Source organism: Burkholderia sp. LS-044 (assembly GCF_004803625.1).
GTDB lineage: Bacteria > Pseudomonadota > Gammaproteobacteria > Burkholderiales > Burkholderiaceae > Burkholderia > Burkholderia cepacia.
Genome location: NZ_SSWO01000005.1, coordinates 344,059 through 401,523, shown reverse-complemented (window position 1 = coordinate 401,523; position 57,465 = coordinate 344,059). Strand labels below are relative to the sequence as shown.

The window sequence follows — 57,465 nt, the reverse complement described above, 5'->3', positions numbered from 1 at the left end:
GCGGGCGTCTCGCCGCTCATCACGAAATTGACCTTGAGGTCGCTGCTCAGCAGGCCGCTCGTCACGGCCACCGGCAGCTTCGCGGGCACGTACGAGATCAGCTTCGGCACGTCGAGGCCGTCGAATTTCAGTGCGATCTCCGATTCGCGCGACTGCGCGAACGGCTTGGTCTTGCCGTCGATCGCAATCGGGCTGCCGTCGAAGCGCGCGCGCAGCTTCGGCTCGACGAAGATGTCGGTCTTCGATGCCAGCGTCGCGATGTACGGAATGCCGAGCGTCCAGTTGTCGACGACGTGCTTTTCGTTCAGCAGGCGGTCGTCGAAATCGATCCGGCCGTTGTTGACCTGGATGTTCGACACCGAGAACTGCGTCGGCTTGCTTTCCGGTTTGGGCGACGGCGTCGAGAATTTCTCGATCAGGTCGGTGAAATTGAAGCGCTGCGCATCGTAGCGGACGATATGGAAGCGCGGCGAGTCGAGGCGGATTTCATTGACGATCGGCGCACCGCGGAACAGCGACGACCACGACGGCCGCACGACGAGCTTCGCGATGTCGATGAAGTCGCCCTGCCCGCCCTTGTCGCCGAGATGGATGCCGTCGGCTTCGAGGTTCAGCGTGTACGGGTTCAGCGCGATGCGCCGGATCGTGGCGGGGCGGTCGAGCTGCTGGCTCAGTTGCTGTTCGGCGATATGGCGGATCAGCGGCGGCGCCGCGAAGAACCCGAGCAGTCCGAATAAAACGAGGAAGATCAGCAGGCCGAGGCCGATGCGCCGGGTGCGGCGCGAGCGTGCAACGCCACCGAGGGCATGGAGGGTCGAGGATACGGTTTCTTTGTCTGCGCTTGCCATGCTTGAATGCCTCGGGATTGGATGCCGGCCGTACCGGAGAACCGGTCGGCCGCGCACGCTATCCCGAAAGTATAGGCTCAGGAGGTGACGGTACGGGGGTCGGGCGCCGTCGCGCCCGCCGGTCGGACAACGCCGCCGGTCATCCGTTCATTTCCGGACGACGACGGGCGGCATCCACGACCCGTCGCTCGCCTGCGGCTTCGGTGCGTACAGGCGCAACGCGAGTGCGAAATCGGCGCGCGGCGCCGGCAGCCAGTTGCCCGCATGCGTGCCGCCCGGCGACGCCGACACGACGATGTCGATCGACCCGTCGTGGTTGCGGCGCAGGCGGTCGCGATCGCCGAGCGAGCGGCGCGCCGACCCGACGTCGGGCAGCGCGCCGTTCGTCGCATACGGCGTGAGCGTCCAGAACGCGCGAACCGGCGGGAGTGCGCCCGGCGCGAAATGCAGCACGTAGCGGTTCGCTCCGTTCAGCGGATGGCCGTCGCTGTCGACACGCACGACCGCAAGCGTTTCGTCGTCGCGCGTCGCGGTGCCGAACTGCGTGTAGGCCGCGTACGCACGCAGCGTGTAGTCCTGGCCGTACTTGCCGGCCGTATCGCCGATCCAGCTCCAGCCGTTCGCGTTCAGCAGGTTCGACGGCGGGGTCGCGAGCCGCGCGCGCGCCTCGGCGACGCCGGCCGTCGCGGCCGCGAGGCGGTCGCCCGTCCACAGCACCGGGTAGCCGGCCGACACGCCGATGTCGCCGAGCAACGCCTGCGCGTGTGCGTCGTCGGCCGGCGCCGGGTTGTCCTGCAGCGCCTGCGCGAAGCGCGCGAAGAACGCCTTCGGGTCGAGCGCGGCCACCTGCTCGGCCGGCGTGCCGCCGCCCACCGCCTCGGACGGCGCGCTGCCCGCATGGACCGCCACCGACGCGCCGCGCGCCGCGCCCGTGTAGACCGACAGCGGCACCACGCGGATCGCGCGCTGCAGTTTCTTCACGTTCGTCAGGTCGCGCCCGCCGCTCGTCTGCAGACGGACTTCGAGCCACGCGTTGGCCGACGGGACGTCGATCCGGACGGCGCCCTTCGGCAGCGTGCCCTGCCAATCCTTCGCGGCGAAGGCAATCGTTTGCGATCGCACACCGCCGCGTGTGCCGCGCGCAGCCACGCTCGACGACGACCACAGCACGTTCGTCCACATGTCGAGCGCACGCGCGTCCCAGTAGCGGCCGCGCGTGTCGGGCAACGTGACGATCACGGGTTCGGCGGCGACGTCGAGCCAGCCGGTCGAGTCGAGCGTGTCGACGCCCGGCAGCGGCGGATTGACCGCGCCGACGGGCGGCAGCGCCTGCGCGTGGCGCAGCGTGTTGAGCGGCGCCTGCCCCGGCTGCGCGCCGTCGCCGCCGGTCGCCGCTTCCTTCGCGACGTCCATCAGCACGAGCGGATACGCGTATACATAGGAGTCGGCGACTTCCGCGCGCATCCAGCCGGTTTTCCGCTGAATGGCATCCGGTTGCGACGCGCACCCCGCAAGCAACGCCGCCATGGCCAGCGACGCGCACACGCGCCGCAGAGAAACTGATTCCTGCTGGTTTTCAATCATCGAGTACTGGCCGAATATCGTTCTTTTCAGTCAACGCCTTGTGCGACGCGCGAATGGCGAAAGCAAGGCACCCCAGCGTGCCCGGATAACCGTTTCGTGACGTTGCGTAACGGTGGGCGCTGATGTCAGGCCGGTATCATAGCGCCTACGGGCATCCCCTAATATGCCGAATAGCTGGCCGAACGCTAGCCGTATTGTCGACAGATGCGAAATAGTTCTGGCGATTTGCAACAAAACAGGGGATATCGGAGCGACACACGCTCAACGCGAAACAATCTCGAGTGCGGGGGCCGGCTGGTCGATCGACGAATGGTGTCACTAATGACACCATTCGATGCGGCTAGCGTATGGAAGATCCTCGAACTCATGAGGCGCGAGCCCGCGAACGTGCGATTCAACGATCAGGTGCGACAGGTTCTCGACGCGATCGCTCGACTGAAGGAACAGAAATCATGACTCAAGACCACTTTACGTACCGCGTAACGTGGTCCCCGGAGGACGGGGAGCACGTTGGCCTGTGCGCGGAATTCCCGTCTCTTTCGTGGCTCGACGCAACGCCGGAAGGTGCGCTGGCCGGTATTCGCCGGCTCGTCGCCGATGTCATTCGCGACATGACCGCAAACGGAGAAAAGGTGCCCGAGCCGATCGCCGACCGCACCTACAGCGGTGAATTCAAGGTTCGCATCCCGCCGCAGGCACACCGCGCGCTGGTGATCCAGGCCGCCGAGCAAGGCGTCAGCCTGAATCGTCTCGCGAGCGCCAAGCTCTGCGCCTGATCGCGCAGTCGAGCGCAAAGGCCCGCCCCTCCCGGATGTCGGTCAGGAATCCGGGAGATTGCTTTTTCCGCGTTGTGACACCCTGTGTGCATCGGCACGCGCTGCCACCGCTTGACCTTACCATCATGGGAATGTTGATACTGGTTCCATTCGCGGCACGAGCCGTGCATTCAGGGAATCCGACATGACAGAATCACTTGCCTCCACAGCGCTGCACACGATCGAGCTGAGCGTCGACGGCATGCATTGCGGCGGCTGTACGGGCCGCGTGCAACGGGCGCTGGCCGCGGTGCCGGGCGTCGTCGAGGCGGCGGTCGACCTCGACGCGCACGCGGCGACGGTGACTGCGCAGGAAACCATCGACGCCGCACGACTGATCGAGGCGATCGGCGCAGCCGGCTACCGTGCCGCCGTCCGCGCACCGGTGCTCGAAACCGCCGCCGCCGCGCATGCGCATCCTGTCGAAGCATCGCCCGCGCCGATGGCCGCAGCCGCTTCGACAGCCGGCCATCCGCTTCCCGCCAATAGCACCATCGAACTCGATATCGAAGGCATGACCTGCGCGTCCTGCGTGTCGCGCGTCGAAAAAGCGCTGGCGAAGGTGCCGGGCGTCACGCGCGCGTCGGTCAACCTCGCGACCGAACGGGCGACCGTCGATGTCACGGCCGACGTTTCCGCCGCACAACTGGTGGAAACCGTGAAACAGGCCGGCTACGGCGCGACACCGACCGTAACGGATGCAGGCTTTACCGCGCTCGCCCCCTCCTCGCCTGCCGCGCCCGCCAGCATCGAACTCGACATCGACGGGATGACCTGCGCGTCGTGCGTGTCGCGCGTCGAGAAAGCACTGGCGAAGGTGCCGGGCGTCACGCGCGCGTCGGTCAACCTCGCGACCGAACGGGCGACCGTGAACGCCGCGCCCGACGTTACTGCCGCCCGGCTCGCCGAAGCCGTCAAACAAGCCGGATACGGCGCGACGCCAGTTGCTGGCGCGGCCATCCCGCCGGCTGCTTCCACCGCCCCCGCCGACCTCGAACTCGACATCGACGGCATGACCTGCGCGTCCTGCGTCGGCCGCGTCGAAAAGGCGCTGGCCGCCGTGCCGGGCGTCGCCCGCGTTGCGGTCAACCTCGCGACCGAGCGCGCGTCGGTGCACGGCGCCGGCGCCCTCGACGCCGCCACGCTGATCGCGGCCGTCACCACCGCCGGCTATCGCGCGTCGCTCGCCGACGCGTCGTCAGCCGGCGCCACGACCGGCGCCGACGCGCAGCCGGCCGGCGCCGCGCAGGACCCCGAAACACGCAAGCGCCTCGAAGCGATCCGCGAACGCGATCTCGTGATCTGGTCTGCGGTGCTGAGCGCGCCCCTGATCGCGCCGATGCTCGTCGCGCCGTTCGGCATCCACCTGATGCCGAACGGCTGGGTCCAGCTCGTGCTCGCCTCGATCGTCCAGTTCGGCTTCGGCGCGCGCTTCTATCGCGCGGCCTGGCACGCGGTGAAGGCGCGCACCGGCAACATGGACCTGCTCGTCGCGCTCGGCACGTCGGCCGCATACGGGCTGAGCCTGTGGATGCTGCTGCGCGGCACCGCCCATCCCGGCCACCTGTACTTCGAGGCGTCGGCCGTCATCGTCACGCTGGTGCGCTTCGGCAAATGGCTCGAATCGCGCGCGAAGCGCCAGACCACCGACGCGATCCGCGCGCTGAACGCGCTGCGTCCCGACCGGGCCCGCGTCGTCGAGCACGGTGTCGAACGCGACGTGCCGCTGGCGCAGGTGCGTGTCGGCACCCGCGTCAGCATCCGGCCCGGCGAGCGCGTGCCCGTCGACGGCCGGATCGTGTCGGGTCGCTCGCACATCGACGAATCGCTGATCACCGGCGAGAGCCTGCCGGTGCCGAAGGACGACGGCGACCCCGTCACGGCCGGCTCGATCAACGGCGAAGGCGCGCTCGTCGTCGAAACCACCGCGATCGGCGCGGAGACGACGCTCGCGCGCATCATCCGCCTCGTCGAATCCGCGCAGGCCGAGAAAGCGCCGATCCAGCGGCTCGTCGATCGCGTGAGCGAGGTGTTCGTGCCGGCCATCCTCGGTATCGCGGTGCTGACGCTGATCGGCTGGCTGATCGCCGGCGCCGGGACGGAAACCGCGATCCTCAACGCGGTCGCGGTGCTCGTCATCGCGTGCCCATGCGCGCTCGGCCTCGCGACGCCCGCCGCGATCATGGCCGGCACAGGCGTCGCGGCGCGGCGCGGCGTGCTGATCAAGGATGCGCAGGCGCTCGAACTCGCGCAGCGCACCACCGTGATCGCGTTCGACAAGACCGGCACGCTGACCGAAGGCAAGCCGTCCGTGACGGCGTTCGAAGCCGTCGGCGTACCGCATGACGAAGCGCTCGCGCTCGCGGCGGCGGTGCAGCGTCAGAGCGACCATCCGCTCGCGCGCGCCGTGGTCGCCGCGCACGACGCCGACGTTGCCGCGCGCGGCAGTGCGGTGCCGCCGGCAAGCGCGGCCGATGCGCGCGCGGTGGCGGGACGCGGCGTGGAAGCCCGCGTCGGCGGGCAGTTGCTCGCGCTGGGCAGCACACGCTGGCGCGACGAGCTCGGCATCGCCGTGCCGCCCGCGCTCGACGCCCGCGCGGCGGAGCTCGAACGCGCGGGCAACACGATCTCGTGGCTGATGCGCGCCGATGCGCCGCGCGCGTTGCTCGCGCTGATCGCTTTCGGCGACACCGTGAAGCCGGGCGCCCGCGACGCGATCGCGGCACTGTCGGCGCGCGGCGTCGCGAGCGTGCTCGTGACGGGCGACAACCGTGGCAGCGCGGCAGCCGTCGCGGCGTCGCTCGGCATCGGCGAGGTGCATGCGCAGGTGCTGCCCGACGACAAGGCGCGCGTCGTCGCCGAGCTGAAGCGCACGCACGGCGGAATCGTCGCGATGGTCGGCGACGGGATCAACGATGCGCCCGCGCTTGCCGCGGCCGACGTCGGCATCGCGATGGCGACCGGCACCGACGTCGCGATGCACACGGCCGGCATCACGTTGATGCGCGGCGACCCGGCGCTCGTCGCCGATGCAATCGACATCTCCAGACGCACGTACCGGAAGATCCAGCAGAACCTGTTCTGGGCGTTCGTCTACAACCTGGTCGGCGTGCCGCTCGCGGCGCTCGGCTGGCTGAACCCGGTGATCGCGGGCGCAGCGATGGCGTTTTCCAGCGTCAGCGTCGTGACCAATGCGCTGCTGCTGCGGAGATGGAAAGGGCGCGCGCACTGAGCGGGTGTGGGCGGCGCGTGCAGGACGGTCGAAGGGTCGGAGGGCCGTTCGGCTGTCGGTGTTTGATGGTCGGGGTCGGTTGCTTGGGGCTCGGGGCTCGGGGCTCGGGGCTCGGGGCTCGGGGCTCGGGGCTCGGGGCTCGGGGCTCGGGGCTCGGGGCTCGGCGAGCAGGAAGGATCGGGAGTGTGGACGGTGCAGGCCGCCCGCGGCGTACCCGGTTGGCCGCAAGTGCCACCTGAGCGCCTGCCAGCGGATTCAGCCCGGAATGACCGGCTTGATCAACGTCGTCGTGATCGGCGCGAAGCCGCACGCACGATACAGCGCGCGGGCCGCCGTGTTGTGATTGAACACCGACAGCCCGATCTCGGTGATGCCATAGCGGCGCGCCTCGGCGTCGAGCGCATCGAGCGTGCGTGTGGCCCAGCCCTGGCGACGCCGGGACGGGACGATGTCGAGGTCGTAGATGAACAGCGTGCGGTTCGGCCCTTCGGGCACGATCGCGTACCAGAGGTCGCCCACCGCGTCGCCGCTGGCGGTGTCGACGAGCACGACGAGGGTCTGGCCGGAGGTCCGCAAGCCATCCGGCAGCAGCGTGTCGAAACAGGCGCGCGCCCGGCTGGTCGCGTCTTCGACAGCATTTTGTCCGGATGAGACGAGATCGCGCGCGTAGCCGTCGATGGCTCGCGTACGGTACGCGTGGAATTCTCTGGCCGTCATCGGCCGCATCTGCAGCATGGCCCGGTCACCGTGAGCGGATTCGGACTTCCAGTGTAGCGGGACGGTCGCGCCGGCGCGCGATGCGGCGGCGGAAAGCGGGCAGGCAGGTGCGGCGGGGGCCGCGCTGGCCGCGAATCAGCGAATCAGCGAATCAGCGAATCAGCGAATCAGCGAATCAGCGAATCAGCGAATCAGCGAATCAGCGAATCAGCGAATCAGCGAATCAGCGAATCAGCGAATCAGCGACGATACAGGACGATCGGCACGAGGTGCGCACGGCGCACGCGCTCGGCTTCGGCACGACGCGCAGCGTACGAGTATTCGGCGTCGAGCGGCAGGTGGGGCGACACGAAGAGGTCGTCGATCTTTTGCAGCAGGGCGAGGATGAAGCTCATGTGAGACTCCTGACAGACGTGGCTAGGGTTTTCCCTTAGATGGACGCTATTCTAAGGGTTTTCCCTGAACTCTGCCAGCGCACCGCATCAGTTTGCCGCATGCGCGCGGCGCCTGATCGCCGACGCGGAACCGCGATCCTTGCTCCGTCGGGCTCCCAGGATAGGGTCGAAACGATTAGCGCGTGCGGTGCGCACGTTTCGCGACAGCCGCCTCGCGATTTGCGTTGCGCTGGAGCCGGTCGACTTGCGACAGAAGCGCCTCGTGATGCTCCTCGAGCGTCATCAGCGTTGCCTGCTGCGTCGACAGATCGGCCGCGAGGCGATCGATCCGCTGCTGCTTCGTGGCGACGTCCTGCTTCAGATGCGCGATCTGCCGCGTCTGAAGCACCAGCGCAACGAGCCCGGCCAGCACGACGACGGCCAAGGCCAGCAGCAGGCGGTTGACGCGGCGCATCTCGCGATCGGCGGTGCGCGTCAAACCGTCGACGTCGGCCTGCAGCGCGGCGAGGCGGTCGGTCAGCGGACGCAGGTGCGTATCCGGATCGAAGACCGGCGCGGCCGGTTGCGCGCGCTCCACCGACGGCTTCGTGACAAAGGACGCAGCGGAAGCCATCGGCTGGGTGGCAGGGGATACGGTGGTGTCGGGGTGCGGCGCGGCGTCCACGGCCTTCGCAATATTCGCCGTGTTCGCCGTGTTCGCGGCGATTGCCGGCTTGGTCGGCTCCGCCGACGCCTGAGGCTCGACGATCGACACCGCGTCCGGTGCCGGACTCGCCCCGGCCGCCGCTCGCACCGTGTCGACGCTCGTCACGACTGGCGCAGATTGCTCTGCTGTCGCGTCGCTTGCACCGGCCGTCGCCCGACGTTTGCCGCCCGACGACGCACGACGCTCCTTCACGGCGTCGCCGGAAGATCGCCCTTCGCGGGATTTGACGGCGGCGGCAGCGGCGACAACAGCCGGCTCAACTTCGCCGCCAGCTGCTTGCGCTTCGGCCACCTTCGGCGCCGTATCATCGGCCGCCTGCAGCCTGGTCGCTGCCATCGTGACGGCGTCGGCCGCGGGCACATCGGCGGCCTTCGTTGCAACACCACCCGCCACGGGAATATCGACCGCCTTCATCGCAACAGCCCCGGAGGCCGGCACGATGTCGGCATCTGCAACCTCCTCACCTTGCGGCACCGAAACGCCATGGGCCACCGTCGCGACTTCCGGCGTCACCGCGCCCTCTACCGCTTCCGCATGTGCCGCCGCGCCCGCCCCTTCCCGCGCACCGAACCCGTCCAGCGCGGGCTGCCGCCCGGAGGCCACATCGTCCGCGATATCGACCGCTGCATCGGCCTGCGCCCCCGCTTCGTCGCGAACCGCAACCGGCGCGCGCTCGCCCGGCTCGAACACCGGATCGCCGAACAGGTCGAGCGTTCGCTCGTCCCGCGACGCGTCGGCGGCCGGCGCACTGCCGGACCGCGCCGTCGCCCTCGCGGACGTACTCCCCGCGGCAGCAGCCGAGCGCTGGCGGGAACGGGCCGACGAACGATTGGAACGGGAACGGGAGCGAGGCGAGGAAACGGATTCGGTCATGGAAATCGGATAGCGGGGCCCGCGAACACGGAACCGGATGTCGAACGGAATCGGTGGTCGGCCATTGTCGCATGCCCCGTTGCCGATTCAGCCTATTCGTCGCCCGACAGCCCGTTGCCCTCTTCAAAACGCGTCACGCCCTTCAGCGCGCGCAGCTTGTCGCAGATCGCCTGGTATTCGAGCGCCGACACCCGCGCGAGCGCGATGCGCACCTCGTCGTGCTCGCCCGTGTCGTCGGCACGCTGCACGATGAACTGCTTCACGCGCGCACTGTCCGGGCCGAGCGCCGCATGCAGCGAATCGAAGTTCAGCGTGCCGCTCACGACCGTCAGCGCGACCTGGCGGCGCTGCCGCACCGTGAAATAGCGCCGCTCCAGCGGCTTGATGCCGGCCAGGATGATCAGGATGATGATCGTCGCCGAAATCGACGCGACGTACAGCCCGCCGCCCACCGCAAGGCCGATCGCGGCGACCGACCACAGGCTCGCGGCGGTCGTCAGCCCGCGCACGATCTCGCCGCGCAGCAGGATCGAACCCGCGCCGAGGAAGCCGATGCCCGAGACGACCTGCGCGGCGATCCGCGACGGATCGAGCATGATGTGCTCGCTGCTGCCGAGCACGTCGGCGAAACCGAACGCCGACACGATCATGATCAGCGTCGAACCGACACAGACGAGCATGTGCGTGCGCAGGCCGGCGGCCCACGACAGGCGCTCGCGCTCGAAGCCGATGACGCTGCCGAGCGCCGCCGCGAGAACGAGCCGCATCACGAGTTCCAGGTTGCTCAGCATGCGATTTATCTCCTTTTTTGGTGCCGGCCGCGCGGAATGTTTTATCCTTGGCCCCGGCCGCGCCGATCCTCCGGGCCGCGCCGACACGTTTCGAACCCAGCGCTCAACCCCGTCATGTCCGTTTCCGACTCCGCTTCCGCCCAGGCCGCCCAGCTGCGCCACCATTTCGCGCACGTCGTCTTGCCGATCTGGCGGGGTTCAGGGTTCGACCAGACATTGCAGCTGCCGTTCGAAGCCGTCGATCCGGCCACCCACGCGCCGCTGCCCGTGACCCGTTATCGCGCAATGGCGTGCGCACGGCAACTGTTCGTGTTCGCGCAGGCCGGCGACACCGCGCACGCAGCCACGCTGTTCGACGCGCTGGGCCGGCGCTTTCGCGACACGCGCCACGGCGGCTGGATCTACAGCGTCGACGCGCAGGGCGCGCCGCTCGACACGACCAAGGATCTCTATACGCACGCATTCATCGTGTTCGCGTGTGCCGCCTGGTACGCGGCGTCGGGCGACGCCGCCGCGCGCACGACGGCCGAGGAGACCGCCGCGCTGATCCGCGACCGTTTCGCGCCGCATCCCGGCGACGCGCTGCTCGATGCGGCGCGCCACGCCGATTTCTCGTCATCCGGCAGCGGAGCGCTGCAGAATCCGCTGATGCACCTGACCGAAGCCTGGCTCGCGGCTGCCGATGCATTCGGCGACGCGGCGTTCGACGACGCGCTCGCGCACACCGCGCAGGCCGTCGAGCGCACGTTCGTCGACGCGGCGACCGGCTGCGTGGCCGAGCTGCCGCTCGGCGCGGCAGACAACCGTTTCGAGCCCGGTCATCAGTTCGAGTGGTTCTACCTGGTCGATGCGGCCGGCGCGCGGCTCGCGCAAACGGGGCTCCCCGCTGCGCTGTCGCGCGCGTTCGGCTTTGCGGAGCAATACGGTGTCGATCCGCAGACGGGCGGCGTCTGCGCGGCGCTCGATGCGCAAGGCGCGTGCGTCGACGGCACGCAGCGGATCTGGGCGCAGACGGAGTACCTGCGCGCGCTCGCGACGCACGGCGGCACGCCGGCCTCCGCGCCGCTCGCACGGCAGATCGAACGCTTCGCCGCGCGCTTCCTGCATCCCCGCGGCTGGTTCGAGTGCAAGACGGCTGACGGGCAGGTGTCGCGCGCCGACATGCCGTCGACGACGCCCTACCACCTCGCGACCGCCTACGCGGCGCTGCCGGCCGGTTCGTAACCCGTCCCGGCGAACGACGACGCCGCGCGTTCGTCGCGCGCGGCACGGCCGTCGCCCAGTTCGAATACCGACACGGCCTGCATCAGGTGCGCGGTCTGGTCGTTCAGCGACGCGGCCGCCGCCGCGACTTCCTCGACCAGCGCCGCGTTCTGCTGCGTGAGCTGATCCATCTGCGTGACGGCCTGGTTCACCTGCTCGATCCCGACGCTCTGCTCGACCGACGCCGAGGTGATCTCGGACATCGTCTGCACGACGCGCGTGATCGACGTCGACACCGTCCGCATCGCTTCGCCGGCGCGCTCGACGAGCTCCGCGCCGCCGTTGATCTGCGCGACCGAATCCTCGATCAGCGCCTTGATCTCCTTCGCCGATTGCGCGCTGCGCTGCGCGAGCGAGCGCACTTCGCCCGCGACGACCGCGAAGCCGCGGCCCTGTTCGCCGGCCCGCGCGGCCTCCACGGCCGCGTTCAGCGCCAGGATGTTGGTCTGGAACGCGATGCCGTCGATCACCGAGATGATCTCCGCGATCCGCCCCGAGCTCTGCGCGATGCCGCGCATCCGGTCGATCACGCTGTCGACCACGCCGCCGCCGTGGCTCGTCGCCTCGAGCGCCGCGTCGGCCAGCGCGCTCGCCGCGCGTGCGCTGTCGGTGTTCTGACGGACGGTTGCCGTCAGCTCCTCCATGCTCGCGGCCGTTTCCTCGAGCGACGCGGCCTGGGTGCCGGTGCGCGCCGACAGGTCGGCGTTGCCGCCCGCGATCTCGCCCGCGCCGAGATGGATCGCATCGGACGCCTGGCGCACCGTGCGCACGGTGCCCGCGATGCTCGTCTGCATCGTCGCGAGGCCGCGCAGCATCCGGTCGATCTCGAACACGCCGCCTGCCCGCACGACTTCATCGAGCCGGCCCTGCGCGATCCGCTCGAAATGGCGGCCGGCTTCTTCCAGCGGCGCGACGACCGCGCGCCGCGCGGCCGCGTAGATCGCCGCGCTCGCCACGAGCATCGCCACCAGCAGCACGATGCCGACCGACTTGAACCACAGCATGCCGCCGTCGATCGTATCGAGCGCCGAGCGGCTCGATGTGCCGCCGTAGTCGGTGAAGCGGCGCAGCTCGGCGATATAGGCGTCCTGGATGCCCTGCGTCGGCTGGTCGAGGAATGCCTGGATGTTGTCGGCGTCGAGGAACTGCACGAGTTCGCCCAGCGCGCCGCGCAGCGCGCGATAGCGCTCGGTGAGCGCCGCGACACGCGCGCGGTTGGTCTCGTCGACCGGCTGCACGGCCGTCAGCGCGGCGAACGCCTTGTCGGCTTCCGCGAGCGACGCGCCGGCATGGCGGATGATGTCGTCCGGCTTCGGGCCGCCGCGCACCATCCGCGTGCCGGCGCGCGACAGGTTGATGCGCGCGTCGAGCAGTTGCTGGGTGGCCTGGCTCGCCGCGCCGACCTGCGTGATCGCGACGTTCGACAGGTCGTCGACGCCGCTGCGCGTCGACGTGAGCGCCCAGAAGCCGAGCGCCTCGATCGCGAACAGGAAAAGGCAGAACACGGTCAACACGCCGAGCAGACCCGACGCGAGCTTGATTTTTCCGAACATGGGGGAGATTCCTGGAAAGCGGACGATGAGGCAATGCCCCGGCATTAGCGGCATTTCTTCGTCGGACTTTAGGACCGGGAGACGGCAAAGTTCACGTTGCTCGTGCATTCCCGCGGAATCGCCGGCAAACCGGGGGATCTTCGGTATTCGACGCAATAATCGCGTCGCATCGCGCGTGAATTTGCACGAAATGCGGACGAATTTCCTTGCTTATCCGCAGCCCCCTTCCTAGAGTTCAGCGCAAGCGGGCACTCATTGCGAAGGAAGTTCGATGACCGACATCACGGATCACGCGCGCGGCGCATTGCGCGCGCAACCGTTCAGCATGCTGCTGGGCACGGAGCTGATGCATATCGGCGACAACGAAGTGTCGCTGTGCCTGCCCGTGCGCGAAGAACTGCGGCAGCAACACGGGTTCGTGCACGGCGGCGTCATCAGCTACCTGGCGGACAACGCGCTGACGTTCGCCGGCGCGCTCGTGCTGGGCCCGCGCGTGATTACGGCCGAATACAAGATCAACTATCTGCGGCCGGCCGTGAACGGCACGCTCGTCGCGCGCGCGAAGCTCGTGTACGCGGGCCGGCACCAGGCGACCTGCCAATGTCACGTGTTCGTCATCGACGGCGATCACGAACGGCTCGTCGCGATCGCGCAAGGCACGATCAACCGCGTCGGCGACGGGAAGATGCCGGATGCGCCGGAAGAGACGGCCTGACGGGCGGCACCGGCCGGTTCGACGAGACAAGCCGCGAAACGCCGAAGCCACAGCGCGTGTCGCACGGCCTGGCCGAAGGAATGCGAGGATTTTCGAGCCGTTCGGCAAGTCTCGCCTCGAACCGATCGCGAACGGTGCGATCGAGCTTCTTCCACGCCTTCAACGCCGGTTCGAGCAACGCGAACTCAAAGGTCAACCAGTTTGACCTTGACGACTTTCCCGTTGGCGCGCGAATCGACGAGCGCGTTGTCTTCGATATCCTCGAGACGTTCGACCATCGCCTCCCATGTCTTCGCCGGGATGCAGTAGAACGCAGGTTCGTTGTGGTTCAGGATCGCGACCGGGAAGCCCTCGCCCACCGCCACGGTTCCCGTCGGGTTCCGCTTCAGCTCCGAAACGCTCGCCGTCACGCTGGCCGGAATGGTGTGGGGCATGTCCGCTCCTGATTCGATCGAAATTTCACCGCACCTGATTCGGTACCAACTTTAGCCCTATCCAGAATGCCCTCGCGATAACGCCGGGTTTGCTCCCGAACCGCGAGCTTCGACGCGCTACTCGGCCTCATCCCCCGCCAGCGGCAAAAACCGCGGCGCCACCCGCGCCCGCACGTGGCCGTTCTCGTCCGTTCGATAGATCCCGCGTGCGACGTTATGCGGATGCGCGACCGCGTCCGCCACGCTCAGCAGCGGCGCGAAGCACACGTCGGTGCCTTCGAGCAGCGCGCGCCAGTACGCGGACGGCTGCTGCGCGAACACGTCGGCGAAACGCGCCTTCAGCGCGGGCCAGCGTGCGCGGTCGTACTGCGACGCCGGATCGACGTCGGTCAGCCCGAGCCGCTCGACCAGCAGCGCGTAGAACGGGGGCTCGAGCGCGCCGATCGTCACGCACGCGCCGTCCGCGCAGCGATACACGTCGTAGAACGGCGCATCGTGGAACAGGCTCGGCTGCGCACCGTCGAGCTGCCCGTTCGCGCGCGCCCACAGCGCGAGCGAACCGAGCATCGACACGATGTCGACGATCGCGCCGTCGACCACCCGCCCCGGCCCGCCGCCGCGCACGTCGAACAGCGCGCAGACGATCCCGAACGCGAGCCCGAGCGCGCCGCCCGCATCGCCGACGACGGTCGGCGGCAACCCCGGCCGGCCGTCGCGCGGCGCGGACAGCGACAGCAGCCCTGTCAGCGCGACGTAGTTCAGGTCGTGCCCGGCCGCGGCCGCGAGCGGGCCGTGCTGGCCCCAGCCGGTCATCCGGCCGTACACGAGCTTCGGATTGCGGCGCGCGCAATCTTCAGGCCCGAGGCCGAGCCGCTCCATCACGCCGGGCCGCAGGCCCTCGATCAGCGCATCGGCCTGCGCGATCAGGTCGAGCGCGGCCTCGCGGCCGGCCGGCGACTTCAGGTCGAGTTCGACGATCGTCTTGCCTTCGCGCAGCAGGTCGCCGTCGCGGGCCTTCAATGCGTCCGGCGCGCTCGTGCGGCCGGCCGGGCGCGCGATCAGCGTGATCCGCGCCCCCATCCCCGCGAGCATCCAGCCCGCGAGCGGGCCGGGGCCGAGACCTTCGAATTCGATGATGCGGATGCCGGAAAGCGGCGCGTTCAATGACATGACAGCCTCGCTGAAATGCAGTCGGGACAAGAGCGGCGAAACCGCCCGATTCTATGCGAATGCCGGCGCGCGCCGGCCTCGCCCGGCTAGCCGGACGCCGCATCCGTACGCTGCGCGTCCAGCGCCTCCCGCATCGCCCGCACGATCGCGTCGCGACGCGCTTCGATCCGCTCGACGGGCCCGGCCACGCCCATGGCCAGCGGCAGGCCGTTCCAGCCGTCCGCGATCACCATCGAGATCATCGCGGCGCCCTGCGTGACCGTATGCGCCGAATAGGAATAACCGAGCCGGCGCGTCTGTTCGACCTTGTCGAGCACGACGTCCTCGTCGATCGTCCTGCCCGATTTCCCGATCCGGCGAATGCTGCGCGATACGAGCCGGCGGATCGTGCTGTCCGGCTGAAGGCTCAGCAGCGCCCAGCCGAGCCCCGACATGCAGATCTCGCGACGCGTGCCGATCGGCGCGTAGAACTGGATCGGAATCGTATGCGAGCCCTCGACCGCGTCGATGTACTGCACGTACAGGTCGCTCTGCACCGCGATCACGACCGCCTCGTGCGTGCGCAGCGCCAGCCGTTTCGCGACGGCATGCCAGTGCCGCCGGCTGCCGGCCGCCGAATCGACGAGCGCTTCGCCAAGGTTGACGAGCCGTGCGGTCGGCGCATACGCGTGGGTTGCGTCGTCGTACGAAAGATAGCCGAGCGCCTTCATGCTGGTCAGCAGCGCCGCCGCGCTCGACCCCGGATACCCGCAACGCGTGGCGATCTCGCGCACGCTCAGCGGCCGCTGCAATGCGCTGAAGAGTTCCAGCACCTCGAACACGCGCGCCGCGCTCTTGACCACGTTTCCGCTCATCCCGCCCTCTCCGCTGCAACCGGGACGGGCCTTCCACATATGTGGAACGGAATTTCCCGCCGCCAACCGTCGTGACGATACTAGGCTTCGGCCCGCGGCGTGAAGCCCCGCGGCACAGAACACACGGAGACACCATGGCAGCCTTTCTGATCCGTGAACGGCAGGGCCCGATCCTGACCGTCACGATGAACCGTCCCGAAACCCGCAACGCCATTTCGGACACCGATGCGATCGACGCACTGACCGAATGCTGCGACGACGCGAACCGCGACGAGTCGATCCGCGTGCTGGTCCTGACCGGCGCCGGCACGACGTTCTCGTCGGGCGGCAACGTGAAGGCGATGCGCGCATTCATGGAATCGGAGTCGCACGACCTTGCCGCGATCCGGTCCGGCTACCGCCGCGGCATTCAGCGCCTTGCACGGGCGTTCCAGCAACTCGAGGTGCCGGCCATCGCGGCGGTCAACGGCCCGGCGATCGGCGCCGGCACCGACCTCGCGTGCATGTGCGACATCCGCATCGCCGCCGACGGCGCGCGCTTCGCCGAGAGCTTCATCGCCCTCGGCCTCGTGCCCGGCGACGGCGGCGCGTGGTTCCTGCCGCAGATCGTCGGCGCCGCCGTCGCCGCGGAAATGTCGTTCACGGGCGATGCACTGGATGCGCAGGCCGCGCTGCGCTGCGGGCTCGTGTCGCGCGTCGTGCCCGACGCCGACCTCCTCGCGCACGCCCATGAACTGGCCGGCCGCATCGCCCGCCACTCGGGCACCGCGTTGCGCCTGACCAAGCGCCTGCTGCGCGAAAGCCGCCATGCAAGCCTCGACACGGTGCTCGACCTGTCGGCGTCGTATCAGGCGTTCGCGCACGCGACCCCGGAACATCGCGCGGCGGTCGACGCACTCTTTGCCGCACGCGGCTGAACCCCGACGCATCACGGCCGTGCAGCCGGCGCGTGCCGGTCTGCCGGCGCATCGCATCCCCATCGAAGGAGACATCGTCATGACCAGCAGTAACGAAGGCGCGCTCGCGGGCGTGCGTGTGGTGGACCTGAGCCGCGTCTATGCGGGGCCGTTCTGCGCGCAGACGCTCGCCGACCACGGCGCGGACGTCATCAAGATCGAACCGCCGCAGGGCGACGAAACGCGCGACTGGGGGCCCGCGATGCCGAACGGCCTCTCCAGCTACTACTGGGGGCTCAACCGCAACAAGCTCAATCTCGCGCTCGACCTGTCGCATCCCGACGGACGCGACGTGCTGTTCCGCCTGCTCGAGAAAGCCGACGTGCTGGTCGACAACTTCAAGCAGGGCACGCTCGAACGCTGGGGCATCGGCTACGAAGACTGCCTGCGCGAGCGCTTTCCGCGCCTCGTCCACTGCTCGATCTCCGGATACGGCACCGACGGCCCGCTCGCGCGGTTTCCGGGCTACGACGCCGTCGCGCAGGGCCTCGCCGGCTTCATGTCGATCAACGGCGAACCGGGCGGCATGCCGCTCAAGGTGCCGTTTCCGGTCGTCGACTTCGCGGCCGGCATGAGCGCCGTATCGAGCGTCCTGCTTGCGCTGGTCGAACGGACGCGCTCCGGCCTCGGCCAGCACGTCGACATCGACCTGTTCAGCACGGCGCTGTCGATGCTGCATCCGGTCAGCACGAGCTGGATGGCGACCGGTGAGGTTCCCGTCGCGACCGGCAACGTGTACGGCGCGATCGCGCCGTACGGCGTCTATCCGTGCAAGGACAAGCCGGTCGCGACCGGCGCCGGCAACAACCGCACGTTTGCGCGGCTCGTCGAAGCGCTCGGCGTGCCCGAGCTGGCGCGCGATCCGCGCTTCGCGACCAACGCGCAGCGCGTCGCGCATCGCGATGCGCTCGACACGCTGCTCGGCCAGCTGACCGCCGAGCTGCGCGCCGACGAGGTCGTCGAGCGGCTGATGCACGCGGGCGTCGCGACGGGGCCGGTGAACACCGTCGCCGACGCGTTCGGCCATCCGCAAACCGCTCGCAACGCGATGTTCGTCGACACCGACACGTACATCGGCGCGGGCATCCCCGCCAAGCTTTCCCGTACGCCCGGATCGATACGCCGGCCGCCGCAGCCGTTCGCCGCCGACACCGACGCCGTGCTCGACGCGTTCGGTATCGACGCGGCGCGCCGGGACGCGTTGCGGCAGGCGGGCGTGCTCCACGACACGCGCGCGAATGCTGCCGGGAGCGCGTCATGACCACGCCGGGCGCATTTTCCTCGCTGACGGGCGACGACGCCCCGTCGATCCTGCGCAACGACGACGACGGCATCGCGTGGCTGACGATCCATCGCCCGCACGTCGCCAACGCGCTGTCCGCCGACGCGATCCGGCGCCTGTGCGACGAACTGGTCACGCTCGACGACAACCCGGCGATCCGCGTCATCGTGATCCGCGGCGCGGGCGAGCGCGCATTCAGCGCGGGCGTCGATCTCGGCGATCCCGAGATTCGCGGGATGCGGCCGATGCGCGGGCTCGCCCGCAACGTGCACGAGCTGATCCTGGAACTGCGCAAGCCGACCATCGCGGCCGTCAACGGCTTCGCCGTCGGCGGCGGCTTTGAAATCGCGCTCGCGTGCGACCTGCGGATCGCCGCCGATCACGCGACCTTCGCGCTGCCCGAGGCGCGCGTCGGGATGGGCGCGAATTTCGCGAGCGTGCTGCTGCCGCGCCTGCTGCCGCGCGCGATCGCGATGGAGCTGCTGTTCACGGGCCGCCGCCTCGACGCGGACGAGGCGCAGCGCGTCGGCTTGCTGAACCGCGTCGTCCCCGCCGCCGCGCTCGACGACACCGTGCGCGAACTGGCGCGGACGATCTCCGAAAACGCGCCGCTCACGATCCGCCGCATCAAGGAAACCGCGACACGCAGCCAGGGGCTGCCGGCGGCCGCCGCGCTGCGGCTGGACGTCGGCCCCGACGTCTACGCGAGCGAGGACCGGATCGAGGGCGCCCGCGCGTTTCTCGAGAAACGCAAGCCGGTATTCAAGGGGCGCTGAACCGACGCGGCACGGCGGCACCCCGCGCGCAACCGCTCCCAGAACGCGGGCGCGCCACAACAAGACATGGAACGGAGACACCTTCATGCAACGGAAAGCATTCCTGATCGGCGCGTGCGTGCTGAGCGCCACGTCGGTGCACGCATCGTCGGTCACGCTGTACGGGATCGTCGACAGCTACGTCGAATTCGACCGCGTCGGCAGCCTGTCGAGCCTGCGGCAAAGCGGCGGCGGATCGTCGACGAGCCGCATCGGACTGACGGGCGTCGAGGATCTCGGCGGCGGCACGTCGACGAAGTTCGTGCTGGAAAGCGGCTTCTCGCCGGCCGACGGATCGTTCCAGGGCGGCACGCTGTTCTACCGGCAGGCCTACGTGTCGCTGCAGAACACGCGCTACGGCGACCTTCGGCTCGGCCGCCAATACACGCCCGCGTTCTACGTCGTGTACGACGGCGATCCGTTCGGGCTCAACGAACGGCTGTCGCCGCTCGCGCTGCTCGCGACGTCGACGGACACGATCACGAGCAACACGACGCCGCCGATTCCGCGCTTCAACCAGGCGGCGTCGTATCTGAGCCCCGACTGGAACGGCCTGCGCGTGATGGCCACGTACGGCTTTCCGACGCCCAACGCGCTGTCCACGCAGGCCGGGCGCAACTACGGCGCCGGGCTCCAGTACCGGATCGGCGGGCTCTATCTCGGCGCCGGCTTCCAGGGCGACACGTCGGCCGGCAACCTGGCGCCCGTCGTCTCGCCGTCGACGACGCGCCACTACGTGTTCGCGGCCAACTACGCATTCGCTCGCGTCAAGCTGTACGCCGCGTTCCTGTACGGCGTCGGCACGGCGGCGCACCTGCCGGCGTTCTCGACCGCGAGCGCCGGCGCGTCGATCAACGTCGGCGCGCTCGATCGCGTGCTCGTCTCGGTCGTGCGTCGCGACGTGAAAGGCTCGGCGAACGACGCGACCGCGCTCGGCGTCGGCTACGACCATCCGCTGTCGAAGCGCACGTCGCTCTACGCCCGCTATCTGTACGTGAAGAACAGCGGCGACGCCCGCAACACGGTCGTCGTCGGCCTGCAGCCGCAACCGGGCGGCACCGGGCAGGTGTTCGCGCTCGGCATCGCCCACCGCTTCTGACGGAGTGCCCATGACCCCGACCCTTTCCACGCATGCGGCCGCCGCCGGCGATCACGCGACGCAGGCGCTCTACCGCCGGATCTCGCGCCGGCTACTGCCGTTCCTGATCCTCTGCTACACGCTGTCGTTCATCGACCGGATCAACATCGGTTTCGCGCACGCGCAGATGGCCGCCGAACTGCACTTCTCCGACGCCGTCTACGGGCTCGGCGCGGGCATCTTCTTCATCGGCTACATGGCGTTCGAGATTCCGAGCAACGCGCTGCTGGCGCGGATCGGCGCACGCAAGACGATTGCCCGGATCATGGTGCTGTGGGGGCTCGGCTCGGCCGCGACGATGTTCGTCACGACGCCCGCGCAGTTCTACGCGTGCCGCTTCCTGCTCGGCGTGTTCGAGGCCGGCTTCTTCCCCGGCATCCTGTTCTATCTCGGCGCGTGGTATCCGCCGCGGCAGCGCGCGAAGGCGTTCGCGTTGTTCATGACTGCGCTGTACCTCGCCGGGCTGATCGCCGGCCCCGTGTCGGGCGCCATCCTCTCGTTCTTCGACGGCGCCGCCGGCCTGAGCGGCTGGCAGTGGCTGTTCCTCGTCGAAGGGCTGCCGAGCAGCGTGCTCGGCCTCGTCGCGCTGCGCTTTCTCGACGACCGGCCGGACGACGCGCGCTGGCTGTCGGACGCCGACAAGGCCGCGCTGCGCGCCGCGCACGTGCACGCCGAAGCCGCCACACCGGACGCGAACGCGGCACGGCCGCTGCTTGCCCACCGCGATTTCTGGCTGCTGTGCGCGGCCAATTTCTCGATCGCGGCCGCCGGCTATGCGCTCGTGTTCTGGATGCCCGTGATCCTGCATCGCGGCGGCCTGCATGGCGCGATGCGGATCGGGGTGCTGTCCGCGCTGCCCTACCTGTGCGGCATCGTCGGCATGCTCGCGATGGGCTGGCGCACCGAGCGGCGGCGCGAATGGCGCGGGCACGGCGCGGTCGCGATGCTCGCGTGCGCGGCCGCGCTCGCCGGGCTGGCGAGTACCACCGGCACATCACACCTGATGATCGCGCTCTGCGTCGCGGTCGCCACGCACGCCGCGGCGCTGCCCGCATTCTGGGTGCTGCCGGGGCTCGCGCTGCCGAAGCGCTCGATGGCGGTCGCGATCGCGGCGATCACGATGTCCGGCGCGATCGGCGGGTTCGCGAGCCCGTTCCTGATGGGCGTGCTCAACACGGCCACCGGGTCGATGCGCGGCGGCCTCTATTTCAACGCCGCGCTGCTCGCGGCCGGCGCCGTCGCCTTGCTCGGCACGCTGCGCACCCGCGCGGTGTCGCGCACGAACGCCGGCTGACGGCATCGCCCCCCTTTACCCACCCTCATCGACTCCCATGAATTTCGACCTTGAACTCGAACACCGGATGATCCGCGACCTCGTCGCACGTTTCGTGCAGGACGAGCTGATCCCGCTCGAAGCAGCGGTCATGGCCCGCGAGGCCGACGGCCAGCGCTTCGGGCTGCTCGACGAAGAACGCGCCCACCTCGACGAGCGTTCCCGGCAGCTCGGCCTGTGGGGCCTCGACGCGCCGCTCGACGCCGGCGGCTCGGACCTGCCGGCCGTCGCGATGGTCGGCGTCAACGAAGCGATCGGCACGACCGTGACGCCGTACATCCTGCCGCCCGATTCGCCGAACCTGCGGATGCTGTGCGACGTGGCCGACGACGCGCAGCGCGCGCGTTATCTCGAACCGTACGCACGCGGCATCACGCGTGCCGCGATGGCGATCTCCGAGCCGGGCGCAGGCTCGGACCCGGGCGCGCTGTCGACGACGGCCGTGCTCGACGGTGACGGCTGGGTGCTGAACGGACGGAAGATCTGGATCAGCCACGCGCCCGAAGCCGACTGGACGATCGTGATGGCGCTCACCGATCGGAGCAAGGGCAAGCGCGGCGGCATGTCGGCGTTCATCGTCGACCGCGACACGCCCGGTTTCATCATCGAACGGCGGATCCCGATGATCGGCGGGCTGTCGACCTACGAAATCGTGCTGGACGACTGCCGCATTCCCGCCGCGCAACTGCTGGGCCAGGAAGGTGCCGGCTTCGCGCCGATGCAGGCACGGCTCGCGAACCGGCGGCTGGAGATGGCCGCATGGTGCATCGGCCGCGCCGAGCGCGCGGTCGCGATGCTGTGCGACCATGCGAAACAGCGCAAGACCTTCGGCGTGCCGCTCGCGGAACGCCAGGCGGTCCAGTGGTGGGTCGCCGACGCGCTCACGCAGATCCACGCGTGCCGCCTCATGACCTACGAAGCGGCCGCGCGCGTGGATGCCGGCCAGGATGCACGCACGCAGATCTCGATGGTCAAGGTGTTCGCCACCGAAATGGCGTCGAGCGTCATCGATCATGCGATGCAGGCGCTCGGCGCGATGGGCATGACGAAGGAAATGCCGTTGCAGCAGATGGCCAGCGAAGCGCGGCTGATGCGCATCTTCGAAGGCCCGACCGAGGTGCACCGCTGGGTCATCGCGCGCAGCGCGCTCTGACCGCGGTGCACCGCCCACCTTCACGATGGAGCCATGCGTTGGACACCCTGCATCTCGTCGACCCCGAAATCCGCCCGCTGCTCGAGACCTGGCCGACCGTCACGCTCGGCATCGACAACCTCGCGCAGTCGCGCGAACGCGTGCTGCCGCTGCCGCCGCCCGACCTGGCCGGCAGCACGCTCGAACACCGCACGGTGCCCGGCCCCGCCGGTGCGCCGGACGTCCCGGTCCTCGTCTACCTGCCTGACGATCACGCGCGCCCGCTCCCGGCCATCGTCCACTTGCATGGCGGCGGCTTCGTGCGCGGCAAGGCGAAGGATCTCGAGGCGGTGCACCGGTCGCTCGTGACGCAGCTCGGCTGCGCGCTGATCTCGATCGACTACCGGCTCGCGCCTGAAACCGTGTTTCCCGGCGCGATCGAGGATTGCTACGCGGCGCTCGCATGGGTCTTCCGCCATGCCGATACGCTCGGCATCGATGCGTCGCGGATCGGCGTGGCGGGCGAGAGCGCGGGCGGCGGACTCGCCGCGTCGCTGGCGCTGCTGGCCCGCGACCGCAGCGAATACCGGCTCGCGTTCCAGCATCTGATCTACCCGATGCTCGACGATCGCACCTGCACGCGCACGCCGCACCCGCATGCCGGCGAGTTCGTCTGGCACGCGGCCAACAACCGGTTCGGCTGGACCTCGCTGCTCGGTCACGCGCCGGGCATCGACGGCGTGTCGCCCTACGCGGCCGCCGCGCGCGCCACGCGGCTCGACGGCCTGCCGCCCGCGTTCCTGTCGGTCGGCTCGCTCGACCTGTTCCTCGACGAAAACCTCGACTATGCGCGGCGCCTGCTCCGCGCGGGCGTGCCGACCGAACTGCACGTGCTGCCCGGCGGCGTGCACGGTTTCGACATCGTGCCCGGCGCGCGCATCGCCGAAACGGCGCGCCGCCTGAGCCACGACGCGCTGCGCCGCTTCCTGCACGGCTGACGAAAACGACGCGGGCGGCCGAAGCCGCCCGCATCTGCGCCGATACCGCCGGCGACGATCAGAACGCGTCGCCCGGCACCCGCACCCAGCCTTCCATCAGCACGCGCGCGCTGCGGCTCATGATCGCCTTGGTGACGGTCCACTCGCCGTTCTCCTGCTGCTGCGCTTCCGCGCCGACGCGCAGCGTGCCCGACGGATGCCCGAAGCGCACCGCGTTGCGTTCGCCGCCGCCCGCCGCCAGATTGACGAGCGTGCCGGGGATCGCCGCGGCCGTGCCGATCGCGACCGCCGCCGTGCCCATCATCGCGTGGTGCAGCTTGCCCATCGACATCGCGCGCACCAGCAGGTCGACGTCGCCCGCGTTCACGCGCTTGCCGCTCGACGCGACGTAATCGGCCGGCTTCGCGACGAACGCGATCTTCGGCGTGTGCTGCCGCGTCGCGATTTCATCGAGCGTGTCGATCAGGCCCATGCGCAGCGCGCCGTGCGCGCGGATCGTCTCGAACTTCTCGAGCGCCTTCGCATCGCCGTTGATCGCGTCCTGCAGCTCGGTGCCCGTATAGCCGATCGCTTCCGCCTCGACGAAGATCGTCGGGATGCCCGCGTTGATCATCGTCGCCTTCAGCGTGCCGACGCCCGGCACCGCGAGATCGTCGACGAGGTTGCCGGTCGGGAACATCGACCCGCCCGCGCCCTCCTCCTCGGCGGCCGGGTCCATGAATTCGAGCTGCACTTCCGCGGCCGGGAACGTGACGCCGTCCAGCTCGAAGTCGCCCGTCTCCTGCACCGCGCCGTTCACGATCGGCACATGGGCCACGATCGTCTTGCCGATGTTCGCCTGCCAGATCCGCACGGTCGCGATGCCGTCGCGCGGCACGCGCGACGGATCGACGAGCCCGCCGCCGATCGCGAACGGGCCGACGGCCGCCGACAGGTTGCCGCAGTTGCCGGTCCAGTCGACGAACGCCTTGTCGATCGCGACCTGCCCGAACAGGTAGTCGACGTCGTGGCCGGGCCGCGTGCTCTTCGACACGATCACCGTCTTGCTGGTGGACGACGTCGCGCCGCCCATCCCGTCGATCTGCTTGCCGTACGGATCGGGGCTGCCGATCACGCGCAGCAGCAGCGCGTCGCGCGCGGCGCCCGGCGCCTGCGCGGCATCCGGCAGGTCCTGCAGCCGGAAGAACACACCCTTGCTGGTGCCGCCGCGGATATAGGTCGCGGGAACCCTGATTTGAGGAATGTGAGCCATGTCCGTGTTCTCTCCGTGGGCCCGTCAGGCCGCCTGCGACGATTCGAGGAAGTCCTGCGCGAAGCGCTGCAGCACGCCGCCCGCCTCGTAGATCGACACTTCCTCCGCCGTATCGAGCCGGCACGTCATCGGCACCTCGACGCGCTCGCCGTTCTTGCGGTGAATCACGAGCGTCAGGTCGGCACGCGGCGTGCGCTCGCCGATCACGTCGAAGGTTTCGGTGCCGTCGATGCCGAGCGTCGTCCGGTTCGTGCCGGGCTTGAACTCGAGCGGCAGCACGCCCATCCCGATCAGGTTCGTGCGGTGGATCCGCTCGAAGCCTTCGGCGGCGATCGCCTCGACGCCCGCGAGCCGCACGCCCTTCGCGGCCCAGTCGCGCGACGAGCCCTGGCCGTAGTCGGCGCCGGCCACGACGATCAGCGGCTGCTTGCGATTCATGTACGTCTCGATCGCTTCCCACATCCGCATCACCTTGCCTTCCGGCTCGACGCGCGCGAGCGAGCCCTTCTTCACCGCGCCGTCGACCACCGCCATCTCGTTGATCAGCGTCGGGTTCGCGAAGGTCGCGCGCTGCGCGGTCAGGTGGTCTCCCCGGTGCGTCGCGTACGAGTTGAAGTCTTCTTCCGGCAGGCCCATCTTCGCGAGGTATTCGCCGGCCGCGCTGTCCAGCAGGATCGCGTTCGACGGCGACAGGTGGTCGGTCGTGATGTTGTCGCCGAGCACCGCGAGCGGGCGCATGCCCTGCAGCGTGCGTTCGCCGGCCAGCGCGCCTTCCCAGTACGGCGGACGGCGGATGTACGTGCTCTGCGGGCGCCAGTCGTACAGCGGCGCCGCGCGCTCGCCCGCATCGGCGCTGCGCGCGAACATCGGCTCGTAGACCTTGCGGAACTGCTCGGGCTTCACGCTCGACGCGACGATCGCATCGATCTCCTCGTCGGTCGGCCAGATGTCCTTCAGCGTGACGGGCTTGCCGTCCGGGTCGTGGCCGAGCGCGTCCTTCTCGATGTCGAAGCGGATCGTGCCGGCGATCGCATACGCGACGACGAGCGGCGGCGACGCGAGGAACGCCTGCTTCGCATACGGGTGGATGCGGCCGTCGAAGTTGCGGTTGCCGGACAGCACGGCCGTCGCGTACAGGTCGCGATCGACGATCTCCTGCTGGATCTTCGGGTCGAGTGCGCCCGACATCCCGTTGCAGGTCGTGCACGCGAACGCGACGATGCCGAAGCCGAGCTTCTCGAGTTCGGGCAGCAGGTTCGCCTCTTCCAGGTACAGCTCGACCGCCTTCGAGCCGGGCGCGAGCGAGCTCTTCACCCACGGCTTGCGCGTAAGGCCCTTCGCGTTCGCGTTGCGCGCGAGCAAGGCAGCGGCGATCACGTTGCGCGGGTTGCTGGTGTTCGTGCAGCTCGTGATCGCGGCGATGATCACCGCGCCGTCGGGCATCTCGCCCGCCTTCTCTTCCCACTGGCCGGCGATCCCGCGCGCGGCGAGGTCGGACGTCGGCAGCCGCTTGTGCGGGTTCGACGGGCCGGCCATGTTGCGCACCACGCTCGACAGGTCGAACGTCAGCGTGCGCTCGTACTGCGCATCGTTCAGCGTATCGGCCCACAGGCCCGCCGCCTTCGCGTAGGTCTCGACGAGCTTCACCTGCTCGTCGCTGCGGCCGGTGAGGCGCAGGTAGTCGGTCGTCTGGCCGTCGATGAAGAACATCGCGGCCGTCGCGCCGTATTCGGGCGCCATGTTCGAGATCGTCGCGCGATCGCCGAGCGTGAGGCTCGCCGCGCCTTCGCCACGGAATTCCAGATACGCGCCGACCACCTTTTCCTTGCGCAGGAACTCGGTCAGCGCGAGCACGATGTCGGTCGCGGTGATGCCGGGCTGGCGCTTGCCGGTCAGCTCGACGCCGACGATGTCGGGCAGGCGCATCCACGATGCGCGGCCCAGCATCACGTTCTCCGCTTCGAGCCCGCCGACGCCGATCGCGATCACGCCGAGCGCGTCGACGTGCGGCGTGTGGCTGTCGGTGCCGACGCAGGTGTCCGGGTACGCGACGCCGTCCTGCGCCTGGATCACCGGCGACATCTTCTCGAGGTTGATCTGGTGCATGATGCCGTTGCCCGGCGGGATCACGTCGACGTTCTCGAACGCCTTCTTCGTCCACTCGATGAAGTGGAAGCGATCCTCGTTGCGGCGATCCTCGATCGCGCGGTTCTTCGCGAACGCGTCCGGATCGAAGCCGCCGCACTCGACGGCGAGCGAATGGTCGACGATCAGCTGCACGGGCACGACCGGGTTCACCTTCGCCGGGTCGCCGCCGCCATCGGCGATCGCGTCGCGCAGGCCCGCGAGATCGACGAGCGCCGTCTGCCCGAGGATGTCGTGGCACACGACCCGCGCCGGGAACCACGGGAAGTCGCGTTCGCGCTTGCGCTCGATGATCTGCTTCAGCGAATCGGCGAGGATCGCCGGATCGCAACGGCGCACGAGGTTTTCGGCGAGCACGCGCGACGTGTACGGCAGCGTGTCGTAGGCGCCGGGCGCGATCGCGTCGACCGCGGCGCGCGCGTCGAAATAGTCCAGCGACGTGCCGGGCAGGGGTTTGCGGTTGGCGGTATTCATGATGTGGGGCGGAATTCGGGGTAAGACGTTCCGCGCGCGCCGGCGGCCCGCATCACGGGCGCCGGCGCGCGCGGCAGGCGTTTCAGCGCTTCTCGATCGGCACGAACTGCAGGTCTTCCGGACCGGTGTAGTTCGCGCTCGGGCGGATGATCTTGTTGTCGATGCGCTGCTCGATGATGTGCGCGCTCCAGCCCGACGTGCGCGAGATCACGAACAGCGGCGTGAACATCGCGGTCGGCACGCCCATCATGTGATACGACACCGCGCTGAACCAGTCGAGGTTCGGGAACATCTTCTTCGCTTCCCACATCACCGATTCGAGGCGCTCGGCGATGTTGTACAGCTTCAGGTCGCCCGCTTCCTTCGACAGCTTGTGCGCGACGCCCTTGATCACCTTGTTGCGCGGATCGGAGATCGTGTAGACCGGGTGGCCGAAGCCGATCACGACTTCCTTGTTCTCGACGCGGCGGCGGATATCGGCTTCGGCGTCGTCCGGCGAGCTGTAGCGGCTCTGGATTTCATATGCGACTTCGTTCGCGCCGCCGTGCTTCGGCCCGCGCAGCGCGCCGATCGCGCCGGTGATCGCCGAGTAGATGTCCGAACCCGTGCCCGCGATCACGCGACCGGTGAACGTCGACGCGTTGAATTCGTGCTCCGCGTACAGGATCAGCGACGTGTGCATCGCCTCGACCCACGACTTCGACGGCGTCTTGCCGTGCAGCAGGTGCAGGAAGTGGCCGCCGATCGAGTCGTCGTCGGTTTCCGTCTCGATGCGCTTGCCGTTGTGCGAGAAGTGATACCAGTACAGCAGCATCGAACCGAGCGAGGCCATCAGGCGGTCGGCAATGTCGCGCGCGCCCGGCAGGTTGTGGTCGTCCTTCTCCGGCAGCACGGTGCCGAGCACCGACACGCCCGTGCGCATCACATCCATCGGGTGCGCGGATGCCGGGATCTGCTCGAGCGCGGCCTTCAGCGCGTTCGGCAGGCCGCGCAGCGCGCGCAGCTTCGCCTTGTACGCGGCCAGTTCGGTCAGGTTCGGCAGCGTGCCGTGAACGAGCAGGTGCGCGATTTCCTCGAATTCGCACGACTCGGCGACATCGAGAATGTCGTAACCGCGATAGTGCAGGTCGTTGCCGGTCTTGCCGACCGTGCACAGCGCCGTGTTGCCGGCCGTCACGCCCGACAGCGCCACCGATTTCTTCGGCTTGAATGCGCCTGCGGCGGCCGGTGCTGCTGCGTCTTTCGTCTCGCTCATCTTTCCGTTCTCCAATATGTATCGTGGGTGTCATGTCCGCCGGGCGCGGCACGGGTGCGCGCGGCCCGGTTTCATGCAAGGCGTGCCGGGAATCGTGCCCGGCGCGCGGGCCGCGTTACTTCTTGCCCTGCGCGAACAGCTCGTCGAGCTTGCGCTCGTATTCGTGATAGCCGAGGAAGTCGTACAGCTCGGCGCGCGTCTGCATCGTCGGCACGGCCGCCTTCTGCGTGCCGTCGCGGCGCAGCGTCTCGTAGAAGTTCAGCGCGGCCTTGTTCATCGCGCGATACGCGCCGCAGCAGTACAGCGCGATGTCGACGTTCGCCTCGCGCAGCTCGTCGAGCGTGAACAGCGGCGTCGAGCCGAACTCGGTCAGGTTCGCGAGGATCGGCACCTTCACGGCCGCCTTGAAGCGGCGGTAGTCGTCGAGCGTCTTCATCGCTTCCGGGAAGATCATGTCCGCGCCGGCCTCGACATAGGCCACCGCGCGCTCGATCGCCGAATCGATCCCTTCGGCGGCGGCGGCGTCGGTGCGCGCCATGATCACGAATTGATCGTCGGTGCGCGCGTCGACCGCGGCCTTGATGCGATCGACCATTTCGTCGGCCGGCACGACTTCCTTGCCCGGACGGTGGCCGCAGCGCTTCTGGCCGACCTGGTCTTCCAGGTGCACGGCCGCGACACCGACCTTGATGAACGAGCGCACCGTGCGCGCGATGTTGAACGCGCCGCCCCAGCCCGTATCGATGTCGACCAGCAGCGGCAGGTCGGTCGCGTTGGTGATCCGGTTCGCGTCGATCAGCACGTCTTCCATCGTGCTGATGCCGAGGTCGGGGATCCCGAGCGAGTTCGCGGCGACGCCGCCGCCCGACAGGTACACGGCCTTGAAGCCGACGGCCTGCGCCATCTTGGCCGCGTACGCGGTGATCGCGCCGACCACCTGCAGCGGCTGCTCGGCCGCGACTGCCGCGCGGAATTTCGCGCCGGCGCTCTGAAGATGCGTGTTGCTCATGAACGGCCTCCTGATGGAATGCCCGATAACAGCAAGGACCGGGCCAGCTCGCGGAATGTCGCTAACCCTCTGATTCTTAAGCAACCGGCACGGGCGATGCCGCACCCGGCGATTTCAATTCAGCAATTTCACGTTTCAAAAATGAAATCACGCGCGCATAATCGACCGTCATGGACCTCTCCTCGACCAAGCCCGTCGGCCCGGCGGATCGCGCGGCGCGCCCGCGCATCTGGGCGATGGGCATCAGCCGCCTGCGCGAACTCTTTCGCGAGATCGCCGGCGAATTCGACGAACGCGCCGACGTGCGCATCGTGACGCGCGCCTATGAGGATGCGCTCAGCGCGATCGCCGAGGCCGGCACCGCGCGGCCCGACGTGATCGTCGCGGCCGGCTCGAACGGCGGCTTCCTGAAGACGCGTGCGCAGGTGCCGGTGGTGGTCGTGTCGCCGACCGGCTTCGACGTGATGCAGGCGCTCGCGCGCGCCCGGCGCGACGCGTCGCGGATCGCGCTCGTCAGTGCCGGCGAAACGCCGCCCGAAGTGCGCCGCTTCGTCGCCGCATACGGCCTCGACGTGCAGTTTGCGTCATATCAGTCCGCGCAGGAAGCGGAAGCCTGCGTGCACGAGCTGCGCGACCGCGGCATCGAGACGATCGTCGGCCCCGGCCTCGTCACCGATCTCGCCGCCAGCGCCGGCATGGGTGCGGTGTTCCTGTATTCGCACGCGTCAGTGCGCAAGGCCGTCGAGACGGCGCTCGAAGTCGCATACGCGACGCACGCCGAGGCGTTCCGCCGCCAGCGGCTCGACAACCTGCTCCAGCACCTGCGCGACGGCGTGGTCGCGCTCGACGCGCGCGGCCGCGTGGAGGCGATCAACGAGCGGCTCGCGTCGGCGCTCGGGGTCGAACCCGCGGCGGCCGTCGGCCGCGCGCTCGTCGACCTGCGGCCCGAGCTGCGCACGCTGCGCGGCGAGGACGGCGACGCGCTCGCGACCGTGCGCGGCGTGCGCTACGTCGTGCACCGCGGGCCGCTGGTCGATCGCGGCGTCACGTCGGGCAGCGTGCTGACTTTCCAGGAATCGCGCGCGGTCGAACGGCTCGACCGCGCACTGCGTTCGCAGCCCACCACGCAGCAGTTCGCGGCACGCTACGCGCTCGACGACGTGGTCGGCGCATCGGCGCCGATGGCGCGCGTGCGCGATCTCGTGCGCCGCTACGCGAAATCCGACGCGACCGTGCTCGTGCTCGGCGAAAGCGGTACCGGCAAGGAAATGATCGCGCAGAGCCTGCACGCGCTGTCCGCGCGGCGCAGCTACCCGTTCGTCGCGGTCAATTGCGGCGCGTTTCCGGAAGCCCTGCTCGAAAGCGAGCTGTTCGGCTATGAGGAAGGCGCGTTCACCGGTGCGCGGCGCGGCGGCAAGACCGGCCTGTTCGAAGCCGCACACCGCGGCACGCTGTTTCTCGACGAGATCGGCGAGATGCCGCCGTCGCTGCAGAGCCGGCTGCTGCGTGTGCTGCAGGAGCGCGAGGTGATCCGCCTCGGCTCGACCGAGCCGATCCGCATCGACGTGCGCGTGATCGCCGCGACGCACCGTCCGCTGCTCGCCGCCGTCGAGGCCGGCACCTTCCGCGCGGATCTCTATTACCGGCTCAACATCCTGAACGTCGGCCTGCCGCCGCTGCGCGAGCGTGCAGCCGACATCCCGGCGCTCGCGGCCACGCTGCTCGTGCAGGCCGCACGACGCGAACCGCGGCTCGCCGAGCGCCTGCGCGACGCCGACGATGCCGCGCGCGTGCTCGGCGCGACGCAGGCCGGGCTCACGCGCTACCGGTGGCCCGGCAACGTGCGCGAACTGCAGAACGTGATCGAGCGGATCGCGGTGGAGCTGGCCGAGGAAGCCGACGAAAACGATCCGGCCGCCGCCTGCGGCACGCTCGATCCCGACGCGCTGCAGGCGATCGCGCCCGAGCTGTTCGCGGCGCCCCCCGACGCGGCCGACGCCGACGATGCGCAGACGCTGCACGCACGCCGCCGTCGCGCGGAAGCCGACGAGATCCGCGCGGTACTCGACGCGTGCGGCGGCGACCGCGATCGCGCATGCGCGATGCTCGGCATCAGCAAGACGACGCTGTGGCGGAAGTTGTCGGTGAAATAGGCAGGCCGGATGCGGCGCGCCGGCGCGCGCCTGCGTAACGAGGAACGTCAGTCGACCTTGTGATAGTGGCGGTACGCCTTCGCGCGATTGCCGCACGACGACATCGAACACCAGCGGCGGCTGCCGTTCTTGCTGTCGTCGATGAACAGCCACTGGCAGGCGTCGTTCGCGCAACGCTTGACCTTCGCGAGCCGCGCGCCGCCAAGCAGGTCGATCGCCGACCACAGCACCGGGCTCAGCAGCGCCGCGAGCGCGCCGCCTGCGCCGCCGATCCGCCACGCATAGGCGCCGTCGATGCGCGCCAGCGCAACGCGCGGTGCCGCTTCCGCCAGAAAGCCGCCAAGCAGCGCCAGGTCGTCGGCATGCGGCTCGCGCTGCTCGGCCTGCGCATGAAACAGCCGATACAGCGCCTCGCGCAGTGCGAGCGCGCGCGCGAGCATCGCCGGCTCGTCATCCTTGTCCCTTACTCGACACGCGTCGGCCAGGCCGGCCGGTACGGCCGCCTGCTCGCGGCACCACGTCAACAGGTCGTCCAGCGTCCCGAAGGTCTCCGTCGGCGTGTCGGCGCCGCGCCAGTACAGCGTGTTTGCGAAATCGATGCTCAGCGTTTCCGGCGGCGCCGGAATCAGGCAGTCCGTCGTGACGGAAGGTTGCGTTTTGCTCATGACGCGATCGTATCTAACCAGCATGCCGGTTGACAAGCATCCGGACGCTTTCTAACATAACCGGCATGGTGGTTAAAAACGGTTGGCTGCACTGCGCCCTTTCAGTTCAAGGAGACACAGATGATCGATCGCCTTTTTTTCAGCGTTATCCACAACGACCGCAGCCGGGTGTTCGACGACAGCACACTCGGCGCGCTCCGCTACAAGCGGCTGGCATGGTGCTTGTAGGCAGGTTTGCCGTACTGACGTCCCCTCTTCAGTTCAAGGAGCCCACAGATGATCGATCACCTTTCCTTCGGCGTCGCCCACATCGACCGCAGCCGCACGTTCTACGACAGCACGCTCGGCGCGCTCGGCTACAAGCGGCTGTATAGCGACGACGGCTCGATCGGGTACGGCGAGACCGAGCCGGTGCTGTGGCTGCAGCATGCGGCTCGCCCCATCGCCGCCGATCCCGACTCCGGGCTGCACCTGTCGTTCAAGGCCGCGTCGCCCGTCGAGGTCGACGCGTTCTACCGCGCCGCGCTCGAGCACGGCGGCCAGGACAACGGCGGGCCCGGCAAGCGCGAGCACTACGGCCCCGGCTATTACGCGGCGTTCGTCGTCGATCCCGACGGATATCGGCTCGAAGCCCATTGCGAGCTGGACAACGTCGTCTGATCCGGTTCGCACCGACGCGGGTGAACGACAAGGGCCCGATTCCGCATCGCGCGGAATCGGGCCCTTGTCCTTGTTTTTGCTGCATCGAGGTTCGGTCGCGACGCTCGCCGCAGGCAAGCACGCCGATGCCGGGCGGCGCGGCCGGCTCGCGGCTGATTGCCCCGCGATCCGCCCGCGCCGGGGACGTGTTTACTGCGCGTTGCGCGTGCTCTGCAACTGCTCGCCGAGCCCGTCGATCCCGAGGCGCACCGTCTGGCCGGCCTTCAGGAACACCGGCGACGGCTTGATGCCCATCCCGACGCCCGGCGGCGTGCCCGTCGTGATCACGTCGCCCGGCTGCAGCGTCATGCAGTTGGACAGATAGGCGATCAGCTGCGCGACGGTGAACACCATCGTGCGCGTGTTGCCGTTCTGATAGCGGTGGCCGTCGACCTCGAGCCACAGGTCGAGACGCTGCGGATCGGGCACCTCGTCACGCGTGACGAGCCACGGGCCGATCGGGCCGAACGTGTCGAAACCCTTGCCCTTGTCCCACTGGCCGCCGCGCTCGATCTGCCATTCGCGCTCCGACACGTCGTTGACGACGCAGTAGCCCGCGACGTAATCGAGCGCGCGCGCTTCGTCGACGTCCTTGCAGGTCGCGCCGATCACGACGCCCAGCTCGACTTCCCAGTCCGTCTTGACCGAACCCTTCGGGATGTCGATGCCGTCGTTCGGGCCGCAGATCGAGCTCGTCCACTTGCCGAACACGACGGGCTCCTTCGGCACCGGCATGCCGGCTTCGGCCGCGTGATCGGCGTAGTTCAGGCCGATGCCGATGAACTTGCCGACGTGGCCGACGCACGCGCCGATGCGCGGCTCGCCCGACACGAGCGGCAGCGTGGCCGGATCGATTGCACGCAGACGTGCGAGACCTGCGTCGGACAGCACATCGCCGGACAGATCCGGCACATGCGCCGACAGGTCGCGAATCCGGCCGTCCGCGTCGAGAATACCGGGCTTTTCCTGGCCGGACGGGCCATAACGAAGCAGTTTCATCGTGCTCAACCTCTGTTGTCGAATGGGACAGGATACCGGCCGACGCCGCTCTTCGCGGCCGCGTGCCGGACTGATTGTCGATCGTCGATTGCGCGCGTCGGCGCCGCATCCGGCATGCCGTTCGACGCGCGAGGGTCGCGCGGGCGCAGCGATCGTGGCGCCACACGGAAGTATGGCGCGCATCGAACGGGCGGCCGCCGGTCTGCGCATCGGCGACGACGGCCCGGCACCCGCGACATGGCCCGGCCCGTACCGGCCGGCGTCACGCGCGGCCGCACCGTCGCTGGCCCGCCAGTCTTTGTACCATCGGCCGCGCACGATGAAATGACACGCGACGGATACCGACTATTGGTGCGCCCGCGGGCGCTGCGGCGCAGCATCGCGGGCGGCGGCGCAGCCCGATTTCCTTTCGAATACCTTGAACCGGTGCCACCTGTCATGAATACCGGGTATTCGGAGCTTCCCTGTCATCCTGAAAACAAATTGATCCGTTCTTGTTAGGTAACGATCGGTAAAAAGACGCTGCATTGCACACTAAATGTTTGTTGTTAAGCTCGGACGGATGGCGTGCGTCGCCACACGCGAGCCCGACACAGGCGAAGTGCAGAATCGGTCAGCGTGCGTCGCCAATCGATCGACAGTAATCCCCCAACCTCACATCGACAATGCAAACAACCAACGACCTGCTTCCCGGCTGCGACGCACGGGAATCGATGGGCGCAATCGACCGTTATCGCGCACCCGCGCTCGACAAGGGTCTCGACATCCTCGAACTCCTGTCGGAGCAGAAAGAAGGCCTCACCCGCACCGAAATCACGAAGGAACTCGGCCGCAACGCGAGCGAGATCTACCGGATGCTCGAACGCCTCGTCGCGCGCCGCTACGTGATGCGCTCGACCGGCGGCGACCGCTATACGCTCAGCCTCAAGCTGTTCTCGCTCGCGCACCGGCATCCGCCGATGAGCCGGCTGATCGCCGAGGCGCTGCCGCCGATGCAGCGCTTCGCCGATTCCTCGGAACAATCGTGCCACCTGTCCGTCTACGATCGCGGCAACCTGCTCGTGATCGCGCAAGTCGACGGGCCCGGCCCGTGGGGTGTGTCGGTCCGGCTCGGCTCGCGCATCGGGCTCGCCGATACGGCATCGGGGCGGGTGATGCTGTCGTTCCAGGGCGCCGAGCAGCGCGCGCACATGCTCGCGGAGCACCGCAAGGTCAAGGGCGAAGCGCCGCTGAACGAGCAGGAACTCGCGTACGCGTGCCAGTCCATCCGGCAGGCCGGCTATCTGCGTCAGGACAGCCGCCAGGCGTACGGCGTGACCGACCTGACCGCGCCGATCCTCGGGCCGTCCGGCCATGCGATCGCGGTGCTGACCTGCCCGTACATGCGCCGGATCGATGCGCACATGGCGCCGTCGGTCGACGCGGTCGTCGATGGGTTGCGCGAAACGGCCGCCCATCTGTCGATGTGCCGCACCGAAACCTGCTGACACAGCTGAGCCTGCCGACACGCAGGCTCGTCGGAACGCACCGGGTACGGCGCGATTGCGCCGATCCCGGTCGCCCGCGATCACGCCGGTGCGAGGCGCGACGCACGGTGCCATATCGTGCGCCCACGGCGCTACGCTAAAATAGCGGCCCTCTCAAAAACTACGGCGGCCGGTTGTCGCGGCCGTCGTGTCCGATGGATGTCATGGCCAAACTTCTGAACGATCAAGAATTCCAGCGTTTCTCCGAACTTCAGCAGAAGCAGGCAAGCTTCACGATCACGCCCGAGGAGGCGGACGAACTGCGCGATATCGTCGCGCGCGCGCAGAAGAAGCGCGACGATCGTGCCGCCGCGATGCAGGCGATCGAGAACTACATCGAGCAGTTCGACATCACGCCCGACGAGCTCTTCTCGCCCGAGCAGATCGGCGACGCGGCCCGCAGCTACGGGCTCATCACGGCGACCAAGAAGGAACGCACGCTGCCGCCGTCGATCACGTTCAACGGCAAGCCGTACCAGTGGACCAAGACGCTTCCGGACGACGTGCGCGGCGCGCTGTTCGAAGCATTCACGTCCGGCGAATCGGTCAAGCGCTTCATCGCGATGCCGAAGGACATCGCGCGCTGCGCGCTGACGATCGCCCGCCTCGAGCGCGAAACCGGCGCCGTCTATGCCGATTCGCACCTCGAGGAACTCGCGATTTCGCGCGACCAGGTGAACGACGCGGCGGCGAAACTCGCTGCCTGAATGTAAGCGCGGGCACGGTTCATGCGTGCCCGCCCCCTGCTCAACGCCGACCTTGGCCGGCGTTGCGCTTGCGCAAGCCGTGCGTCCGGACACTCCCGAAAAGTCTCACCTTGGCGTCCCGCAAGCGCTCACCCACACTTCCCGAAAAAGCTCACCAAGGCTCCCGGAAACCCTCACCGAAGCCTCCCGGATGTGCTCACCGACACGTCCCGCAGCCCCTCACCGATGCGCCCCGGAAAGGCTCACCGACGCCTCCCGCAGGTACTCACCGGCCACTCCCGGGAAGGCTCACCGAATGCTCCCGTATCGGCTCACCTCGACCATCCTGGAGAAGCTCACCGGCGGCTCCTGAAAAATCTCACCTTTTGGGCAGGCTCGAATTTTCGAGGCTGAAATACGGCGGCAAATACGTGTGGACACCGCGCGGAAAACTGCGCCGCGGGACCGATATCGCGGCAAACGAAACGCGTCTCGCGATGCCTGCCGTATGCGTGTCGTTGTTTCCATCGCGAACAGGCAGCGACACGTTCGCCGTTGTTTCGCTCGCGAGACCGGTTCGAATGCCCGGCATTCGTGACCGGAAACATCCGCAACGTGCCGGGAAGCCGGGGACATCGACGGCATACGGCGTCCGTGCGCGCCGAGCCGCCGACGGACGCTACGGCTGCAGCTTCATCCTGAAGCCGACGACACCGGGCTCCTCCGTCGTCGACACGGCGAAACCGCACGACTTCGCAAGCGCGATCATCGCCGAGTTCTCGCGCAGCGCCTCGCCGATCATCCATGCGGTTCCGCGCGAACGCGCGTAGTCGATGATCCGGTTCATCATCAGCCGGCCAAGCCCCTTGCCCTTCTGGTCGGGTCGTACCGCGATCGCGAACTCCGCCGTCTCGTTGTCGGGATCGGCCACCGCGCGCGCCACCGCGAGCGTGTGGTCGCGCCCGGACACATCGGTGAACGACACGATGAAGGCCATCTCACGGTCGTAATCGATCTGCGTCATGCGCGCCACCTGCGAATGATCGAAGCTGCGCACCGCACCGAAGAATCGCATCCGCAGATCGTCCGGTGTCATCGCGCCGAGCAGCTCGTTGTGCGCGGCCTCGTCTTCCGGACGGATCGGGCGGATCGTCACCGTCTCGCCGCGCCACTCGAGCGTCTGTTCGAGGTGGCGCGGATACGGCATGATCGCGAGCCGGCTGCGGCCCGTGGCCAGCGTGATACGCGGCGCAATCACTTGCGCACGGTCGGACAGCACGCGCAGCGTGACCGACATCGCAACGACTTCACGCACGTCGCAGACGACCTGCGACAGCGCCGTCAATGCGTCGAGCGTCGGCTCGACGGGTGTGCGGCGTGCATACGGCGAGCGTTCCATCACCGCGCGGGCGAGCACGGTGTTCAGCGGCGGCAGGCCATAGACGACGAACGGCGCCGATACGCCGTCCGCGGGCGGCACGGCATAGCGAAACACCGGGCCGAAGTTCGCATCGTCGTACATGTCGACCGTGACATCGACGACTTTCGTGCCAGCCGGCTCGGCCGCCGGCTCGCCCTGCAGGCCGAAACGGGACAGCCAGCCCAGCGCGGCTTCGCCGGTCAGCTCATGCTCGCCGGCTTCGACCATCCGGCGCGCGTCGGCCTGTGCGGATGCAACGCACTCGGCCGGCTGCAGCGGCGTGCCCTCGGGCGTTTGCATCAGCAGTTGCCGCCCGAGGTTGTAGTCGACGAGACGTGCATACGCGCGTGCGAGCCGCTGCGGCGTGGTGTGCACGGGAATGCCGTTCGCATGCAATGCATCACGCGTCGCCGCGTCGACCGCGCCGAAGAAACACGCGAGGATGCCGCGATGCGCGTACTGCCGCGCTTCGATCAGCGTGTGCGCGACCGCGTCGGCCGGCGCGCTATGGGAAGTCGAATGGACGACGAACAGCGTGCCCGTTTGCGGGAACGGCGCGAGCGCCTTGACCGCCGCGGCAAAATGCTCGGGCCGCGCATCGTCGCCCAGCGTCAGCGGATTGCCGGGCGACGCGAGATGCGGCAGCGCGGCCGAGACGGCCGACGTGGCGGCGGACGGCCAGTCGGCCAGTACGTCGCGCACGTCGGACACCGCGTCGACCGCGAGTTTCGCGACCCCGGCATCGCTCGTCACGAGCGTGGCCGCGCCGCGCGCCGTGACGCGGCCGACGCCGAGCGTCTCGATCTCGTCGAGCAGGTCGTCGAGCGCATCGACCCGCACCATCCCCGCGCGCTGGAACGCCGCCGTATAGAGCGCGTCGCCGGGATCGGCACGCCCGGTGCGCAAGGCGAGCACCGGCTTGTTGCGCGCGGCCGCGCGGGCGGCGGACATGAACTTGCGCGCCGCGCGCACGGTATCGAGTTCGAGCAGGATCGCGCGCGTGCCGGGGTCGCTCGCGAGATAGTCGAGCACGTCGCCCGCATCGACGTCGGACTCGCCGCCGAGCGCGACGACATGCGAAAAACCGAGGCCCCGTGCGTCGGCCCAGCCGAGCACCGCGTTCGTCAGCGCATTCGATTGCGACACCCACGCGACACCGCCCGATCGCGCCGTATAGGCCGGCGCGCCGAAATGGGCATGCCGTCCGGGCGACAGCACGCCGAGGCTGCCCGGCCCGACGATACGGAGCACGAACGGCTTCGCCGCCTTCAGTGTGCGATCGAGCGCGGCGCGATCGGCATCCGTGCGCGCCTCGCCGACGATCACCGCCACGCGCGTGCCGAGCTCGCCGAGCTTGCGCACGATGCCGGCCCAGGTCGCGGGCGGCGTGCAGATCACGGCAACCGACGGCGGTGCGGGCAACCGGTCGACATCGGCAACGACCACATGCCCGTGCAGGTCACGATACTTCGGATTGACGGGCCACACGGGCCCCTGGAACGCGCCGTCGAGCACGCGCGACCACACCATCGCGCCGATACTGCCCGCGCGCGACGACGCGCCGACGACCGCAACGGACTTGGGCTGGAACAACGCATCGAGATGGCGAACGGTCACATCGGCTCCCTGCGGTAACGAAAGACGACCCGATCGGCATGCGGCACGGACAGGCCGTACACCGATCGACGCGAACCCCAAGCATAGGCGAAGCGCATGCGGCTGCCTATATGCCGGACGGCCGACTATTCGACAGACGTCAACGCACGCACCATGGGTCTGCAACGCGAGCACGAAAGCCGTCGCCGCACGCCGGGCGTCCACATTCGCTCGACGCAGCCGGCGTTCGCATTCGGCGCGGTGCCGTGTCCGCTTCGTCAAAGGTGAGGATTTACAGGAGCTATGGTGAGTAAATTCGGGAATTGCACGGCGCGACGCGCAAACACGCGAAAGGTGATCGGAATTCGCGGCGCGCGTGCACCGCGAGAATGGCGCGAGCCAATGCGGATGTGCCGTGAAATTGCGGCGCTGTTTACCGAAAATCGCCGCGATATGCAGCCGAATCGCAGCGAATTCGCAAAACGGGATCCGTTAATTGCGCGGCATCGCAGTTCAATACGCCGTCGGAAATCGCGCCGGGAATGCACAAAAACAAAACGGTGCGACGGCCGCATGGCCGTTCGCACCGTTGGTCGGCACGCGAAAGGTGAGAATTTTCGGGAGTCAGTCCTTGATCAGGAAACGCGCGCGATTCTTGCCGAGCCACGTCGGCGACCGTCCACGGCCACTCCACGTTTCACCCGTCTTCGGGTTCAGGTACTTCGGCGGCGACGTACGCTTCGGCTTCGCGGCGGCAGCCGCCGTCCCTGCGGCCCGGAACCCGAGCTCTTCCGGCGTAATGTCGTATTCCTCGATTTTCGCGCGGATATCGGCAATCGCATCGGCAATCGCCTTTTCGCGTTCCTTGTCGATCTTTTGCTGAAGCCGTTCGAGCTGCGCGGTCAGTTGCCTGTAGGTCGCCATATGGATGGGACTCCGTGAGTGTTATTCGTGAAAAATAGGTGACTCTCAGCAAACAGAAAAGCGCTTCGCCCGATCGTGGTCTCCTCAGCCGGTTATCTCGAGGTCAATAACCGCTCTTCTTCTTGCACGCGAAGAGAAGATTTCGCGTGGCGTCATCGCTCGATTGCTGAAGCACTTCGAAATCCCCGTTGCAGATCGCCCGGGCATTGTCCGTGCAATTGCTCCAGTCGCTGCCGGTGCATTGCACCTGGGTAGTCGGACGCCCGTCCGAAGTGAACAGCGGCGCGCTGCCGCCACACCCGCCGAGCCCGGCAACCAGACCCAGCACAACGGCCGCCCGAGGCCACCGACAGACCGACGCAAGCATGTGTTTCATTGTTCTTCCCGTCAACCTTTTTTTGAATGTCGCGAGTATGCCATGCGCGACCCTTTCTCCGTCAGTTCGGCGTGCGGCCGGGTTGCCCGCGCGCCTTGTACGGCAAGCGCTTGCGCGGATCGTCGGTGATGCGAACGAACACCTGCTCGACGTCCGGAATCGCCTCGAGCTCGCGCTGGAATGCCTGCCGGTCGAACGCCGTATCGGCACATCCTTCGACGTAAATGAAACGCCGCTGCACCGTGATCCACAGGCTCGTGCCGTGCAGTCGATCGGAGCCGGCGAAGTGTGCCTTCACGGCGTCGGCGATCGGTGCGTCATACATGTAGGAGTTCGGCTTCGTGCAGCGGTGTGCGAGCCAGCACGTGGTGCCGCGTTCGGCACGGTAATGCGCGTCGTCCGTCATCTCGGCCCGGGTCATCCACGGGCCGAGCGGCAACGGGCATTCGGCCACGTCCCGCGACAGCGCGATGAACGGATCGTTGTACCAGTTGCGCCGCGCCTCGGGCGCGTCGGCGTCGCCGGACTGCGCGAGCGCGGCGCTCGCCAGCAACAGCGTCAGCCATCCTGCGATGCCGATCCGTTTCATCGTGCTCTCCTGTTCGATGCCGCACGTCCGGCCGCATCGGCGTTGCCGGTCGGCCTACCGGTCGATGCCCAGCGCCGCCAGCTTCTTGTACAGCGTCGCGCGACCGATCCCGATGCGCGCGGCCGCTTCCACCACCTTGCCGTCGCAAGCCGCGAGCGCGTCGGTCAGGAACTGGCGCTCCCACGCCGCCAATGCATCGGCATACGACGCTGCCGGCGCAGCCCGCATTTCGCCCGTGCGCCGCTCGACCGTCGACACGGCCGCCGGCTGCGCCGGTACTGCACCGTCCGTCGATACGCGCACCGGCCCAAGGAACGGCGCGAGCGCACGCGCATCGATCACCGACCGGTCCGACAGCATCAGCGCGCGCTCGAGCGTATTGCGCAACTCGCGCACGTTGCCCGGCCACGGATACGCACACAGCATCCGCAGCGCATCGTCGGTCAGCTCGCAATGGGCCGCGCGCCCGTGTTGCGCGGCCAGTTCCTCGAGGGTTGCATAGACGAGCGCCGCGATGTCGGAGGCGCGCTCGCGCAGCGGCGGCGCGTGGATCGTCAGCACGTTCAGACGGTAATAGAGATCCGCGCGAAAACGCCCGGCTGCGACCAGCGCCGGCAGGTCGGCGCTCGTGGCCGCGATGATCCGGACGTCCGCGCGCACGATCCGGTTCGAGCCGACCGGCTCGAACTCCTTGTCCTGCAGCACGCGCAGCAGCTTGCCCTGCAGCGGCAGCGGCATGTCGCCGATCTCGTCGAGAAACAGCGTCCCGCGATCGGCCAGCTCGAACTTGCCGACGCGCCCCTTGCGGTCGGCGCCCGTGTACGCACCGGGCGCCGCGCCGAAGAATTCGGTTTCGAGCAGCGTATCGGGAATCGCGGCAACGTTGACCGTCACGAGCGGCTGGAGTGCACGCGCCGACGCCGCGTGGATCGCATGCGCGAGCAGTTCCTTGCCGGTGCCCGTCTCGCCGAGCAGCAGCACCGGCGAATCGACCTGCGCGGCGCGGCGCGCCTGGCGCTTGGTTTCGAGACTCGCCGCACTCGTGCCGACGAAACTCGCGAACGTGTATTTCGCGCGGCGCGCCTGCGCGAGCGAACGCTGTGTCGCGATCAGTTGCTGCTGAAGCTGGGCGTAGCGGGAAAAGATCGGCGTGAGCGTCTTCAACTGGTCGAACAGCGCGAAGCCGATCGCGCCGACCGTCTCGCCGGCCTCGTTCTTCAGCGGCAGGCGCGTGACGACGAGCGGCTCGCGGCCCGTCTCCATGATGTCGAGCAGGATCGGCTGCCCGGTCGACACCACCTCGCGCATCAGGCTGTTCGGGATCACGGCCTCGCAGTCGAGGCCGACGGCCTGTTGCGGATCGGCGAAACCGAAGCGCGCCGCATACCGCTCGTTCATCCACACGACACGTGCATCGCGATCGACGACCACCGTGCCCGCGCTCGAATCCTCGAAGGTCCGGAACAGCGACTCGGCGGCGCGCCGCAGCACGTCGCCGTAGTTGACGGGCAGGCGGGCCCAGTCGTTCATCATCGTGTCTTCGTCTCCGTGTATTGTCGACCGGCTGTCTCCGGAACGAGACGGATTATCTCACTCCGGAGACACGCCGCAATGCGTTGCCCGGGAAAGCCCTGCCCGATTACACGGGCTGGCCGGACGGCCATTTCGTCTCCGGATGGAGACGTTTTATGTAGAATCGTCAGACAACGACCGGCGCGGGCCCGCCGGTCCCCGGCGGATCCATGTCCGGCGGCGCTATCCGGCCGATGGCACGAAACCTGCACGAACCTGAGCCGGTCCGCGGCGCATCGCGCGATCGAACAACAACCAAAGCCATTAGGAGACTCCCTTGTCTTTCGTGATCGTCCTCGCCGCGCTGGCGTTCCTGATGTTCGCCGCGTATCGCGGCTACAGCGTGATCCTGTTCGCGCCGATCGCCGCGCTCGGCGCGGTGCTCCTGACCGAACCCGCCGCCGTCGCACCGGTCTTCTCCGGCATCTTCATGGAGAAGATGGTCGGATTCGTCAAACTGTATTTCCCGGTGTTCATGCTCGGCGCGGTGTTCGGCAAGGTGATCGAACTCTCCGGGTTCTCCGAGTCGATCGTCCACGCTGCGATCCGCTACATCGGCCGCTCGCGCGCGAATGCGGTGATCGTCGCGGTGTGCGCGCTGCTCACCTATGGCGGTGTGTCGCTGTTCGTCGTGGTGTTCGCGGTCTATCCGTTCGCGGCCGAACTCTATCGCCAGAGCAACATCCCGAAACGGCTGATGCCCGGCGCGATCGCGCTCGGCGCGTTCTCGTTCACGATGGATTCGCTGCCCGGCACGCCGCAGATCCAGAACATCATCCCGACCACGTTCTTCAAGACGACCGCCTGGGCCGCGCCCGCGCTCGGCACGATCGGCTCGCTGTTCATCATCGTCGTCGGCCTCTCGTATCTCGAATGGCGCCGCCGTTCGGCGATGGCAAAGGGTGAAGGCTACGGCACGTCGCTCGTCAACGAACCGGAGCGCGTCGAGGCGAAGTCGCTGCCGAATCCCGCGCTCGCGATCCTGCCGCTGATCCTCGTCGGCGTGTCGAACTTCGCATTCACGAAGCTGATTCCGCAGTGGTACGGCGCCGCGTCGTACACGGTCGCACCGGAAGTGCTGCCCGGCGTGCACGCGCCGGTCACGACGTCGATCAAGACCGTCGTCGCGATCTGGTCGGTCGAGGCTGCGCTGCTGCTCGGCATCGTGCTGGTCGTGCTGACCGCGTTCAAACGCGTCAGCGGGCGCTTCGCAGCCGGCTCGAAGGCCGCCGTCGCCGGTGCGCTGCTCGCCGCGATGAACACCGCGTCGGAGTACGGCTTCGGCGGCGTGATCGCGGCGCTGCCGGGCTTCCTCGTCGTCAGCGATGCCCTGAAGAGCATCCCGAACCCGCTCGTCAACGCGGCCGTGTCGGTCAGCTCGCTCGCCGGCATCACGGGCTCGGCGTCGGGCGGCATGAGCATCGCGCTCGCCGCGATGTCGGACCTGTTCATCAAGGGCGCGCAGGCCGCCAATATCCCGCTGGACGTGCTGCACCGGGTCGTCGCGATGGCGAGCGGCGGCATGGACACGCTGCCGCACAACGGCGCGGTGATCACGCTGCTCGCGGTCACGGGCCTCACGCACCGCGAGTCGTATCGCGACATCTTCGCGGTCACGATCATCAAGACGCTCGCGGTGTTCTTCGTGATCGCCGTGTACTACATGACGGGGCTCGTGTAATACCCCTCGCGCGGCGGCCCGTCTCCGGGTCGCTGCCCGCCGGCCGCCGGCCACGTCGCTGCGGCCGGCTTCGCCCCCGCTCCTCCCCTTTTTGCCGGGCACCGTCCAGGTGCGCGCGCCGGCCGTTCATTGTTGTCTTCCGGAGAACACTACGTTGGGCGCAGCGGCATTTTTCGCGCGTCAGGCGAGGCCTACACTGCTTTCGACGGTCACCGTACGTGATCGGCGCCGTCGAAAACCTGGAGGTATCCGCTCATGAACCCGCTGCTCCGCACACTCGCCCTCGCGGCCGCATTCGCCGCTCCCATCGCCGCGCAGGCGCAAGCCACCTCGCCGCTCACGCGCGCCGAAGTTCATTCCGAGGTGGTTGCACTGAGAAAAGCCGGCTTCCAGCCGAGCGACTGGTTCTACCCTGCCAGCATCCAGGCCGCCGAAGCTAAGATCGCCCGGCAGCAAGGTGCGTCGCGGGCCGCGGGCGCCGGCTACGGCAATCGCGGCGTGTCCGCCACGGGCCAATAGTCCGGTTTCAACCCAGCGGGCTGCGCTCGCGTCAGCGCCACGTTCCCGGCGCGCGCAGCGCTCACCGCGCTGCACGGTCAGCGCGGCTCGATGACCGCTTTCGCGTAGGACTCGCGCTCCAGTTCCAGTATTTCCGCGGACAGTTGCAGGTGCATGCCGGGCGGCGCGACGACGTGCCGCTTCAGTTCCGCCAGCACCCGCTCCGAGAATTCCCGCTTGACGTCAGTCGGCCGGCCGCTCAGCACCGCGAGCTTCGCGTGGACGAACGCGCGCGGCGCCGGCGACGTGCCGACCGCAAATGTATCGAGCCGCAGCGCGCGGCTCTTGATATCGCGTTCGTCGAAATGGCCGGACGCGGCAAGCGCGGCATTGAGCGCGCGCAGTGTCGCGCCGGCGTCGAACCCGTCGAGGTTCGCGGAATATTCGAGCGTCAGGTGGGGCATGGGGTCGGTGGCCTCGTCGGTATCGGGAAACACGCCGGCCGGCATCCCGAAAGCCCACGCAGTGCCACCGGATCTATGCCTTGACCGGCTGGATCAGGCGCTCGCAGGCGCTTGCCTGCGGATCGCCGGCGGGCAGTTTCCCACAGATGCCGTCGAACTGCTTCGCGATCGACCTGACCGATGCGTCGTGCGCGCCGCTGCCGCGCCAGCGGTTCAACTGCGTGACGACCTTGGTCAACGCGCGCAGGTTCGCGCCGTAGAACGCGTCCCGCGTCTTGTCGGCCTGCGCGAGCACGCTCGCGGCGATCCCTTCGATGCGCGCCGAATCGTCCGGCGCCAGTTCGACCGCATTCGCGAAATAGGTCGCGCCCCAGCGCAGCTTCGTCGCCGGCCCGCTCGCCGCATCGTATGCCTTGCGGTACCAGTCGAGCGCCGCGGCCTTGTCGCCGCGCGCCTTCGCATTCGCGGCCAGCCCGGACATGAAGTAGTACGGCGTGGACGAGCGCGGCAACTCGGCCTTCAGCAATGCATCCGACTCGTCGTACAGCCCCGCGTCGGTCAGCGTGTCCGCGCCTTCGCTGACGAGTGCCTGCCGCTCGTATGCGTTCGCGGCGCCCTGCACCGACGCCAGGATCTGTTTGCGCGCCGTATCGGCCAGCGCCGGCACGGCGAGCGGTGCGCCCTTGCGTGCATCGCCGCGCGCGAGCAGCACGCGGCCGTGCAGCGCCATCAGCCGGTCGATCGACGACAGCGTGGTGTCGGTCGACAGGCGCGCAAGCGCCGTGTCGTACGCGCCGCGCAATTTCGCGCGCTGCGCGTCGCCGCCACCGAGATACGCGACAACACGCGCGGGCGCGGCGACCAGTACGTCCGAATCGGCCCGCGACAAGGCGGGGTCCTGCAGCACCGTGCGCAGCGAATCGGCCAGCGCCGTCTTGTCCAGCGCGCCGGCCTGCGCCGGATCGTCGGACGCGGCGACCACAGCCGACTTCAGCGCGAAGCGCGCCGATTCGGCCTTCGCGCCGGCCGCCCGCGCGCGTTGCGCGAGCGACTGCAGCGTCTCGGCCACGCGATCGGCCGGCACCGGCAGCGCGCCGTCGGTATCCCACGAATAGTCGGCCAGCAGGCGCCATTCGTCCGGCGTCAGCGACGCACCGTTCTTCAGCGCGGTCGCGAGCGTCTGCCGCACCGGATGCGCGGCCGTCATCCCGAGCGACAGCGCCTGCATGTAGCGGTCGAGATCGGCTTCGCCCGGCAGCCGCGTCACTTCGGTGCCGTCGGGACGGAACAGGATCATCGTCGGGTAGCCGTGCACCTTGAAGCGCTCGCCGAGCTTCTGCGCGCTTTCGGTATCGCCGTCGAGATACACGGGCACGAAGAACGACGAGCGGGTCTTGAATGCCTGCTGGCTGAAGATCGTCGATTTCACCTGGTTGCACGACGGGCACCACACCGCGCCCCAGTAGAGCAGCAGCGGCTTGCCGGTGCGCTTCGCCAACGCGAAAGCGGCGTCGACGTCGCCGTGCTGCCACGCGATGCCGGGCGGCAGGTGCGCGCCGTCGGGCGATGCGCTCGCGACCGGGGTGCCCGTGGGCGCGGCGGCGGCAAACGCCGCACCCGCGGCGGCAGCGAGCAGGCAGGCGGCAGTCAGATTCCGGAGAGCGGTTTTCATCGAAGCGGGTCCGTTGAAAGAGAAGGTTGCGGGAAGGAGTGGCGCGCCAGGCGACGACGGGAAGCGACAACCTGAAGCGACGCCCATGCAGCGAGATTCATGAAGCGATGAAGCGCACCGGCGTGCGGCGTGGCGCAAGCCGGCGTGCGTCGACGCAAGCCGCACGCATCGATGCGGAGGCCGTCAACGCCGCCCGAAGCGGCCGGCGCAAATCCTTCAACGATACGATCCGCGCAGCCGGCGGGAAACGAACGAATTCTTGAATGAATATGACGCGCGGCATCGTCGCCGCGCGTTCACTCTCGGCCCTTGATCCGCGCCATGTGATACACGGACATGTGCACGCCGTCGCGCAATGCATAACCCGGCGATTCGCCCTCGATCCGGAAGCCGTGCTTCTCGTAGAGCGCGATCGCCGCGCGGTTGTCGGTGAACACGGTCAGCTCGAGGCGCGTGAGGTTCAGCCAGTTTTCCGCGAGATCGATCGCGGCCGCGAGCAACCGGCCGCCGATGCCGCGCCCGTGCCGGCTCGCGTCGACCATCATGCCGAGCCCTGCCGCATGGCGCCGACGCGGATTCGGTTCGAACTCGAGGCCGAGATGGCCGACCACCTCGCCGTCGATTTCGGCGACGAGGCTTGCGCCGCGCTCGTGCGCGTTGGCGAGCCGTTTCTGCCATTTTTCGAACGATGGAAACGGATACTGCAGCGTATTCATGTACACCGCGGGGTGCGCGGCGATCTGCCGGATCGCGTCGACGTCGTGCGTCTCGCTGTGCCGGATCTTGATGTCGGTCATGGGTGGGCCGGTTCCGAAAAGTCGCGCCCGCGGCGCGGGCTGCGCACATGCGCAGCAACGGATCGAGCTTATCCGATTTCACGCATTTGAAACATCGGCGTCATGCGGTGCCGTTGCACCCGCAACGACCAGCGCTCAAGCCACGCCTCCACGCGCAGGGAAAATCTGACCGGCCCGGCGGCCGGAAACCGGTAATTCCTTACCCGCTTCCGTCACGCATCGCTTCCCGATGCTTCCCGATCGATCGTTGCGCACGCAACGTCACGCGCGCGACATGCGATGTCATGCCTTCATCACGTCGGCGTCACGTCGACTCCCTAGACTGGGCGCCGCCCAATCCGGCACGTACCCGGCCGGTGCGTGCCGACGTCCTGGCCCGCGCATCACGAGCGCGCGTCGCGCAGGATCGCGGCAACGGCCCAGGCATCCGCGCGGCACCACGGATCGCGCGCGACGCGCGCACTTCCGCCACGCGCGGCCGCCGCACTCGACCGCCCATGCCGCGCGCATCGCCCCGGCGGGCGACGCACGGGCACCGCCAGACGAAGTCACGAACGCTCCCATCATCACAGGACCCGAACGCCATGACGTCACGCCGCAGATTCCTCCAGCAGACCACCACTTCCGGCCTCGCCGCCGCCGCACTCGCCGCGTTTCCGCCGAGCATCCGCCGCGCGCTCGCGATTCCCGCGTTTCACGAAACGGGGACCATCCAGGACGTCAAGCACGTCGTGCTGCTGATGATGGAGAACCGCGCATTCGACAGCTACTTCGGCACGTTCAAGGGCATGCGCGGCTACGGCGACCGCTTTGCGGTGCCGTCGCCGAACGGCCGCAACGTGTTCTACCAGACGTACACGAAACCGACGCCCGCCGCCACCGTCACGCCGTATCACCTCGACGCGAGCCAGGGCAACGCACAGCGCGCGGGCGGCACGCCGCACACGTGGGCCGATGCGCAGGCCGCCTGGGACCATGGCCGGATGAACCGCTGGCCCGACGCGAAGACGCCGCTGTCGATGGGCTACTACGACGCGGCGGAAGTCCCGTTCCAGCGCGCGCTCGCCGATGCGTTCACGCTGTGCGACCACTATCACTGCGGGATGCATACGGGCACGATCGCGAACCGCCTGTTCTACTGGAGCGGCACCAACGGCCCGAACGGCATCAGCCCGGCCGACGGCAGCCGCGTGAAGATCGCCGCGCTGAACAACCAGTTCAACGGCGGCAACGACATCGGCCCGTCGAGCCAGGGCTGGACCTGGACCACCTACGCCGACCGGCTGCAGCAGGCCGGCGTGAACTGGAAGGTCTACCAGAGCCTGATCGACAACTTCGGCTGCAACGAGATGATGAGCTTCCGCCACTGGCGCGCGGCGATCGAGCAGATGCCACCCGCGCGCCGGCCCGCCTACGTCGCGTCGACGGACATCACGCAGCCCGTGACGGCGGCCGGCGCGTTCTACGATCCGGCGATCGACGATCCGCTGAGCCCGCTCGCGAAGGGGTTCGGCAACACGATGCCGTACGGCTTCCTCGAATCGTTCCGCGACGACATCCGCAACGGCAAGCTGCCCGAGGTGTCGTGGATCATCCCGCCGTCCGTGTACAGCGAACACCCGGGGCCGTCGAGCCCCGCGCAGGGCGGCTGGTACGTACAGGCGGTGCTCGATGCGCTGACGGCGAACCCGGAGGTGTGGAGCAAGACGGTACTGCTGGTCAACTACGACGAGAACGACGGCTTCTTCGACCACATGCCGTCGCCGGCCGTGCCGTCGCGCAACGCCGACGGCACGCTCGCGGGCGGCCATACGCTGCGGGACGCCGACGTGGCCGTCGAGTACCACGACTTCACGCCGGCCACGTCGAGCCAGCCGGCGATCGACGGCCGCCCGTACGGCCCGGGCCCGCGCGTGCCGATGTGGGTCGTGTCGCCGTGGAGCCGCGGCGGCTGGGTCAACTCGCAGGTGTTCGACCATACGTCGACGTTGCTCTTCCTCGAAAAGCGCTTCGGCGTCGCCGAGCCGCAGATCAGCGCGTACCGCCGCGCGGTGTGCGGCGACCTGACGAGCGCGTTCAACTTCCGCTCGCCGAACAACGAACCGCTGCCGACGCTCGCGGGCCGTACGACGAAAAGCCAGGTCGACGCGCTGAGCGCCGCGCAGCAGGCCGCACCGAAGATCGTGCCGCCGGCCGCGCCGTCGCTGCCAGCGCAGGCCACCGGCGTGCGCCCGTCGCGCGCGCTGCCTTACGAGCTGCATGCGAGCGCGCGTGCCGATGCCGGCAACGGCACGCTCACGCTGAAGTTCGCGAATACGGGCCGCGCCGCCGCCGTGTTCCACGTCTATGACAAGTTGCACCTCGACCGCCTGCCGCGGCGCTACGTCGTCGAACCGGGCAAGACGCTGCACGGCGACTGGGCGGCGCGCGCCGACGACGGCGGCAAATACGACCTGTGGGTGCTGGGCCCGAACGGCTATCACCGCCGCTTCACCGGCGACCTGAGCCGCCTGGCCGGTGCACGCGCGCCCCATCCGGAAGTTCGCGTCGGCTATGCGGGCGCGAGCGGCAACCTCCACCTGCGGCTGCGCAACCACGGCGGCGGCACGGTGCGCTTCACCGTGAAGTCGAACCAGGTCTACGGGCCGCTCCCGGGCCGCGGCGCACACGACGGTCGCGGTCACGGCCATGACCATGACCATGGCATCGAGGACGGCAACGGCCAGGGTCGCGGTACCGGTACCACGTGGACGGTCACGGTGCGCGCCGGCGACCAGGCCGAACTGGACTGGAAGCTCGACTCGACCGGCCACTGGTACGACTTCATCGTCACCGCGGACAGCGACCCGGGTTTCTCGCGCCGGGTCGCCGGCCGCGTGGAAACCGGCCGCCACTCGGTCAGCGACCCGGCGATGGGGCTCGCCGACCGCTTCTGATGCCGCCGCGGCGACACGCGTTGCGCCACGTTGTACGCGTGTCGCCGCCCGCGCCGGCCCGGCCGGGAACGACGCCCGGGCGCCGGCCGCGGCCGGCCCCGATCCGGCGCAAACGCCCGCCCCGTGCGGCTCAAACATCAGAAGGATCGATGGTTCAGCCCTCATTTCAGCTTGCGAAAATGCTCCGACTTGCGGCCCGTTCGCGTTAAACTGCGTCGAGCTGTATTCAACAAAGACATCTTCGCCACTACGGCATCCACGATACGAGGATAGGTTCGATGCGCACTACCGGCTCATCCGGGGCAATGACCCTGCTCACCGAACACGACCCGGCCGACGGCCGCGAACTGCGCTCGCTCCGGCTCGAGGCAACCGGCGACGGCAAAAGCGTGCTGCTGATCGAGATCGACGAACGCAAGCCCGGCATCCATCGCGAAGTCCGCTACGAGATCACGCCGGCCGAACTGATCGCGGCGATCCGCTCGCACGGCGCCGAGCTGCCCGGCGAAAACCACGGCGCCGCGTCGCTCGCCCGCACCTCCTCCTGATTTCGAACGGTGAGCCGCTCGCAGCGCGCCGGCTCACCGCACCCCTGCCGCCGTCAGGCGCTTTCCGTCATTCCCGCCGTTGTCTTGAAAAAGGCCGATAATCGGCCCATCTGCGTTTCCTGCCCACGCATGTCCTTTTCGGCCAGCCGTCATGCTCCGTGACCTCGTCGCCCAATACGGGCCGCTTCTCGTCTTCGCCAACGTGCTCGCGGCGGCCATCGGCCTGCCGGTGCCCGCGATGCCGACGCTCGTGCTGTTCGGCGCGATGTCCGCGATGCATCCCGAGATGATCGGCTCGCAACTGGTGACGGTGGTGGCGCTGTCGGTGCTCGGCGCATTGATCGGCGACACCGTGTGGTACGTCGCCGGGCGCCGTTACGGCGGCACGACGCTGAAGACGATCTGCCGGCTGTCGCTGTCGCGCGATACCTGCGTGAGAAAGACCGAACGCTTCTTCGGCCGCTACGGCGTGCGCGTGCTCGCGGTCGCGCGCTTCATTCCCGGGTTGTCGCTGGTATCGGTGCCGATGGCCGGTGCGCTCGGCACGCGCTACCGCACGTTCGCCGGCTACGATGCCCTCGGCGCCGCACTGTGGACGATCGTCGGCCTGGTGGCCGGGCTGGTGTTCTACCGGCAGATCGACTGGCTGTTCGCCGGCGCGAGCCGCCTCGGCCGCGCGGTGCTGCTGGTGATCGTCGCGCTGCTCGCGGTGTATGCGGCCATCCGCTGGATGCGCCGCCGCGCGCTGATCCGCCAGCTGGCCAATGCGCGGATCAGCGTCGACGAACTCGACCAGCTGCTGCGCGACACCACCGCGCCCGTCGTGCTCGACGTGCGCTCGCCCGAGCACCGCAAGCTCGACCCGTTCACGATTCCCGGTGCGCAATTCGCCGACGATCGCCAGATCGGCGACATCGTCGCGCGCTATCCGCTCTCGCAGAAGTTCGTCGTGTACTGCTCGTGCCCGAACGAAGTGACGGCGGCCCTGATGGCGAAGCGCCTGCTCGACGCCGGCTTCACCGATGCGCTCGCGCTGCGCGGCGGCCTCGACGCCTGGCGCGATACGGGCCGCCAGCTCACGTCGCTCGTGGAAGACATGCCGGCCGCGAACGATCCGGTCGCGGGACTGCACAAGCCGGCCTGATCGTTTCGATCGAAAGCCGGCCGTGCGACGCGGGGGCGCATGCCCCCTTCGATCAGAACGCGTGCAGCGGCAGGTTCACGACCAGGCGGTACTCGGTGTTCGTCGCGTCCGAGTAGTGCGCCGAACCGGCGTGCCACATCGCGATGAACGTGACCTTCGTGTCCTTCAGCTTGCCGCTCTGGAACGTGTACGACGGGATGAAGCCGAACTCGTGGTGACGGCCCTGCACCGGCGCGCCGTTGCTCCAGTAGATGCTCGACTTGCTCGGGTCGAGCGCCGCGCTCGCGCTGCCGTCCGCGCCCCAGCCCGTCACGCCCCAGACCATCGCCTTGAAGCCCGGCAGGCCCGCTTCCTTGCCGTAGAACGTGTAACGCAGCTGCAGCGACTTTTCGTGCGGCGCGTTGTAGTCGACGTCCATCGAGTTGGTCAGGAAGATGCCGTTCGTTTCGTTCAGGTAGTCGAAGAACTGGTCGCCGAGCACCTGCTGGAAGCCGAGCAGCAGCTCGTGCGGGCCGTGCTGCGCGGCCAGCGACAGGCTGTACGCGTTGTTGTTGATCTTGCCTTGCAGCGCATCGCCCGTGTCGTGCGTCGAGTAGACGTTGCCGAAGCCCGTCCACTTGATCGTCTGCGGGCTGCCGATGCTGTGCTTCACCGACGCGTAGTACTGGTGCCACACGTCGTCGGCCTGGTTCGCGTACAGCGCGATTTCGCCGTTCGGCGAGTAATCCCACGTGCCGCCGACGTACGACAGGCGATTGATGCGCGTGCCGCCGTATTGCGTCGTCAGGTTGGTGAGCGTCGTGTGACCGCGCGCGTCGGTCTTCGTGAAGCTGCCGGCCTCGAGCATCACGTTCTTGAATTCATTGCTGACGAGTGTCGCGCCGAGGAACGTCGGCGGCAGCGCACGGTTGTCGTGCTGCTCCATGAACGGGTTGTCGACGGCCTGCAGACCGTACTTGACCACCGTGTTCGAGATGCGCGCCTTCACGTCGTAGATGCCGGGGTAGGCCCATGCGAGCTGGTTGCCGCCACCGCCGCCCTTCGCGATGTGCACCATGCTGCCGGCGCCCTGGCCGCCGTCGAGCTTCAGCGCCGCATACAGCGACGCATCGAAGCCGATACCGATCAGGCCCGTCGTATAGCCCGACTCGAAGTTCGCCATCGCGCCCTGGACCCACGCGTGGCGATGCGGGCCGCCCTTGGCGTCGAGCACGTCCGCATAGTTGCGGAACAGGAAGTTGAGGTGGCTGTCGGCAATGAAACCCTTCGACTGCGACTGGGCCGACGGCTCGTCGGGCGGCGTGACGGCCTGGGTCGCTTCGGCGTTGACAATGGCGTTCGGGGTCGTTGCCTGCGCAACGGTCGTGCCCGGTGCGGCCTGGGCGACCGTCAGCGGTGCGGGGGCCGCGTCGTCGGCGTGCGCGACGCCCGTCAGCGAGACACCGGCGAGTGCCGGCAGCCCCCATGCGAGCAGCATTTTCGATGCCGTCCCGATCGTCTTCTGTTTCTTCATCGTAATTCTCGTCTTGTGTTGATATCGTCCACGCCGGCTGCGATCCGCTCCCGGCCCCCCGGCGCGCCCGGTTAAGGACGCGCCTGTACCCGCGGCGCGAAGATCGTTCGCGCCGCACCTACCCCTGTTGACCTGCCTTGGTTATGTTTGCTGCGTCACTTCAGCTCACGCCACACCCGCGCGGATGCACGCGACACGCGCTGCCGACCCCTGCCGAACTTCCGGCAGCGGCACGTCCTGCGCGCACGCATCGATCGCGACCGGGCAGCGCGTGCGGAACGCACAGCCGGACGGCGGGTTGAGCGGCGAGGGCATCTCGCCCGCCAGCAGCATCGGGCGGCGAGCACGCTCGCGCGCCGGCTCCGGCGTCGGCGCCGCATCGAGCAGCGCCTTCGTGTACGGGTGTTGAGGGACGCCGTACACGTCATGCCGCGTGCCGAACTCCATCACGCGGCCGAGATACATCACGAGCACACGCTGGCTGATCGCCTTCACCACGGCGAGATCGTGTGCAACGAACAGATAGGACAACGACAGTTCGCGTTGAAGATCGCGCAGCAGGTTCACGATCTGCGCCTGGATCGACACGTCGAGCGCCGATACGGGTTCGTCGCAGATCACGAGCTTCGGCTCGCTGATCAGCGCGCGCGCGATGCCGACGCGCTGGCACTGCCCGCCGGAAAATTCATGCGGATAGCGCAGCAGGTGATGCGCGTTCAGGCCGACGCGTTCGAGCATCGTGACCACGCGGCGGCGCACCTCGGTGCGGCCGAGGCCGGCCTGGTGCGTGACGAGCGGCTCCGCGACGACCTGTTCGATCGTCATGCGCGGATCGAGCGACGCGAGCGGGTCCTGGAAGATCATCTGCACTTCGCGCCGCATCGCGGTGCCGCGCAGGTGATCGGGCGCCACGGCTTCGCCGCGCCATTTCACGGCGCCGGCCGTCATCGGCACGAGCCCGATCAGCGCACGCGCGAGCGTCGACTTCCCGCAGCCCGATTCGCCGACGAGCCCGACGGTCTCGCCGCGCTTCACGTCGAACGACACGCCGTCGACGGCGCGCAGCGTGCCCTTCGGCGACCACGGATAGCCGCCGAGCGGCACGCGGAAATGCACTTTCAGCCCATCGACGGACAGCAGCGTGTCGTCCGTCGCGCCGGTATTGCGGCGTTCATCGACGCTCATCGCAGACCTCCCGTCATATCGGCCACGGGGCGGTGGCAGGCGCGCACCGCGCCCACGGCGCCATAGGTTTCGAGCGCGGGGCGCGCCGCGCCGCAGCGTTCTTCCGCGTACGTGCAGCGCTTCGCGAACGCGCAGCCGGCCGGCGCGGTGCCGGGCATCGGCGGATTGCCGGGAATCGCGACGAGCGGCGCATCGTCCGCGTCGGTCAGGCGCGGCAGCGCGTTGAGCAGGCCGATCGTGTACGGATGCGACGGCGCCGCGAAAATCGATTCGGCCGGCGCGTATTCGACGGTGCGGCCCGCATACATGACCATCACGTCGTCCGCGAGGCCCGCGACCACGCCCATGTCGTGCGTGATCAGCACGATCGCCGTGCCGCGCTCGCGGTTCAGCTCGCGCAGCAGGTCGATGATCTGCGCCTGCACGGTCACGTCGAGCGCGGTGGTCGGCTCGTCGGCGATCAGGATCTCCGGCTCGGACAGCAGCGCCATCGCGATCATCACGCGCTGGCGCATCCCGCCCGAGAACTCGTGCGGATACATGCGGATGCGGCGCGCCGCGTCCGGGATACGCACCGATTCGAGCGCCTCGATCGCGCGCTTCGTGGCCTCCCTGCGCGACAGCTTGCGATGCAGCTGCAGCGTCTCGGTCATCTGCCGCTCGATCGTCAGGAACGGATTGAGCGACGTCATCGGGTCCTGGAAAATCATCGCGATCCGGTCGCCGCGCACCTTGTTCAGCGCGCGTGCATCCATCTCGAGCAGGTTGTCGCCGCGATAGCGCGCGGCGCCCGTCGTCGTGCCGTTGCCGGCCAGCAGGCCGAGCAGCGCCATCACGGTCTGGCTCTTGCCCGAGCCCGATTCGCCGACGATGCCGAGCGTCTTGCCGGCTTCGAGCGAAAACGACACGCCGCTCACGGCGTCGACCGGCGGCGCGTCCTTGCGCGTGAAGCGCACGCCGAGGTTGTCTACTTCCAGCAGTGCACCCATTTCAGCGATCCTTCGGGTCGAGCGCGTCACGCAGGCCATCGCCGACGAAGTTCACGCAGTAGAGCGTCACGCACAGCATGACGGCCGGGGCCAGCAGCAGCCACGGCATCGATTCCAGTTTCTGCGCGCCGTCCTGGATCAGCACGCCCCAGCTCGTCATCGGTTCCTGCACGCCGAGGCCGAGGAACGACAGCACCGATTCGGTCAGCACGATGCCCGGCACCGAGACCGTCGCGTACACGACGACCACGCCGAGCAGGTTCGGCACCACGTGGCGCCGCACGATCGTGGCCGGCGACACGCCGATCGCGCGCGCCGCATCGACGAACTCGCGGCTGCGCAGCGACAGCGTCTGGCCGCGCACGACACGCGCCATGTCGATCCACGAGAACGCGCTGATGGTCAGCACGACCAGCATGAACGAGCGGCCGAACAGGGTCATCATCAGGATCGCGATCAGCAGGTACGGGATCGCGTACATCATGTCGACGACGCGCATCATCACGGCATCGGTGCGGCCGCCCGCGAAGCCCGCGGTCGCGCCCCACGCGACGCCGAACAGGCCCGACACGAGCGTGCCGAGCAAGCCGACCTCGATCGACACGCGTCCGCCGATCAGCGTGCGCACGAGCAGGTCGCGGCCGAGCTCGTCGGTACCGAACCAGTGCTGGTTGGCCCAGGTCGGCGGCAGGCTGATCGCGCCCCAGTCGCTCGCGGCCGGGTCGGCGGTCAGCAGCCACGGGCCGACGAAACACGCGATCGTGATCAGCGCGAGCAGCACGAGGCTGAACACGGCCGCACGGTTGTGAAGGAAGCGCGCCATGGCAAGCGCGAGCGGCGAGCGCGAACGCGGCGGCGTGTCGGTCTGCACGGGCAGGCCGACGACGGGAGTAGTCGGAGTCATCGCAGTGCCTCGCTCAATAACGGATGCGCGGATCGAGCCACGCGTACGCGAGGTCGACCAGCAGGTTGAACAGCACGGCGCAGACGGTGGTCAGCACGACGAGGCCGAGCACGAGCGTGTAGTCGCGGTTGATCGCACCGTTCACGACGAGCTGGCCGAGGCCCGGCAGCGCGAACACCGATTCGGTGAC

At 68.6% G+C, this 57,465-nt stretch carries 49 protein-coding genes (2 of these 49 cut by a window edge); 20 read left to right on the top strand and 29 right to left on the bottom strand.

Going from position 1 to position 57,465, the window contains the following annotated elements:
• Together E9536_RS16115 and E9536_RS16110 are read right to left on the bottom strand one after the other, a co-directional pair.
• On the bottom strand, positions 1-848 hold the start of the coding sequence (locus E9536_RS16115) for a DUF748 domain-containing protein (RefSeq protein ID WP_136470162.1). 2,932 nt of this gene lie to the left of the window's left edge; the window shows 848 of its 3,780 coding nt (coding positions 1-848); its start codon is at positions 846-848; its stop codon lies off the left edge, out of view.
• Positions 849-995: 147 nt separating this feature from the next.
• Positions 996-2,432, bottom strand: a complete 1,437-nt coding sequence (locus E9536_RS16110; RefSeq protein ID WP_124532286.1) for a DUF1254 domain-containing protein — start codon at positions 2,430-2,432, stop codon at positions 996-998.
• Between the two features lie 452 nt (positions 2,433-2,884).
• On the opposite strand from E9536_RS16110, the gene E9536_RS16100 reads away from it, so the two are divergent.
• Positions 2,885-3,208 carry a toxin-antitoxin system HicB family antitoxin gene (locus tag E9536_RS16100; RefSeq protein WP_059699854.1) on the top strand — a complete coding sequence of 108 codons (324 nt, stop codon included), beginning with the start codon at positions 2,885-2,887 and terminating at the stop codon, positions 3,206-3,208.
• Between the two features lie 184 nt (positions 3,209-3,392).
• Positions 3,393-6,479 carry a heavy metal translocating P-type ATPase gene (locus tag E9536_RS16095; RefSeq protein ID WP_136470161.1) on the top strand — a complete coding sequence of 1,029 codons (3,087 nt, stop codon included), beginning with the start codon at positions 3,393-3,395 and terminating at the stop codon, positions 6,477-6,479.
• A gap of 255 nt (positions 6,480-6,734) precedes the next feature.
• On the opposite strand, the gene E9536_RS16085 is transcribed toward E9536_RS16095, so the two are convergent.
• The 4 genes from E9536_RS16085 to E9536_RS16075 form a co-directional block, all read right to left on the bottom strand.
• On the bottom strand, positions 6,735-7,214 hold the full coding sequence (locus E9536_RS16085; RefSeq protein WP_060083820.1) for a GNAT family N-acetyltransferase: 480 nt from the start codon (positions 7,212-7,214) through the stop codon (positions 6,735-6,737).
• A 221-nt stretch (positions 7,215-7,435) separates the two neighbouring features.
• Positions 7,436-7,591, bottom strand: a complete 156-nt coding sequence (locus tag E9536_RS41430) for a hypothetical protein (protein WP_006481665.1) — start codon at positions 7,589-7,591, stop codon at positions 7,436-7,438.
• Positions 7,592-7,766: 175 nt separating this feature from the next.
• Positions 7,767-9,170, bottom strand: a complete 1,404-nt coding sequence (locus E9536_RS16080) for a flagellar hook-length control protein FliK (RefSeq protein ID WP_136470159.1) — start codon at positions 9,168-9,170, stop codon at positions 7,767-7,769.
• Between the two features lie 92 nt (positions 9,171-9,262).
• Positions 9,263-9,961: an MgtC/SapB family protein gene (locus tag E9536_RS16075; RefSeq protein WP_027790353.1), complete on the bottom strand. Its 699-nt coding sequence runs from the start codon at positions 9,959-9,961 to the stop codon at positions 9,263-9,265.
• Between the two features lie 114 nt (positions 9,962-10,075).
• On the opposite strand from E9536_RS16075, the gene E9536_RS16070 reads away from it, so the two are divergent.
• Positions 10,076-11,185, top strand: a complete 1,110-nt coding sequence (locus E9536_RS16070; protein ID WP_027790352.1) for an AGE family epimerase/isomerase — start codon at positions 10,076-10,078, stop codon at positions 11,183-11,185.
• Here the strand turns inward: E9536_RS16070 and E9536_RS16065 are convergent.
• The gene (locus tag E9536_RS16065; protein WP_119337266.1) at positions 11,158-12,777 is read right to left on the bottom strand and encodes a methyl-accepting chemotaxis protein; all 1,620 of its coding nucleotides are present in this window, start codon (positions 12,775-12,777) and stop codon (positions 11,158-11,160) included. The genes E9536_RS16070 and E9536_RS16065 overlap by 28 nt on opposite strands.
• Positions 12,778-13,048: 271 nt before the next feature.
• Between E9536_RS16065 and E9536_RS16060 the strand changes: the two genes are divergently transcribed.
• Complete coding sequence (locus tag E9536_RS16060) at positions 13,049-13,492, top strand: PaaI family thioesterase (protein ID WP_011353771.1); 444 nt, start codon at positions 13,049-13,051, stop codon at positions 13,490-13,492.
• Between the two features lie 185 nt (positions 13,493-13,677).
• Here the strand turns inward: E9536_RS16060 and E9536_RS16050 are convergent, their stop codons facing one another.
• The 3 genes from E9536_RS16050 to E9536_RS16040 form a co-directional block, all read right to left on the bottom strand.
• The gene (locus E9536_RS16050) at positions 13,678-13,926 is read right to left on the bottom strand and encodes a type II toxin-antitoxin system prevent-host-death family antitoxin (protein ID WP_136470158.1); all 249 of its coding nucleotides are present in this window, start codon (positions 13,924-13,926) and stop codon (positions 13,678-13,680) included.
• 117 nt (positions 13,927-14,043) lie between these two features.
• Positions 14,044-15,096 carry a CaiB/BaiF CoA-transferase family protein gene (locus tag E9536_RS16045; RefSeq protein ID WP_136470157.1) on the bottom strand — a complete coding sequence of 351 codons (1,053 nt, stop codon included), beginning with the start codon at positions 15,094-15,096 and terminating at the stop codon, positions 14,044-14,046.
• Positions 15,097-15,182: 86 nt separating this feature from the next.
• A complete protein-coding gene (locus E9536_RS16040) occupies positions 15,183-15,950 on the bottom strand; it encodes a helix-turn-helix domain-containing protein (RefSeq protein ID WP_136470156.1) in 768 nt (255 codons plus the stop codon).
• 134 nt (positions 15,951-16,084) lie between these two features.
• On the opposite strand from E9536_RS16040, the gene E9536_RS16035 reads away from it, so the two are divergent.
• The 7 genes from E9536_RS16035 (at position 16,085) to E9536_RS16005 (ending at position 23,604) form a co-directional block, all read left to right on the top strand.
• Positions 16,085-16,867, top strand: coding sequence for a crotonase/enoyl-CoA hydratase family protein (locus E9536_RS16035; protein WP_136470155.1), 783 nt, complete (start codon positions 16,085-16,087; stop codon positions 16,865-16,867).
• Between the two features lie 79 nt (positions 16,868-16,946).
• Entirely contained in the window at positions 16,947-18,167 is a 1,221-nt protein-coding gene (locus tag E9536_RS16030) for a CoA transferase (RefSeq protein WP_060174018.1), read from the top strand.
• Positions 18,164-18,964: an enoyl-CoA hydratase-related protein gene (locus tag E9536_RS16025; RefSeq protein WP_136470154.1), complete on the top strand. Its 801-nt coding sequence runs from the start codon at positions 18,164-18,166 to the stop codon at positions 18,962-18,964. The genes E9536_RS16030 and E9536_RS16025 overlap by 4 nt, the downstream gene beginning before the upstream one ends.
• 85 nt (positions 18,965-19,049) lie before the next feature.
• Complete coding sequence (locus E9536_RS16020; protein ID WP_136470153.1) at positions 19,050-20,102, top strand: porin; 1,053 nt, start codon at positions 19,050-19,052, stop codon at positions 20,100-20,102.
• Between the two features lie 10 nt (positions 20,103-20,112).
• A complete protein-coding gene (locus E9536_RS16015; protein ID WP_136470152.1) occupies positions 20,113-21,435 on the top strand; it encodes an MFS transporter in 1,323 nt (440 codons plus the stop codon).
• A 37-nt stretch (positions 21,436-21,472) separates the two neighbouring features.
• On the top strand, positions 21,473-22,627 hold the full coding sequence (locus tag E9536_RS16010; protein ID WP_136470151.1) for an acyl-CoA dehydrogenase: 1,155 nt from the start codon (positions 21,473-21,475) through the stop codon (positions 22,625-22,627).
• Positions 22,628-22,665: 38 nt separating this feature from the next.
• Complete coding sequence (locus E9536_RS16005) at positions 22,666-23,604, top strand: alpha/beta hydrolase (RefSeq protein ID WP_136470150.1); 939 nt, start codon at positions 22,666-22,668, stop codon at positions 23,602-23,604.
• A gap of 58 nt (positions 23,605-23,662) precedes the next feature.
• On the opposite strand, the gene prpF is transcribed toward E9536_RS16005, so the two are convergent.
• From prpF to prpB, 4 genes are all read right to left on the bottom strand, one after another.
• The gene (gene prpF / locus E9536_RS16000; RefSeq protein WP_059693069.1) at positions 23,663-24,856 is read right to left on the bottom strand and encodes a 2-methylaconitate cis-trans isomerase PrpF; all 1,194 of its coding nucleotides are present in this window, start codon (positions 24,854-24,856) and stop codon (positions 23,663-23,665) included.
• Between the two features lie 24 nt (positions 24,857-24,880).
• Positions 24,881-27,475, bottom strand: a complete 2,595-nt coding sequence (gene acnD, locus E9536_RS15995) for a Fe/S-dependent 2-methylisocitrate dehydratase AcnD (RefSeq protein ID WP_059693071.1) — start codon at positions 27,473-27,475, stop codon at positions 24,881-24,883.
• An 82-nt stretch (positions 27,476-27,557) separates the two neighbouring features.
• Positions 27,558-28,730, bottom strand: a complete 1,173-nt coding sequence (gene prpC, locus E9536_RS15990; protein WP_027790338.1) for a 2-methylcitrate synthase — start codon at positions 28,728-28,730, stop codon at positions 27,558-27,560.
• Between the two features lie 115 nt (positions 28,731-28,845).
• Positions 28,846-29,739: a methylisocitrate lyase gene (gene prpB / locus E9536_RS15985; RefSeq protein ID WP_136470149.1), complete on the bottom strand. Its 894-nt coding sequence runs from the start codon at positions 29,737-29,739 to the stop codon at positions 28,846-28,848.
• Positions 29,740-29,909: 170 nt separating this feature from the next.
• Between prpB and prpR the strand changes: the two genes are divergently transcribed.
• Positions 29,910-31,892: a propionate catabolism operon regulatory protein PrpR gene (gene prpR, locus E9536_RS15980; RefSeq protein WP_124532265.1), complete on the top strand. Its 1,983-nt coding sequence runs from the start codon at positions 29,910-29,912 to the stop codon at positions 31,890-31,892.
• A gap of 47 nt (positions 31,893-31,939) precedes the next feature.
• On the opposite strand, the gene E9536_RS15975 is transcribed toward prpR, so the two are convergent.
• On the bottom strand, positions 31,940-32,581 hold the full coding sequence (locus tag E9536_RS15975) for an ABATE domain-containing protein (protein ID WP_136470231.1): 642 nt from the start codon (positions 32,579-32,581) through the stop codon (positions 31,940-31,942).
• Between the two features lie 252 nt (positions 32,582-32,833).
• Between E9536_RS15975 and E9536_RS15970 the strand changes: the two genes are divergently transcribed.
• Positions 32,834-33,217: a VOC family protein gene (locus tag E9536_RS15970; RefSeq protein ID WP_027790334.1), complete on the top strand. Its 384-nt coding sequence runs from the start codon at positions 32,834-32,836 to the stop codon at positions 33,215-33,217.
• Between the two features lie 189 nt (positions 33,218-33,406).
• Here the strand turns inward: E9536_RS15970 and E9536_RS15965 are convergent, their stop codons facing one another.
• Positions 33,407-34,255 carry an ureidoglycolate lyase gene (locus E9536_RS15965; protein ID WP_059693076.1) on the bottom strand — a complete coding sequence of 283 codons (849 nt, stop codon included), beginning with the start codon at positions 34,253-34,255 and terminating at the stop codon, positions 33,407-33,409.
• Positions 34,256-34,920: 665 nt separating this feature from the next.
• Between E9536_RS15965 and E9536_RS15955 the strand changes: the two genes are divergently transcribed.
• Both E9536_RS15955 and E9536_RS15950 read left to right on the top strand, forming a co-directional pair.
• A complete protein-coding gene (locus tag E9536_RS15955) occupies positions 34,921-35,742 on the top strand; it encodes an IclR family transcriptional regulator (protein ID WP_059693078.1) in 822 nt (273 codons plus the stop codon).
• A gap of 194 nt (positions 35,743-35,936) precedes the next feature.
• The gene (locus E9536_RS15950; RefSeq protein WP_136470148.1) at positions 35,937-36,488 is read left to right on the top strand and encodes a hypothetical protein; all 552 of its coding nucleotides are present in this window, start codon (positions 35,937-35,939) and stop codon (positions 36,486-36,488) included.
• Positions 36,489-37,146: 658 nt separating this feature from the next.
• Here E9536_RS15950 and E9536_RS15945 read toward each other — a convergent pair.
• The 5 genes from E9536_RS15945 to E9536_RS15925 all read right to left on the bottom strand — a co-directional run bounded on the left by E9536_RS15945 (position 37,147) and on the right by E9536_RS15925 (position 42,905).
• Positions 37,147-39,504, bottom strand: a complete 2,358-nt coding sequence (locus E9536_RS15945; RefSeq protein WP_136470147.1) for a GNAT family N-acetyltransferase — start codon at positions 39,502-39,504, stop codon at positions 37,147-37,149.
• A 603-nt stretch (positions 39,505-40,107) separates the two neighbouring features.
• On the bottom strand, positions 40,108-40,407 hold the full coding sequence (locus E9536_RS15940; RefSeq protein WP_021159650.1) for an H-NS histone family protein: 300 nt from the start codon (positions 40,405-40,407) through the stop codon (positions 40,108-40,110).
• Positions 40,408-40,510: 103 nt separating this feature from the next.
• Complete coding sequence (locus E9536_RS15935; protein WP_048023821.1) at positions 40,511-40,783, bottom strand: hypothetical protein; 273 nt, start codon at positions 40,781-40,783, stop codon at positions 40,511-40,513.
• 61 nt (positions 40,784-40,844) lie between these two features.
• Positions 40,845-41,372: a BON domain-containing protein gene (locus tag E9536_RS15930; protein ID WP_136470146.1), complete on the bottom strand. Its 528-nt coding sequence runs from the start codon at positions 41,370-41,372 to the stop codon at positions 40,845-40,847.
• Between the two features lie 54 nt (positions 41,373-41,426).
• Positions 41,427-42,905 (bottom strand): sigma-54-dependent Fis family transcriptional regulator, encoded by a 1,479-nt coding sequence (locus E9536_RS15925; RefSeq protein WP_027790327.1) that lies wholly within the window; start codon positions 42,903-42,905, stop codon positions 41,427-41,429.
• 316 nt (positions 42,906-43,221) lie between these two features.
• Here E9536_RS15925 and E9536_RS15915 point away from each other — a divergent pair, with 316 nt between their 5' ends.
• Positions 43,222-44,625 carry a GntP family permease gene (locus tag E9536_RS15915; RefSeq protein WP_060083835.1) on the top strand — a complete coding sequence of 468 codons (1,404 nt, stop codon included), beginning with the start codon at positions 43,222-43,224 and terminating at the stop codon, positions 44,623-44,625.
• Positions 44,626-44,880: 255 nt separating this feature from the next.
• Positions 44,881-45,144, top strand: a complete 264-nt coding sequence (locus tag E9536_RS15910; RefSeq protein ID WP_060205699.1) for a DUF4148 domain-containing protein — start codon at positions 44,881-44,883, stop codon at positions 45,142-45,144.
• Positions 45,145-45,221: 77 nt separating this feature from the next.
• On the opposite strand, the gene E9536_RS15905 is transcribed toward E9536_RS15910, so the two are convergent.
• The 3 genes from E9536_RS15905 to E9536_RS15895 all read right to left on the bottom strand — a co-directional run bounded on the left by E9536_RS15905 (position 45,222) and on the right by E9536_RS15895 (position 48,056).
• Positions 45,222-45,587 carry a 5-carboxymethyl-2-hydroxymuconate Delta-isomerase gene (locus E9536_RS15905; protein WP_027790324.1) on the bottom strand — a complete coding sequence of 122 codons (366 nt, stop codon included), beginning with the start codon at positions 45,585-45,587 and terminating at the stop codon, positions 45,222-45,224.
• Between the two features lie 73 nt (positions 45,588-45,660).
• Complete coding sequence (locus tag E9536_RS15900; RefSeq protein WP_060083836.1) at positions 45,661-47,259, bottom strand: thioredoxin family protein; 1,599 nt, start codon at positions 47,257-47,259, stop codon at positions 45,661-45,663.
• Positions 47,260-47,555: 296 nt separating this feature from the next.
• Positions 47,556-48,056 carry a GNAT family N-acetyltransferase gene (locus E9536_RS15895; protein ID WP_136470145.1) on the bottom strand — a complete coding sequence of 167 codons (501 nt, stop codon included), beginning with the start codon at positions 48,054-48,056 and terminating at the stop codon, positions 47,556-47,558.
• 584 nt (positions 48,057-48,640) lie between these two features.
• Here E9536_RS15895 and E9536_RS15890 point away from each other — a divergent pair.
• From E9536_RS15890 to E9536_RS15880, 3 genes are all read left to right on the top strand, one after another.
• Positions 48,641-50,992 (top strand): phospholipase C, phosphocholine-specific, encoded by a 2,352-nt coding sequence (locus tag E9536_RS15890; RefSeq protein WP_136470144.1) that lies wholly within the window; start codon positions 48,641-48,643, stop codon positions 50,990-50,992.
• A 278-nt stretch (positions 50,993-51,270) separates the two neighbouring features.
• Positions 51,271-51,540 carry a hypothetical protein gene (locus tag E9536_RS15885; protein ID WP_011353737.1) on the top strand — a complete coding sequence of 90 codons (270 nt, stop codon included), beginning with the start codon at positions 51,271-51,273 and terminating at the stop codon, positions 51,538-51,540.
• Positions 51,541-51,691: 151 nt separating this feature from the next.
• Complete coding sequence (locus tag E9536_RS15880; protein WP_027790320.1) at positions 51,692-52,684, top strand: DedA family protein/thiosulfate sulfurtransferase GlpE; 993 nt, start codon at positions 51,692-51,694, stop codon at positions 52,682-52,684.
• Between the two features lie 52 nt (positions 52,685-52,736).
• Here E9536_RS15880 and E9536_RS15875 read toward each other — a convergent pair whose 3' ends face one another.
• The 5 genes from E9536_RS15875 to E9536_RS15855 all read right to left on the bottom strand — a co-directional run.
• Positions 52,737-54,197, bottom strand: a complete 1,461-nt coding sequence (locus E9536_RS15875; protein WP_021162448.1) for an OprD family porin — start codon at positions 54,195-54,197, stop codon at positions 52,737-52,739.
• Positions 54,198-54,362: 165 nt separating this feature from the next.
• Positions 54,363-55,382 (bottom strand): oligopeptide/dipeptide ABC transporter ATP-binding protein, encoded by a 1,020-nt coding sequence (locus E9536_RS15870; RefSeq protein WP_021162449.1) that lies wholly within the window; start codon positions 55,380-55,382, stop codon positions 54,363-54,365.
• On the bottom strand, positions 55,379-56,371 hold the full coding sequence (locus tag E9536_RS15865; protein ID WP_021162450.1) for an ABC transporter ATP-binding protein: 993 nt from the start codon (positions 56,369-56,371) through the stop codon (positions 55,379-55,381). The genes E9536_RS15870 and E9536_RS15865 overlap by 4 nt, the downstream gene beginning before the upstream one ends.
• Position 56,372: 1 nt before the next feature.
• Positions 56,373-57,275, bottom strand: coding sequence for an ABC transporter permease subunit (locus E9536_RS15860; protein WP_027790318.1), 903 nt, complete (start codon positions 57,273-57,275; stop codon positions 56,373-56,375).
• Between the two features lie 13 nt (positions 57,276-57,288).
• A protein-coding gene (locus E9536_RS15855) for an ABC transporter permease subunit (RefSeq protein ID WP_027790317.1) crosses the window boundary here: on the bottom strand, positions 57,289-57,465 show its final stretch. 762 nt of this gene lie beyond the right edge of the window; only the last 177 of its 939 coding nucleotides appear in the window; its start codon lies off the right edge, out of view; the stop codon is at positions 57,289-57,291.

Excerpts from the sequence above, each read along its gene's own strand:
- E9536_RS16110 (WP_124532286.1), bottom strand. The coding sequence starts at position 2,432 with ATGATTGAAAACCAGCAGGAATCAGTTTCTCTGCGGCGCGTGTGCGCG.
- E9536_RS16100 (WP_059699854.1), top strand. The coding sequence starts at position 2,885 with ATGACTCAAGACCACTTTACGTACCGCGTAACGTGGTCCCCGGAGGAC.
- E9536_RS16095 (WP_136470161.1), top strand. The coding sequence starts at position 3,393 with ATGACAGAATCACTTGCCTCCACAGCGCTGCACACGATCGAGCTGAGC.
- E9536_RS16085 (WP_060083820.1), bottom strand. The coding sequence starts at position 7,214 with ATGCTGCAGATGCGGCCGATGACGGCCAGAGAATTCCACGCGTACCGT.
- E9536_RS41430 (WP_006481665.1), bottom strand. The coding sequence starts at position 7,591 with ATGAGCTTCATCCTCGCCCTGCTGCAAAAGATCGACGACCTCTTCGTG.
- E9536_RS16080 (WP_136470159.1), bottom strand. The coding sequence starts at position 9,170 with ATGACCGAATCCGTTTCCTCGCCTCGCTCCCGTTCCCGTTCCAATCGT.
- E9536_RS16075 (WP_027790353.1), bottom strand. The coding sequence starts at position 9,961 with ATGCTGAGCAACCTGGAACTCGTGATGCGGCTCGTTCTCGCGGCGGCG.
- E9536_RS16070 (WP_027790352.1), top strand. The coding sequence starts at position 10,076 with ATGTCCGTTTCCGACTCCGCTTCCGCCCAGGCCGCCCAGCTGCGCCAC.
- E9536_RS16065 (WP_119337266.1), bottom strand. The coding sequence starts at position 12,777 with ATGTTCGGAAAAATCAAGCTCGCGTCGGGTCTGCTCGGCGTGTTGACC.
- E9536_RS16060 (WP_011353771.1), top strand. The coding sequence starts at position 13,049 with ATGACCGACATCACGGATCACGCGCGCGGCGCATTGCGCGCGCAACCG.
- E9536_RS16050 (WP_136470158.1), bottom strand. The coding sequence starts at position 13,926 with ATGCCCCACACCATTCCGGCCAGCGTGACGGCGAGCGTTTCGGAGCTG.
- E9536_RS16045 (WP_136470157.1), bottom strand. The coding sequence starts at position 15,096 with ATGTCATTGAACGCGCCGCTTTCCGGCATCCGCATCATCGAATTCGAA.
- E9536_RS16040 (WP_136470156.1), bottom strand. The coding sequence starts at position 15,950 with ATGAGCGGAAACGTGGTCAAGAGCGCGGCGCGCGTGTTCGAGGTGCTG.
- E9536_RS16035 (WP_136470155.1), top strand. The coding sequence starts at position 16,085 with ATGGCAGCCTTTCTGATCCGTGAACGGCAGGGCCCGATCCTGACCGTC.
- E9536_RS16030 (WP_060174018.1), top strand. The coding sequence starts at position 16,947 with ATGACCAGCAGTAACGAAGGCGCGCTCGCGGGCGTGCGTGTGGTGGAC.
- E9536_RS16025 (WP_136470154.1), top strand. The coding sequence starts at position 18,164 with ATGACCACGCCGGGCGCATTTTCCTCGCTGACGGGCGACGACGCCCCG.
- E9536_RS16020 (WP_136470153.1), top strand. The coding sequence starts at position 19,050 with ATGCAACGGAAAGCATTCCTGATCGGCGCGTGCGTGCTGAGCGCCACG.
- E9536_RS16015 (WP_136470152.1), top strand. The coding sequence starts at position 20,113 with ATGACCCCGACCCTTTCCACGCATGCGGCCGCCGCCGGCGATCACGCG.
- E9536_RS16010 (WP_136470151.1), top strand. The coding sequence starts at position 21,473 with ATGAATTTCGACCTTGAACTCGAACACCGGATGATCCGCGACCTCGTC.
- prpF (WP_059693069.1), bottom strand. The coding sequence starts at position 24,856 with ATGGCTCACATTCCTCAAATCAGGGTTCCCGCGACCTATATCCGCGGC.
- acnD (WP_059693071.1), bottom strand. The coding sequence starts at position 27,475 with ATGAATACCGCCAACCGCAAACCCCTGCCCGGCACGTCGCTGGACTAT.
- prpC (WP_027790338.1), bottom strand. The coding sequence starts at position 28,730 with ATGAGCGAGACGAAAGACGCAGCAGCACCGGCCGCCGCAGGCGCATTC.
- prpB (WP_136470149.1), bottom strand. The coding sequence starts at position 29,739 with ATGAGCAACACGCATCTTCAGAGCGCCGGCGCGAAATTCCGCGCGGCA.
- prpR (WP_124532265.1), top strand. The coding sequence starts at position 29,910 with ATGGACCTCTCCTCGACCAAGCCCGTCGGCCCGGCGGATCGCGCGGCG.
- E9536_RS15975 (WP_136470231.1), bottom strand. The coding sequence starts at position 32,581 with ATGCTGGTTAGATACGATCGCGTCATGAGCAAAACGCAACCTTCCGTC.
- E9536_RS15970 (WP_027790334.1), top strand. The coding sequence starts at position 32,834 with ATGATCGATCACCTTTCCTTCGGCGTCGCCCACATCGACCGCAGCCGC.
- E9536_RS15965 (WP_059693076.1), bottom strand. The coding sequence starts at position 34,255 with ATGAAACTGCTTCGTTATGGCCCGTCCGGCCAGGAAAAGCCCGGTATT.
- E9536_RS15955 (WP_059693078.1), top strand. The coding sequence starts at position 34,921 with ATGCAAACAACCAACGACCTGCTTCCCGGCTGCGACGCACGGGAATCG.
- E9536_RS15950 (WP_136470148.1), top strand. The coding sequence starts at position 35,937 with ATGGATGTCATGGCCAAACTTCTGAACGATCAAGAATTCCAGCGTTTC.
- E9536_RS15940 (WP_021159650.1), bottom strand. The coding sequence starts at position 40,407 with ATGGCGACCTACAGGCAACTGACCGCGCAGCTCGAACGGCTTCAGCAA.
- E9536_RS15935 (WP_048023821.1), bottom strand. The coding sequence starts at position 40,783 with ATGAAACACATGCTTGCGTCGGTCTGTCGGTGGCCTCGGGCGGCCGTT.
- E9536_RS15930 (WP_136470146.1), bottom strand. The coding sequence starts at position 41,372 with ATGAAACGGATCGGCATCGCAGGATGGCTGACGCTGTTGCTGGCGAGC.
- E9536_RS15925 (WP_027790327.1), bottom strand. The coding sequence starts at position 42,905 with ATGATGAACGACTGGGCCCGCCTGCCCGTCAACTACGGCGACGTGCTG.
- E9536_RS15910 (WP_060205699.1), top strand. The coding sequence starts at position 44,881 with ATGAACCCGCTGCTCCGCACACTCGCCCTCGCGGCCGCATTCGCCGCT.
- E9536_RS15905 (WP_027790324.1), bottom strand. The coding sequence starts at position 45,587 with ATGCCCCACCTGACGCTCGAATATTCCGCGAACCTCGACGGGTTCGAC.
- E9536_RS15900 (WP_060083836.1), bottom strand. The coding sequence starts at position 47,259 with ATGAAAACCGCTCTCCGGAATCTGACTGCCGCCTGCCTGCTCGCTGCC.
- E9536_RS15895 (WP_136470145.1), bottom strand. The coding sequence starts at position 48,056 with ATGACCGACATCAAGATCCGGCACAGCGAGACGCACGACGTCGACGCG.
- E9536_RS15890 (WP_136470144.1), top strand. The coding sequence starts at position 48,641 with ATGACGTCACGCCGCAGATTCCTCCAGCAGACCACCACTTCCGGCCTC.
- E9536_RS15885 (WP_011353737.1), top strand. The coding sequence starts at position 51,271 with ATGCGCACTACCGGCTCATCCGGGGCAATGACCCTGCTCACCGAACAC.
- E9536_RS15880 (WP_027790320.1), top strand. The coding sequence starts at position 51,692 with ATGCTCCGTGACCTCGTCGCCCAATACGGGCCGCTTCTCGTCTTCGCC.
- E9536_RS15875 (WP_021162448.1), bottom strand. The coding sequence starts at position 54,197 with ATGAAGAAACAGAAGACGATCGGGACGGCATCGAAAATGCTGCTCGCA.
- E9536_RS15870 (WP_021162449.1), bottom strand. The coding sequence starts at position 55,382 with ATGAGCGTCGATGAACGCCGCAATACCGGCGCGACGGACGACACGCTG.
- E9536_RS15865 (WP_021162450.1), bottom strand. The coding sequence starts at position 56,371 with ATGGGTGCACTGCTGGAAGTAGACAACCTCGGCGTGCGCTTCACGCGC.
- E9536_RS15860 (WP_027790318.1), bottom strand. The coding sequence starts at position 57,275 with ATGACTCCGACTACTCCCGTCGTCGGCCTGCCCGTGCAGACCGACACG.